Origin of the sequence: Pseudoalteromonas sp. S8-8, from assembly GCF_000497875.1 — a bacterium.
GTDB lineage: Bacteria > Pseudomonadota > Gammaproteobacteria > Enterobacterales > Alteromonadaceae > Pseudoalteromonas > Pseudoalteromonas arctica.
In genome coordinates this window covers 115,344-173,014 of record NZ_AUTR01000022.1, presented here as the reverse complement: position 1 = coordinate 173,014, position 57,671 = coordinate 115,344, and the positions used below count along the sequence as shown (strand labels likewise).

Here is a 57,671-nt window from a genome sequence, read left to right as displayed (position 1 = left end):
TATTAATAGAGCAGCGTAATTTATTTATGCAAGTTGTTCAAAAACATTGCAAAAATGGCAATTGCCCATCAGAATGGCTAATAGAAGATACACATTACACATCCCATAAAGGGATAAGCTATACTGGTCTTATAGCTATGTTTGCTAACAGGACTAAGCACCTTCAACTGTTAACCGGTTACGATTTATTATTACCAGCCAGTGTGTTAGATAGAGATATCTGGGCATTTAGTGCTAACTTAAATAAGTGGAAGCGCGAGCCTAGTCAGTTTATAGCGTCGCAAATTAATAATTAAGCTGCGACTGTAGGAAAGAAAAATGAGTCAAGAGAGAGCCTTTTTAAAAAGTGGTCGAAACACCATAATACATAAAGATAAAAAGCATGATTTAGTGATTGTAAACTCTGAAATTCATCCTAAAATTAAAGTGACTCAACATGGCTTAGAGCCATTTAAAGAAGAGTTACCTAAAAACCGCCGTGATGCAAAAGATCGCTATTTAGAAATAGTCTATGTTGGAAGCCCTGATATATTTGGCGAAGAAAAACAATTACTATTTATTCAAGCTTTAGATGGGCGTGAATACAAAGTAGATTACAGTAAAATCGGTACGAAATTGTTTGTACGCATTCATCAAGATACATATATGTAGTACTTTAATGGCATCTTTATTGCTAGTAATTACACTATAGTAATTATTTGACATAATAAGGTGCTGCGTATGAAAGCGTTTGCTTTAATCCCCCTCATTTCTTGCGGTTTGCTGAGTGCGTGTGGAGGTGGTGGCGGTGATAGCGATAATACAGTTGTAGAAACATCTGTTAATGCTGGAACCGATTTACAAATTATCGAAAAAACTGAATTTACTATCACAGCACAAGGTTCCCCCGCTGATGGTACGTTTTCATGGCAACAAGTTAGCGGCCCAAGCTTAGAAGGTTTTCCGCTTGAAGGCGCTGAGCAAACATTGACAGCCCCTGACGTAAAAACTGATAGTGAAATAATCTTAAGAGTAAGCTATCAAAGCACCGGTAGTAGCGCTGTTAGTGACGACATTTCTATTTCAGTGAGCTCTAATAATCAACTTCCTCTTGCTGTTGTTACCCAAACATCTCCTGAAACACTTCCTTCTGTATACAAAGACACAGTTACTTTGAGCGCCCTTGAGTCGAGCGATCCTGATGATAATGGCCAAATTGATAGTTACTTGTGGCAACTGCTATCAGGTCCTGATTTAGATATTGCTAGCTTTAATGAGTCAACTCTTAGCTTTTCTCATCCATTACTAGAAAGTAACGTAAATTTATCTTGGCAGCTAACAGTCACTGATGATGAGGGCGGTGAGGCAAGTACTCAATATTCAATGACGCTTAATAAAACAAATGAACTAGTGGATGCAAATGCAGGCGCTGATCAAAATGTCGAAGAGTTTGAAGAAGTAACACTTGACGCAACGAATAGCGAAACTGTCACCGATACCTATCAGTGTAAGTGGCAACAACTTACCGGTAATAGCGAAACATTAAGTAATAGCGACCAATGTACAACGACATTTTTTGCCTCTGATGTAGATACTGAATCCACGTTGAGCTTTGAAGTAACGGTAACCGACTCAAAAGGACGCACCGATACAGATTCTTTATTTGTTGATGTATCACCAAAAGCGCTTGGGCTTATAAACGATAGTGGTGTTGGTGAGTGCTATAACAACACCCAACGCATTAACTGTGAAAGCGATGACTTTCCAGCGCAAGATGCTGAACTTGGACGCGATAGCTATGCAAACCGCTTAGATAAGGTTGGTAAAGGTAATTTAGCGTTTGATTACACTAAACTTAATCAGTTTGCTGATGAAGTTGGTGATGATAGTAGTGACTTTACCTGTATACGCGATAATGTTACTGGACTTGTATGGGAAGTAAAAAGTGAATCCTCAGGAGTATTGCCAAATACAAGCTTGCGTGAGGGTCAAAATCATTACTTTTGGGATTTAGGTGATACAACCTTTACAGACACCAGTACAGCCAATTCAACTTGTCCGGATGATACGAGTTGTGGAGTACAAAGTTATATAAACGAAGTGAATAACTTAGATTTTTGTGGTGGTACAAATTGGCGGTTACCTACTTATACAGAGCTTTTAGGTTTAATTGATTATGGTAAGCAAGGGCAAAGCATATTAATTGATGAGGTGTTTTTCCCCAATATGCCAAGTGAAAGTGCATTAAGCCACTTACGTTATTGGACTTCACAAACCGCAGCCGATGGTACAAGTTTATCGCAAGCGTACATTATTGATATGAGTGATGGTAACGATCTTGCTTATCCAAAAGAAAATACCGCGTATGTTCGTTTAGTTAGAAGCCGTTAGGAGAAAATAATGAGATTAAAATTACTCTATGCACTAGCAACTATAAGCTTGAGCTTTAATATTGCAGCGGCGCAAACGTGCTACGACGGTGCAGATACCACAACGCCGACAGATAGATTTACCATAAATACAGATGGCACAGTGTCTGATACCGAAACAGGCCTTATGTGGCAACGTTGTAGTTATGGGCAAATTTATAATACAGAGACGCAGCTTTGCGAAGGCTCTACACCTTCTCTTACTTGGCAAGAAGCACTACGCGGTGCTAAAAATGATACAACCGCAGATTACGATGATTGGCAAATGCCTAACATTAAAGAGTTGGCGAGTATTTTAGAGCACAGTTGCACCGAGCCGAGCATTAATGAAGAGGTGTTTTTTGGTACTAAGCTTCAAAACTATTGGTCAAATACATCGGGTGTGAGCACGATGAGCTCTGCATGGGTTTATCAATTTGATAGTGGCCTGAATAGTTTGCACGCTAAAACAAGTAATGTGTATTTACGGTTAGTTCGCTACGAAGAGTAAATTACATACTAAGATTAGACAGATGAAAGTGCAGCCTTAAAACCGCTGCATTTTTTTGTTTTACATAAATTTACGTTATTTCAATAATAAAGCGCTTACAACGTTGTCACTTAGTGCGTTTTTTTGCCATTATAGGCCGTGATTTAATTACGAAGGAACATCACGGTGTATTTAAGCTATTTTGGCCTGAATGAAAAACCTTTTTCAATTTCGCCCAACCCTCATTACTTATTTTTAAGTGAACGACATAAAGAAGCCTTAGCACACCTTACCTATGGATTAGGTGAAGACGGTGGTTTTGTATTATTAACAGGCGAAGTGGGTACTGGTAAAACTACAATTACCCGCAGTATGTTAGAGCAGTTACCCGAAAACACGCAAGTAGCGATGATCCATAACCCAGCACTTTCAGAGCTAGAGTTATTAGCTAGTATCTGTGATGAGCTCAACATTAGTTACGATGCTAATAATGCGACGCTTAAAAGTCTTACCGATATTATAAAAAAGCACTTAGAGACCAATAATAAATCGGGTGGGCACACCATACTTATAATTGATGAAGCGCAGTTACTTGCCCCTAATGTGCTTGAACAATTACGCTTGCTGACAAATATAGAAACCGATCATAAAAAATTATTACAAATAGTATTGGTTGGTCAACCTGAGCTACAAGAGCTTTTAAAGCGCAATGAATTAAGGCAACTCGCCCAGAGAATAACAGCTCGTTACCATTTATTACCACTTACGCAAGGCCAAACAGTTGCTTACATAAAGCATCGGTTACATGTTGCAGGATGTGATAAAGGAATTTTTTCGATGGATGCCATGCAAGCTGTTCATCAATTAACCGGTGGTGTGCCACGATTAATGAACTTGGTATGTGAGCGAGCTTTGGTAGGCACTTTTGCAAAGCAGCAGTTGATAGTTGATAGCGATATAATAAAAAAATCAGCACATGAGTCATTACCCATGGATTTTGTAGCGCCAGTTAATGAGGCCAACAAAGCAACGTCATTTGTACCATATAGCCTTGCATTCGCTGCTTTATTTGCCGTAGGCATTGGGCTTTCATTTATTTTATAGTTAGGTAAGTTATGTCTTATTTATTAGATGCGCTAAAGCAGTCGCAGCAATCAGATATGAGTGCTGAGCAATACGACTTACAATCAGAGCAGTTAAAGCAACAGCAAGCACTTAAGCGTTATAGACGATTAGCGTTAGTATTTGGTACAAGCTTAGCTGCTTTTATTGCGGTAGCTGGTGGGTTTACTACTGGTAAGTGGTTTCAAGGTACTACTTTATTAAACATATCGGAACCCGCTGTAATTAAGGTGGTTGAAAGCGAAAAATCGTCAACTAAAGAAAAAGTTAAAGAGGTAGATGCCGCAGTTGAAAAGCAGCAAATAGCTAAGTTAGAACCTGCTAAAGTAGCTCCAACAAATACTGCAACGATTGAAGGGCAACTTGTACATGTGCAAACACCTAATGGTGTACAGCAAATGTTATTAACGCCTAATGGGCAATATATTCCTATGCCATCGAGTCAGGTCACGAGCGCAACGGGTTATAATCAGCAGAACGTGCAACAAGTAATGCCAGTTCAAAATTATAATCAGCCAGTATTTAATCCACAAAATAATTACAATCCAAATAATACACAGAACGCTTCGGTATTTGGGCAAAGTCAAAATACAGCATCAGCTCAACTAGATATGAGTAAATATAAAGTACTAGGTAAGCCAATTAATGGTAACAACCAATCTCAACAGATGAGCGATCCTGAGCTTGATGAGGTGCCTACAACACTTAAAAATGCGTTTGCGCAAGCTATACAAGACGTCGAAAAAAATCAGGATTATGAAGTTACCCATGCATCAAAAACGTCATCACGTGTTGAGCCTGTAGAATTGCTACCAGATGGCTTGCAATCAATGTTACCTAGTATTAAATATCAAGCGCATATTTATTCATCGAGCGCTGACAAGCGTTGGATCAAGCTAAATGGCCGAGAGCTACATGAAGGAGAGAGCATAGGCGCTTTAACTGTAAGAGAGATTACACCTGAGCAAAGTGTACTTGATTTTGATGGTTATGAGTTTAGCTTAAAAGCTTTGCAAGACTGGCCGCAGTAAACGCTTAGCTATTATGTTGAGAGCTCGGTAGAATGTTGAGCTCTCAATATTGCTTAGGATAATATTGAGTTTTTATAAAAGCGTTCTAAATCAATATTATATTCTTTAGGTTTCACCGCTGACTCAAGGGTATCTAGGGTTTTTTTATTAGCTAAATCGATATCTTTTATCTCTGTATAGCGACTATGCTTAGCACTGTAAAATGTTTTAACGATAGGTTTTAGCGGTGTGCTAGGGTTACTCTCGGTCACTAAACCAACTTTTTGACTCGATAATCTAACGAGCGTTCCTACCGGATGAATACCAATACATTGAATAAATTTATTAAGCAGCTCGGGATCGAAGCTATCTGGGCATCCGTCTTTTAGTATTTTAAAGGCTTTTATTGGCTCCATGCCTGCTTTGTAAACACGTTCTGCGGTAAGTGCATCATATACATCCACAATTGACGCCATACGTACGTATTGACTTATTTCGTCGCCCTTTTTAGCAAACGGGTAGCCTTTACCATCAAGCCTTTCGTGATGCATGCCAGCAATATCAACTGCAATACCCGTTAAACCAGACTCTTCTAATATCTCTTTACTGAAAAGCGAGTGCATTTTCATTATTTTAAATTCATCATCGGTAAAGCGACCTGGTTTATTGAGTATTTCATCAGGAATTTTTATCTTACCAATGTCGTGTAAAAGTGCGCCGGTAGTCAGTTCAACGATAATGTTTTTTTCTATACCTAAATGCTTAGCAAAAATCCCCATTAATATCGATACATTAATAGAGTGCTCAAGTAGGTAAGCATCTTTTTGGCGCATTTGGGTAAGGCAGGCTAGGGCATCTTGGTTTCTAAAAACAGAGTCCATAAAGCCACTTGCCAGCTCTCTGAATGGCGTAATATCTATATCGCGGCCTGCTTTAATATCTTTAAATGCTTTTATTTGCAGTGTTTTAGCTTCGTCATACAGCTTTTTTGCCTTTCCCATTTCTTGTTCGGCACTGTGTGTTTTTTGCCAAGGGTCACGCTTTATTTTTGTTGCAGGTACAGTGATAGGAGCTTTTTCAGGGACTGAGTCAATGAGGGTTTTATCAGGGTCTATTTCTACTTCTAAAATTCCTGCTTTTATTAGGTTATTAATACCAGCCTGAGTTTTAACCCAGCCTTGATTTTTAATTTTAATACTGCCAGTTTGCCTGGTAACACTTTGCACAAACATACCAGGCAGTAACTGACCAACAGGAATTATTTTCAAATTTATTACTTCTATTGTTAATCTTTCATTAAGCTAACAAATATATACGTTACTACCTAATAAAAAAGGCACTTTTCAGTGCCTTTTTTTATTTTTTAGTTAAAAAGCATTAGCTTAATTATTCATCATCTTCAACAAGCGTCATTAGTGATGTGTTACCACCTGATGCTGTTGTATCAATACTGATTGTTTTTTCAGTAATAAGACGTTTGATTAATGTATCGTAATACTCAGAGCTAATTACCGGTAAAATAGCACCTTTACGCTGTGCAAGCTGTTGGCTAAAGTAGCCCAAGCGAGACGAGCGAGCAGCAACTACCGCACCGGCTAAATGAGGGGGCGCCAAAATAGCTTGTAACTGGTTAGGTTTAGCTACTTGGAAAACACCTTCTGCAACACCTGTAGAGATAAATTTATCTTTAAAGGCAACGGCTTCATCATAAAACAGCTCAGACGCTACAGTAATTACCGTATTACCTGCGGCAATAGCAGTGATGATAGACAATGCCCAGAAGTTAAATGATGTGCTCTTATCTGCATAACACACTACACAACCACGTGCTTCTAGATGAAGTGTATTAGACTCACCCGTTGGCCCAGGCAGGGTAGTAAACTTACGCATGTGCTTTTCAAGGCGGTTAAGCTGTGCACGTGCTTCTGATAATGTTAATGCTAAGTCGTCTGCTAAATCGTCGATAATTTCTACCGTCGCGATTTTAGCAAGCAACTGACGTACAGCCGAAACACGGTCGTTTAGTGGTGTTGCACGCCAGATTTTCTCATCGCGCATTGAGTTGGCCATTAGCTTTTTAACTTGCTCATTCGCACCGCTGTAGTGGTGCAAATCAAGTTCGTCAGGCGTTAGGTTAGTCATTTGTACGTTATCTGGTGATGCTTTTTCTTTTACTAAACGTTGTAGGTAGTTAGGGCCACCGGCTTTAGGGCCAGTACCTGATAAACCACGGCCACCAAACGGTTGCACACCAACAATGGCACCAATCATGTTTCGGTTAATGTAGACATTACCCGCACGTGACATTTTAGCAAGGTACTCACAGCGCTCTTCAATACGTGAATGAACACCCATTGTCAGACCATAGCCTGTGTTATTTATTTGATCCATCACATCATCAAGTTCATTCGATTTAAAGCGAACAATATGAACACATGGGCCAAATACTTCACGTTTAAGTACTGATAAGTCTTTGATTTCGTATAAACGAGGAGCAAAAAAGTATGCGCCATTTTGTGTATTATCAGGAATTTTACATTCGTAATGAAGTATAGAATTACCTTTTAAGTACTCAACGTGCTCGTTTAAGTTTTTAAGTGCTTTTTCATCAATTACCGGACCAACATCAGTTGATAGTAACGATGGATCGCCAATGTGTAACTCAGCTAGAGCACCTTTAAGCATTTCGATAATGCCATCTGCTACGTCATCTTGAATGAATAAAACACGAAGAGCAGAACAACGTTGGCCAGCACTTTGAAAACCAGAACTGATCACATCATCAACTACTTGCTCAGGAAGCGCCGTTGAGTCAACAATCATACAGTTTTGGCCACCTGTTTCTGCAATTAACGGTACTTGAATGTCGTTACGTGCAGCAAGTGTTTGAGAAATTAATGTGCCTGTTTCAGTAGAACCTGTAAACATAACCGCTTGAATGCGCTCATCAGGAACAATTGTTTTACCTACTTCTGAGCCGCGAGCGATAACCGGTTGAACAACGTGCTCAGGTAAACCAACAGATAGCATTAGTTCAATGGCACGAAGGGCGATTAAACTTGTTTGCTCAGCAGGCTTAGCAATTACAGTGTTACCTGTAACAATCGCAGCAGCAACTTGGCCTAAGAATATTGCAAGCGGGAAGTTCCACGGGCTAATACATAAAATAACGCCACGGGCTTCAAAACGTTCATCTTTAGACAACTCTTCAGCGCGCGCTGCGTAGTAACGACAAAAATCAACCGCTTCACGTACTTCATCAATACCATCTTGCGCTACTTTACCCGCTTCTTTAATACAGATAGCGACTAGTTCGTCGTGATGACGTTCTAAAATGTCAGCAACGCGGCGCAGTAAATTAGCTCGCTCTTTTACTGGTGTTTGTGACCATGATTCAAGTGCCGCTTCAGCGTTAGCCAGTAATACCTTCATCTCTTCGCCAGTTTGCAGTTTAACGTGGCCGATGATTTCTTTGTGATTTGCTGGGTTTTTAACAGCCAATGAGCCTTCTGGTACTTGGCTTTGCTCAATTAAGTGCTCGTTAAACCATGTTTCAAGATTCTCTTTGAAAGGGGTAATAACATTAATATCGGTTAAATCCATGCCTTTAGAGTTAGCACGTTCTTCACCGTATAAATCAATTGGCATTTTGATTTGCGTATTGTACTTATTACGCAAGCCTTGCAATGTTTCTACAGGGTCTGGTAGTAATGATTCAACAGGTTTTGTTGTATCTACAATCGCGTTCACAAATGATGAGTTAGCACCATTTTCTAACAAACGACGAACAAGGTAAGCAAGTAGGTCTTCGTGTTGACCAACTGGGGCATATACACGACATTGAATTTTTTCTTCGTTAACGATTTGGTCGAATAAAGATTCACCCATACCGTGCAAACGTTGAAATTCAAAACCGGTGTTGTCGCCTTTCGCTACTTCTAAAATAGTCGCGGCAGTGTAAGCGTTGTGTGTTGCAAACTGCGGATAAAGTACGTCGCGCGCTTCAAGCATTTTAATAGCACATGCTTTGTAAGAAACATCGGTTGTTGCTTTACGGGTAAATACAGGGAAATGCTCTAAACCATCTTGTTGTGTGGTTTTGATTTCAGTATCCCAGTACGCGCCTTTAACTAAACGTACCATCATTTTACGACCAACACGGCTTGCAAGGTCGGTTAGCCATTCAATTACAAAAATAGCGCGTTTTTGGTACGCTTGAACCGCTAAGCCAAATCCTTGCCAATCACCAAGATCTTCATCACTAAATACTGCTTCAATTACATCTAATGAAATATCTAGACGGTCAGCTTCCTCAGCATCAACGGTAAAGCCGATATCGTATTTTTTAGCTGCAAGCGCAAGCTCTTTTAACTTTGGTACAATTTCTTCCATCACACGGTCTTTATGAGTGAACTCATAACGAGGATGAATAGCAGAAAGCTTAACTGAAATGCCAGGGCTCTTAATTGGACCACGACCATTTGCCGCTTTACCAATAGAGTGTATAGCATTCATGTAGCTGTCAAAGTAACGCTTCGCATCTTTCATTGTGCGCGCGCCTTCGCCTAGCATATCGTAAGAATATACATAACCTTTTTGCTCTGTATCGGCAGCACGTTCAATTGCTTCGTCAATGGTACGACCCATAACGAATTGCTTACCCATAATTTTCATAGCAAAATTTACAGACTTACGAATAACTGGCTCACCCAAACGACCAATGGTCTTTTTAAGCATGCCGAACTGTTGTTCTTTCGTTTTGTCTGTGTAGTTAACCATTTTACCGGTAACTAATAATCCCCAAGAAGACGCGTTTACGAATAAAGAATCGCTGCTGCCTAAATGAGAGCTCCAATCACCTTTCGCTAACTTGTCACGAATCAGTACATCTTGAGTTGCTTTGTCTGGTACGCGAAGCAGCGCTTCGGCCAAACACATTAATACAACGCCTTCTTCACTAGAGAGTGAAAATTCATTTAAAAGCGCATCAACACCGCCTTGCCCATCTTGCTCTTTACGAATGTTTAAAACAATCTGGCGGGCTCTTTCCCAGGCACGACTTCGTGCTTTTACGCCTACTTCTGCAAGCGGTAAAATATGATCAATAACCGCATTTTCATCTATGCGGTAGAAGTCACGGATTCTTTGTCTAATAGGACAAATCGTTGTTAAATCGCCGTTGAATAACATAAGCAACCCTCAGGAGTGTTAAGAATTAAAGTAAAATTAATTACCAATAAATTACCAGTGATATTGTGAGTGCATTCTAATTAAATTTCAGCAGAATATGCTGGTTAAATTTCGCGTTTTACGATAATTTACAGGGCATAAATTTAACTTATCCGCATAAAATTCTGTTATGACAATTCCAAATAGATTACGCATGCTAGATCGTATTGATTTAGCCATACTAGACGTTCTACAAAAGAACGGCAGAATTTCAAATGTTAACCTCGCAAAACAGGTTAATTTGAGTGCAAGCCCGTGTCTTGATCGTGTAAAACGATTAGAGCAAGAAGGCTATATCGAAGGCTACTACGCTAAGCTTAGCGAAGCAAAGCTTAATCAAAGCTTAGTAGCACATGTTCAAGTGTCGCTTGTTGCTTCAAATACAGCAGTATTTAAGGTATTTAGAGAGCATATACTAAGAATACAACAAGTCGTTGAATGCGACATGGTGGCAGGCGGTTATGATTATTTATTAAAAATCCGCGTTTCTAATATGGAAGAATATAGACAAGTTCTTGGCGACTTAGTCGATATTCCCGGCGTGGGCACTCATCATACTTATATGGTGATCGAAAAGATTAAAAAAGACGAAGGGCTGCTAATCGACATTTAAGCTTTTCTCAAGTAATAAAAAACCGCAATTGCGGTTTTTTATTTTAGTAGATAAAGGCTATACCAAATAGTTAGTACATCACCTTATACATAATTTATTACGACCTTCCGACTTCGCTCTATATAAAGCCGTATCAGCCGCGCATATTAATGCCTCAGATGTTCTGTACTGATTATCGTATTCACACGCTAAACCCTGGCTTACACTTATCTTTACATTCGCTGGCAAACCAATATCTCTAAAATTAATGTTGAGTATTTTTTCTTGAATACGTTTTGCGATCATTTCTGCATTTGAGACATGTGAGCGGGGTAATACAACAGCAAACTCCTCACCACCATAGCGTGCTACTAAACTATCTTTTGAGGGGAGGCAGTCTTCAATTGTTTGAGCTACTTTTTGCAAACATTTATCACCCTTTACATGACCAAAATTATCATTAAACAGTTTAAAAAAATCAATATCGATCAAGATAAAACTCAAAGGCTGTTTGTCTACTATGCATTCTTGCCAATTTTTAATAATCGCCTTTTCTAAAGTGCAGCGATTAGCGACGCCTGTAAGGTGATCTATTTTGGCTATGTTTTCGAGTACTTTATACTTTTTAACATGCCTAGAAATATCATGCATAATACAAATAAATAGAGGGATATTGTTTGTAGTTGATGCGGGTATACAAGAAATTGAGAGCTCTATATCTAAACAGTTACCATTGTTTTTTATTATTTTAACTTCTTTCGGGCCATGATTGAGTGGTGTTTGATAGTTGTTTTTCCAACTTTCAAACATGTATTGATAGTCATCGCGATACTGTTCTTGTAAACAATCTTGCCATTTTTTACCTATTAACGAGTCAGACGTAACATTAAAAAAACGAGCTGCAACGGGATTTACTGATTCAAACACTCCATCTGCATTAACAATAAAAATAGCATCGGCCATCACATTAGTGACATTAATAATTGCGCTTATTTTTTCATTGTTAACGGTATTAGAAATGCTGCTCATTAATGCAGATACAGCGTTGTCGGTGTTGTTTGCTCTGCTATTTTCATTATTGTTAGACATGGTGTTGCTCATTTTTATTGTTAATGAAACTTTATGTCTAGGAGTTTATTTAATTTATGGTTTTTAAACCTTTCGGTAACCTTCTTTTTTAATTTGTTGATTTTATTTGTTTTTATTGAAGTGTGTCAGTGCTTAGCTAAAAGGTAGTTAGGTTATAAATAAATTGCACTGGGGAAATTATGCTTGTGCAATTTAAAATCAATAATTAATTTTTGTCTTTATTTATAACTTGTGGGTCAGGGCTTGAATAAGGTTTATCATTACACTCAACGTTAAATATTAAACATGCAGTGCCTGAGTTTTTTGCTGTATCGGTGACGGTGATTGCTTGGCGGTTATCACTAAGTTCATAACTGAAATCTTGGGCACATGTTCCGATTTTATTAGTAATTGTAGCCCCCGTGAAAAAAAAGCCTAGCCCAACTGTTACAGGAGTTAAAGTGTAAGTACCTGCAGTTTCGGCTCTTACTGTACCGCCGCCGTCAACGGCTTTACCATTTTCTGTATAGCTAAAAACGGCCTCTTTTTTATCGTTAAACTCAATATGTACTTGAAAATCGACTTTTTCTAAGGTGGTATTCATGTTATTTCCTTTGTATTTATAGTTTAAAGTCAGTAATGCCTAGTTTTATCAGGCTTGCTGTTATTGTTGGTATTTCGTTTGCTCGGTTTAAGCAGGTATATGCTTGTACCTGCGGGTACTTTACGTGAATACTTTGGTTTATTTTTACTGTTTGAGTAATAGCTTTAAGCGCATTTACGCAAAATTGCTCTCGCTGTTCGCTGGTCGAAGCTAATTTAGCTTTGAGCAGGTTTATATTTATGGGAGCTAAGTTATCTCTATTCTTCATTTTATTGGTTATGTAACGTTTATATTCGCCATCATTCTCAAGGGTTGTTAATAACTCTTGCGCTTTAAGAGGGAAGTTTCTGTCAATAAAATAGCGAGCCAGACTAATTTGTGTATTAATAGAATTGATACTATTAAAACCTTGTGATTTTAAGAAGCTAATAATTTCTCCTATTCTTGAATCTACTTTTTTGTCATAAGACAACATTATTAATTGCGCTAAAGAGCGATAATACATATGTTGAAATTCATTATTTTCTGGATCTTGCTTTAAAGCCTCATTTATATTTTCATTCGCAAAGCGAGCTTTTAAATAGGCCATTTTTTTATCAGGTAAATAGCTTAGTAAATAGCCTTGTTGCATATATATATTTGCTGACATATAAAAAAGACTCGCGTCATCAGGGTAGTGATTAGCCACCTTTTTGACCACAGCAACTGCATTGTCCAATATATACACTGCAGTGTTGAAGTTACCAAGCATACCTTCAGTTTTTGCAAGCCAACTAAGGGTATCTGCTTTATCACGCAATAAGTTTTTATTGTTGGGCTTTAGCACAAGCGCTTCGTTTTTAAGAGTAAGTGATTCGGTAAAGCTCTGTTTTGCCGCTTTATAATTAAATTGTTTTAAATACAAAGATCCCAGCGAATTATGTGAATACGACAACTCCATAATGGAATTAAAATCATTCGCTGCTAATGAATACATGGTTTCGCTATACATATGATACTTTTTAAATAATGGCTCAGTGGCAGCGTAATCACTTTTATCATAATGAAGCTGGCCTAACCAAAAGGCATTGGCACCCGCAAGCGTTAGTAATTCTATATTGTTAGGCTGTATTTTTAATAATGCCTCAAGGCGGGTGCGGGCGTTTTCAAAGGCGGTAAAGGCTTCATCGGTTTTACCTCGGGAATAAGCTACTTCACCCATTGCTTCGAGGGTTTGTGCGTACTGGAAACGGTTGTTAAATTGTGCTTTATCATCGCTAAAGCTAAAGAGTGAACCTGATTCGTCTGTTTGATTTGTAAAATATTCAAGTGCTTTATTACTAATACCATCAAGTAAGTCCATACGCTTTACGCTACGCAGTTTGTCGGCAAAGTCACCCACCATAAACCCCAGTAAGCTTTCGGCCTCAAGCTGTTTTTTTTGCGCATGTTGCTGGGCCTTAAAACTAGTAAAGCTCATTAATAACGCGGTAAATGTAAGTAAGCACAATAAAGCAACGGTCACCCGTTTTACTCTTATTTTTGTTTTTGTTTTTTTAATAGAGCTTTTGATAAGAGTGTGCTCGTTATCATCTAATTTAAACAGTTTGTCGTTTAGTAATAGCTGCGCTTCTTGTAGCGGTTTACCTGGCGCTAGGAGGTAAGCACTACTTTTACCTTCATCTATCCAATTTTGCGCTTGGTGTTGTAAGCGGCTTTTTATTGCTAAGGCATCTTTATGATCATTAATCCATTGTTTTGCTCGCGGCCATTGACGTAATAATGCCTCGTGAGCAAGGCTAAAACAGGCTTCTTGATTTTGTAAATGCGATACAAATAAACGGCTATCGACCATGGCTTGCACAAGCTCTTTTTGGCTTGTGTTCGTTAATGTTTGCCAGCGGGCAGCGCGGCTCGTAATGGTTTTACCATCTGGATTTAAAGTGATCAGCTGTGATAATACGCTTTTTAGTTGCTGTTGTTGCTCGTTGCTGAGGTCAATAAATATATCTTCTGCTTTTTTGCCTATGGCTCCCTCAATACCCCCGAGTTTTGTGTAAACACTGTGCAGTAGCTCGTTACTATCACTGCGCTGCAAGTACAGCTCTTGCAATGTGTATTGCAGCATGGGTAATGCATCGGGGTTATTAGCTGTATCGGCGCACAATATTTCATCCAGTGGTGTTTGGGTTTCTGGGTCATTCGAGAACGTTAAATTAGCGGTTAACGCTGGCAGGCGAATAATTTGTTGAAGCTCTTGGCGATTTGGCGGTGTTAAATCGTAGTGCGCGCCATGAGCTTTGCCTGCCATTAGACTTGGTTGTTCAACCACTAAAGGGTAAAAGTCGTTACGACACGCACTAAATACAATCACAGTTTTAGAGGTTGCTAAGCGCTCAATAACTGATAAAAAATGGCTGCGCGTTTCGCTACTAAATAAAGGAGAAGAAAGCAGTACTTCTAAGCGGTCAATAAATAAAAATAACTGGGGTGTTTTAAGTTGTGTAGAGGCTTTGCTAAGTGCAATTTGTATGGCGTTGATTACGCCATCGATTGCCAATTCTAGTTGCTCTGCCAGTGTTTGCGCGCTTAATCCTTCAAATACAGGAAGGCCATTTATATCCCAATCAAGCAATGCAGAAGCTAAATCTAAAAAAAGTCTATTTTTATGAACATCTGCAAAGTCGAGTTGGCTATAAGAAATAACCCCAATGCCGTTATAGCCTCGCTCATCTAGCAGTTTTGGTAAAATCCCAGCATTAACAAGCGAAGATTTACCCGTACCGCTAGGGCCAAGTATTAAGCAAAAAGCACGACCAAATTTAACTTGGCTCGATATTCTATTGAGTAACGTTTCTATAGATTGATTGCGGCCAAAAAATAGGTGTGTATCGCTTGGGTTGTAGGCGCTTAATCCTAAAAAAGGAGAGCCACCTTGCCATGTGTTTTCACTTTTTTTTATATCTTCAGCCAGAGGAAACTCAAGTTTTGCAATAACGCGGTAACCACGTTTGCGAATAGTTTCTATGTAGGTGGGCTCACTTGCTTTATCACCGAGGGCTTTTCGTAACTGGGTAATTGTTTTATGCAGCGGGTTATCGCCTACCTCAACATTTTTCCAGCATTGATCTAATAGCTCGTCAGTAGTAACAATTTCGCCTTTTTGGAAGCAAAGATGAACTAACACATCCATGGCTTTTGGTTCTAACTGTTTATTTTTTTCTGCACGCTGAAGAGTATTTGACTGGGGATTGACTTGCCAATCACCTAAATAAAAAGGGCTGCGATTCATAATGGCTCATTATTGTTATTATGTAATTAAAGCGAGTGATTAGCCGACTTTTTTAACCAAGTCTTTATATTACAGATAAAATAACAAACAGATAAGGAGTTTTTACGCAGTAAAAGAAGTTTATTGATGTGGGTAATTCAATATTGAATTACCCACTGGATTTTATGACTATATATCGCTTTTATTTATAGTAATGACGCGTTGAGGGAATGGGATTTCAATATCAGCGTTATTAATTGCTTTATAAACACCGCCATTAATAGCCAGCTTGGTTTCAATAATTTTAGTGGTAGGTACCCAATATCGGTAGCTTATTGTAACACCGCTATCGGCAAAGCGTTCAATACCCACTTGTGATAACGGATTTTGTGCGACTAATTCGTGTGCTTTAAGTACGTCTTCAATAAGGCGAATCGCGTTATCAGAGCAAGCACTATAGGCTATATCTATTTCACCTTTGACCAATGAGTAACTAAATGAGTTATGAAGTATTTCACCTACTATGTGCTTATTTGGAATGGTAATTTCTACTTTTTCTTCATTGATTAAAATAGTGTAGCCAAGCTCAATTGTTTTAACTTGGCCGCTTACATTTTTAACTTCAATAGTATCACCAACAACAAAAGGTCGAGTGGCTATAATGGCAAGGCCTGCACCATAGTTAGAGAGCATTCCTTGCAGCGCTAAACCTGCACCCAAAGACGCAGCACCAATGGCTGCTACAAATGGCGTAACGCTGATACCTATTTTTCCAAGTGCAATAATTATAACCATTACAATTAGCAGTACTTTTACCACGCTACTGACAAAGTTAGTAAGCGTAATGTCAACGTTATGACGGGTCATTAACGCGGCTACAAATTTGGCAAGCTTTTGTGCTATCCACAAACCAATGAGGACGATAAAAATAGCGCCAACAATTTGCATACTGTAGGTAACCATATACTCAGTAAGCATGGTGTAATATTTTTCAAACTGTTCGATTTCAGAACTGATCATAAAGCGCTCTATGTTAGGGCTATGTTGTATTTTTCCAACTATAGCAAAATGTTGACTAAAAATGGATATAACAGCGGCACTATAATCGCTGTTAATAAAGCACTTAGCGCCATTGCAACTGAGGAGTAAGCGCCTACTTTTGGATGCTCAGCAATAGCAGCAGCAGTCCCAATTGCATGACAAGCTGTGCCCATGGCAACACCTTGAGATTCGTGATTAAAAATATTAATGAGTTGAAAAAGCATAAAGCCAAATAAAGCGCCTAGTAAACCAATAAAAATAACTAAAACCGCAGCAAGAGAGCTAATCCCCCCTAATGAGTCAGTAACAATTAAAGATATTGGGGTTGTGACACTGAGTGCGGCAACAGATGCACTTAGCTGCGCAGGCGTATTAAATAATATGCTTAGCAAAAATGCCACAACGGTTGCGTTAACAATACCTAAGCTACATGTTGCGACTATGAGTAATAGGTTTTTTCGTACGTGTGTAAACTGCTGATATAAAGGAAGCGCTAAAGCCACAATCGCGGGCTCTAATAACCAGCTTAATAATTTGCTGTGCGAGGCAAATTGCGTATAAGGCAGATTTAGGTTAATTAGTAATAAAGCGATAATACTAATACTTAAAAATACGGGGTTAGTGAGCGATTTAAATACGCTGTTTTTTATACTTTGGTTTACGGCCCTTAGCGCTAAAAATAATACAATAATAAAAGGAATACTTAGCCACCATAAATTAGGCTGTAGCTCTGAAATAGCGGAAAAAGTAAAATCAGTCATTATTTTCTCTTCCCTTAAAGTTCGCAATTACACTGCTAACAAGCAACAAGGTAGTTATAGGGACTAGCACCACAACTGAGGCTAAAAATGCCCAGTGCGATTTTATAAGGCCGAGATGTTCAATAAATCCCACACCCGCAGGAATGAAAAAGATAGGCATAATATTTAAAATAGGGGAGGCGCATGGTTTTACATGTTGCTCTTTTACAATACCCGATAAGAGTAAAACTAATAAAATAACCATAGCAAGTAACGGTGCAGGAAAGCTTCCACCAATAAAGTGCATAGTGAGTTTAGCGCAGGCTAAACAGAGTAAAATAATAGCGCTACTGAGCAGATATTTCATCAAAGTGGCCCACAGAAAAGATAAGAGCTTAACTTTAACAAATCAAACTCTTTTATGCATTGTGCAATAGTCTACCAGTGCTTTGTATTTGCGTAGGTTATATTCGCTTTTCCTTTTGCTTTAGCAATTGCTTTTTTAGTGTTTGGGTTTAGCAATAAGCGAATTTGGCTGAAGGTTTCTTTAGCGAGTATTTTTCGTTGGTTTGGTTTATAGCTAAGTTGTGTAATGCGTTTAATTGCAGCGAGCGTATCTGGTGAACGCTCAAGTAATGTATTGAGCATGTTTTGCGTTGCTTGCTGAGTATCATCGGTAAGTTTAGTAACCAAACCTAGCTCATTTGCTTGTTGTGCAGTGATTGGGTTTGCGTGGCTTGCAAGCCAAAGTGCTTGGTCGCGCTTAACTAAACCGCTCATCATTACATTTGCGCCCATATCGGGGCACAATCCCCAACGCGCTTCCATAATGGCAAGTTTGGCATCAATATGAACAACTCTGTAATCTGCCCCCAAAGCTATTTGCAAACCCCCCCCTAAACAGTTGCCATCAATTTGTGCAATAACGGGCACACTCAGTGACTGCCAGCCTAATACTACTTTTTGCGCTAAATTTTGATTGCCAGGTAACCATTTAAGCAATAATTTCACTATGTTCATTGGTGTAGCCATTACTGCAGATATATCAAGGCCTGCACAAAAATGTTCGCCATCGCCTTTTATTACCACAGCACGAATACTGCGATCTCTTTTTATATTTTTAATGACTTTGTTTAGCTCTACAAACATTTCAAAACTTAATGCATTTTGTTTTTTTGCTCTGCTAAGCGTGACGGTTGCAATGCCATTTTGTTTTTCTAGTTTTATCATTACACACTCCTCTGACCTGTTGCTTGAGCTTATGTTGTTATAGGAATTAAGTAAAGTGACGGTATTTTTTAAATAAATGGAATTTATTGCTAAAGCCGTAGTCTTAAAGGATTGGTTTTAGATGAGAAAAGGCTAAACAATTCGGACCTAAGATAATAAAAATATTTTACGTTGTTATTTTAACTTAAATAATAAAAGTAATCTTTATATTCAATAGGTTAGGTGAGTTGTTATTTGTCGTTTTAGTTGTATGCTGAATAAAGCATGACTCGGTTACAAAAAAGTCAGTGTTTTAAGCTTTTTTTTATCAAAATGATGATGAGATTTGATAATATAGCGCAACTTAAAAGCTTAAGGTTAAGCACATATGTCGGGTCCACGTTTATATACGGTAGAAGAAGCTACTCACCAAGCTTATGATATTTTTTTAGAGTTAGCGCCAAATAACTTGAGTGAAAAAGATGTTGAAGACTTTAATGAGTTTAGAGAAGACCTAGGCTTTATTGAAGAAGACGAGCCAGATGACCAGTGGCAAGACTTTGTAGCCCTTGAAATAGAGCCAGAGCACTTTATTCAGGTGTTGGTTGGTTTAGAATTTGAAAATGATGATGTTTTGTTTGCTAAAATTTTGATTAGTCGTGATAAAGATGCTCCGTTTTGTCATATTTTATGGAAAGAAACTGAATAAGCAATACTGCTTATTTTTATAATTGTGTGCAGAGAGAGTATTGTGCGTAAGTATTTATTTTTAATTTTTTTAATAATTAGCAGCCCAAGTTGGGCCGTTGATCCATTTGAAGATTTTCATGAATATGGCAAGCTCTCTGATGAAGAAATTCATGAGTTACACAAAGGTGACATGTTCTACGGTGATACTGAATTTGGCTTTATTCTAAGTAAAGGTAACACCAATTCGACCAGTTTTAAGCTCAAAGGTAATTTATACCAAGACTTTGAAAAGTGGCGTAACCAATTTAAAATAGACTCTCTTTATAAGCGTGATGAGAACGATGAAAGCGGTGGCACTGATGTTACAGCTAATCGTGTTTTTGTATCTGCGCAAGGTAACTATAAAGTAGGTGTTAAAAACTCCTCATTTTTTATTTACGGTGATTACGAAGAAGATGAGTTTAGTGGACTTGATTTTAAAAGTACGGTGGCGACAGGCTATGGTGCGCGTGTATATCAAGGCTCTAAAAACAAAGTAGATATTGATATAGGACCTGGTTTATACCGTTCAGTAGCCGATGAAGATTCGGATGTGAGCGAAGATGAAATTAATAAAACCGGTTATTTAGTACGTGTTGCAATGCAGTGGGAACGTTTGGTTTCTAAGCGTACTCGTTTTAATCAAGATGTGAGTATAGAGCAGTCGCTTTCAGGTCTTAATTCTCGCTTAAAATCGGAAACCGCACTGATAAGCCAAGTGATTGGTGCGGTATCACTCAAATTTACCTACATGTATCGTTATAATTCAAAACCCGAAGATGATAAACTCAAGTTTGACTCAGAGCTGAGTGCTACATTGGTGTACAGCTTTTAAGTATTTATTTAATTTAGAGAATATTATGTATCAGCATAAACAGTATGCGGTGTTTATCTTTTTTGTATTAGCGTGGATAGGCGGTTTTGTAGCGCTTGCATGGAACTTGTTAGGCGCTGATGGACCTTTAATGATATTTGCTGGGATTTTAGTGCTGGTGGGCTTTTTGTTCCATGGTCTAACAGTAAAAGTAGATGATAAAAAAATTAGCTGGGCGTTTGGTCCTGGCGTTGCAGGGCAAAGCATTGAGCTTGGCGAAGTGTTAGAAGCTAAGGCAGTTCAAAACTCTTACAGACACGGTATTGGTATGCGAATTACTCACGATGGTTGGGTGTATACAGTATCTGGCTTTAGTGCAATACAGCTAACGCTTAAAGATGGCACTTTGTATCGAGTTGGCACAAACGATCAAAAAGGTTTACTAGCCGCTTTAAAAGAAAAGAATGTATCAATCGCGCTGCCTAGTAAGGCAAAAACTGAAACGGTTAAGCGCAACAATATGATATAAAAAAAGCGCCCTAGGCGCTTTTTTACTTGGTTTAACAGTGTATTAGTGGTCGTGACCACATCCACCTTCACCATGTACATGACCATGAGTGAGTTCTTCTTCGGTTGCATCACGTACTTCTAGTATCTCTACATCAAAGTTAAGTGTTATGCCTGCAAGTGGGTTATTACCATCTACAATAACTTCTTCATCTTGGATATCGATGATCATTACTGATTGGTCACCATCATCTGTTGATGCACGAAATTGCATGCCGACTTCAATTTCCATACCTTCAAACATCGACTTAGGTACAGCTTGCATTAGGTTATCGTGGCGTTCGCCATAACCTTCATCAGGTTCAACTTTTACGCTAAGTGTGTCGCCTGGTTGTTTGCCTTGCAAAGCATTTTCTAGGCCTGAAATTAAGTAGCCTGTGCCAATGATAAAGTGTAGTGGCTCACCACCGAACGAGTTATCAATGCTATTGCCATCATTATCCATTACCGAATAATGCATTTTTACCACTTTGTTTGCCGCAACGATCATAGTCATTCCTATTTATTCATCTTCAAGAGAGTAGGGTAGAGGCAGAATGCTTAGCTCCACCTGAGGTGTGTGTTTTGCACGAAGTACCTGAGTTACATCAGTATCGTTTGGCAACACAACAAGGCCTGTTAATTTATTTGTTTGTTCATTAAAGCTTTGTGCAATAAGTTTACCCACACGGCGCCAGTTTTCGCCTAATTGGGTTTCTAAATCGGGCTCTGAAAGTATCCCTTCGCTTTGACCTGAGACTATATACATTGCACGCTTATTTTTACCTAGGTACTTCATGCGAGCCACAGTTTCTTGACCGGTATAACACCCTTTTTTAAAGCTTATACCGCCAATAGCATGTAGGTTTACCATTTGAGGAACATACTCGCCAATTGCATCTGCACTTAACTGAGGTTCACCTGCAAGCATAGATGCTTGTTGCCAAGGAGCTTCGTTATCAAGTGTAGATACGTCATCAGGCATACTAAACTGGCTATCGACCATTAATAAAACACGGTTATCAGCTAATTTTAGTGCTTTACCGCTTTCAAAGTCACACGCGCTCGCATCACCTTCAAAGTTAATATCAAGTTGTGCGAGTACACCCGATAAATCATCACCAATGAGACCAATTAATCGCTTTGAACATGCACTAATGTCAACTTTTGCAAATACGGCATACTTTTTTAGCTCAGCTAACGATTTTTCTACTTCGTTTTCGCTGCCTGTAAGGTAGTAGCTGTCTTGATAAGTAAATAATTTAAATACGCCCCAAAGTTTACCTTTAGCGCTGCAATGGCCAGCCCACAAATAATTACTGCTGGTTAATTTATTTAGATCTTGAGTGATTTGCCCGTGTAAATAAGATAATTTATCAGCACCGCAGAGGCTAATAAGTTGATGAGATAACGGACATGCATAAACGCTCGACATAAAAACCTTCTTTGCAATATAAATGAAGTGACATAATAACGCAGTTGTTACGTATGGTACAGACAAGCGCTTATTGGTGCGGGTTTATTCTTTAATGAGAGATTAATAGCTGCTAAATAGGCTTGTGTTTGTTAAACTCGAGTCAATTAAGTATGAGGTTTAAAATGGTTGAAATTCATAGTAAAGCACGTATTCGTTGGGCTTGCCGTCGTGGCATGTTAGAGCTTGATGTTTTGTTTATGCCGTTTGTTGAAGAAGCATACGACTCTTTAAGCGCAGAGCAACAGGCTATTTTTCAGCGTTTGCTAACAGAAGAAGACCCTGACTTATTTGCATGGTTTATGGGTCATCAAGAATGTAAAGATGAGCAGTTAAACGGTATGGTTTCGCTGATCTTAGACCGAGTTCGTGTATAGGTTTACAGTTACTAATAATAACGCTGACCACAAACCTATTGTGGTCTTTTTTTGCATGCTCATTTTAATATTATGTTTATTTTTAGATTCGCTACTAGCTATGCTTTTTTGTTTGATAATTAATATATTAGCTGGCTTTTTAGTGTGGCAAAAAGTGTTGGCAATTCATCCAAATCACGGCGTTATAATACTAGAACCCAAGCTATTTAGGTTTGAGGGTGAGGGTTTGAAAATTCAGGGTGAAATTAGTAAAAAAAGCCGTTTTTATGGCAATAATATATGGCTACATATTAAAGGTTTTAGTAACAACCATTGGCTTATAATTTCAGCCAATGGTGTTAATGAACAAAGTTATGCGCGTTTGAAACGTGCTACTTTAAGCGCGGTTAATTGCGTTTTGGAGTCAAAATAGTCGGTGTTGGATTTTCATTTTGTTCAGGATAGTCAATTGTATAATGTAGGCCTCTGCTTTCTTTTCGTTCCATTGCACTTCTAATAATGAGTTCTGACACTTGTACTAAGTTACGAAGCTCAAGCAAGTTATTACTTACTCTAAAGTTTGCATAATAATCGTGTATTTCTTGCTGCAGCAACTCAACCCTATGCAGTGCACGTTCTAAGCGTTTAGTAGAGCGTACAATACCTACATAATCCCACATAAATAAACGTAGTTCATGCCAGTTATGGGTAATAACAATTTCTTCATCAGAGTTACTAACACGGCTTTCATCCCAATGAGGTAGAGCCATTGGCTCTGGTGCATGTTCAATTTTACTTAAAATATCTTTAGCTGCAGCGTGGGCAAATACAATACATTCTAATAATGAATTACTTGCCATACGGTTTGCACCATGTAGGCCTGTGTAAGCGACTTCGCCAACAGCATACAAGTTATCGAGATCTGTTTTACCGTTAAAGTCGGTCATTACGCCACCACAAGTGTAATGCGCAGCAGGTACAACTGGGATTGCTTCTTTTGTTATATCAAGCCCTACACTTAGGCATTTTGCGTAAATAGTAGGGAAGTGCTCAATAATAAAGTCTTTATCTTTGTGGCTAATATCTAAATAAACACAATTAGCACCTAAACGCTTCATTTCAAAATCGATTGCGCGTGCGACTATATCGCGTGGAGCGAGCTCTTCACGGCTGTCAAAGTCTTTCATAAAACGAGTGCCATCAGGTCGTTTTAAATAAGCCCCTTCACCGCGCATAGCTTCTGTAATTAAAAAGTTTTGTAGCTCTGGATGATAAAGGCTCGTTGGATGAAATTGATTAAATTCCATATTGGCAACTTTACAGCCTGCGCGCCATGCCATTGCAATGCCATCACCACTTGATACATCTGGATTAGATGTATACAAATACACTTTGCTTGCGCCACCAGTGGCAAGAGCAACAAATTTAGCTGAAATGGTTTCTACCTTTTTAGCTTTTTTGTTCCACACATACATACCTTCAATGTGTGAGCCTGTTTTTCCGGCGCTTTTATCTGTAATTAAATCAATAGCATTGTATTGCTCTAAGAGCGTTATATTCTTATGAATTTTAACTTGGCTAATAAGCGTGGTTTGCACAGCTTTGCCAGTAGCATCGGCTGCATGCAAAATACGACGATGGCTGTGACCGCCTTCACGTGTTAAATGAAAACGCTCTTTTCCTTTGCTATCAAACTCCATATCAAAGGGAACACCTTGGTCGATTAACCACTGTAGGCAATCGTGAGCATTGCTGGCAGTATAATGAACAGCGTCTCTGTCGCATAAACCGCCGCCCGCATCGAGTGTATCTTCAACATGAGATTCTATGCTGTCGTTTTGTTTATCAAATACAGCTGCTATACCACCTTGAGCATATAAAGTAGAACCTTCTGTAAGCGCTCCTTTACTGATCACGGTAACGTTACAATAATTAGCTAGAGATAATGCAAGTGATAAGCCTGCTGCGCCGCTACCTATAATAGCGACATCTGCAATGTGATGTTTATTTTGGTTCATGTCAGAGGTACTTTGCGGTTACAATGCTCGTATAGAGCAATATTTGTTTTTAATATCTGTAGTTGTACCATATTTGTCATACTACTACGTAGTGATTTTAAAGGCTTAGCGCCGTTATTTATCATCTATTTTATAAAAAAATAATATTAAGCAGAACTTTTTATTCATAAAGAGGTCAGAGTATTTGTGAACAATGACGACAATATGAATAACAAGCAAAAATCAGACATAGGAGTACCGGCTCGAATGAGCGAGCAGGAATTAGATTTAGTGCTAGTAAAAAGGGTCCAGCAAGGAGATAAAAACGCCTTCAACCTATTAGTAAAGAAGTATCAAAACAAAATTGCAGGTTTGATCTCACGTTATGTATCAAACCAAGGCGATATTGCTGATGTAGCACAAGAGGCTTTTATTAAAGCTTACCGTGCACTTCCAAACTTTAGAGGTGACAGCGCCTTTTACACGTGGTTATACCGTATTGCCGTTAATTGTGCTAAAAATTACTTAGTAGCCCAGGGGCGTAAGCCGCCAGCAAATGATATAGACGCTGAAGATGCCGAGTTTTATGATTGTGCAGATTCAATGCGATCTAATGCATCTCCTGAAAACCTACTTTTAAGCGAAGAAGTACGCGCTGTTATTTTTAATACGATTGATAGTTTGCCTGAAGATCTTAAAACCGCAATCACCCTTAGAGAAATCGAAGGGATGAGCTATGAAGAAATAGCAGTGGTAATGGATTGCCCGGTCGGGACTGTGCGTTCGCGTATATTTCGTGCCCGTGAAGCAATAGATAACAAATTAAACCCATTAATAGGCGAGTCTTAGTATGACAAAAGCACACCTTAACAAGTTAGATAACGAAGCGTTATCGGCATTACTTGATGGCGAGCAACATCTGACTGATGCAAAAATTGCAGAGCAAGATGTAACTACGTTTGGCCGTTATGCGTTAATTGGTGATGCGATGCGTGCTCAAAAAAATAATAACGACATACATATTGATATTAGCGATCGCGTTGCATTAGCACTTGAAAGCGAGCCTGTTTATGCTGACTTTAGTCAGTCAAAAACACAGCCTCAAGCAATCACTGAGACGGTACAAGATAATAAAGTAGTGGCTTTTAATTGGCGCAAGCCAGTTGCTCAACTAGCAATTGCAGCCAGTGTGGCAATGTTTGCTATTGTGGGCGTTAATACGCTTCCTCAAAGTAACAACGAGCAACAAAGCGAAATTCCATTACTACAAACCACACCGCTGACAGGTATGGCGTCGCCAGTAAGTTACTCATCTGAGCCTGCGCTTGAAAATGCAGAGCAAGGTTTACGTGAATTACAGCAACAACGTATTGGTGCATTAGTTCTTGAGCATCAACGCCAAGCACGAGTTGCGAATTCTTTAGAAACAGCGCAAACTAATACCAAAGCGTCTGAGGAAAAAAACTAATTAAATGAAAGTAATCACTTTTGTTCTGTCGTTGGTAGTAAGCTTTAATGCATTTGCCAACGACACAAATCCTGCCAAAGATTTATTACTAAAAATGGCTAATGCCGTTCACACCCGTAATTTTGACGCTTCGTTTGTGGTTGTCAAAGGTAAAACAATGGAACCCTACCGATGGGTGCATGCTTTACAAGGTGATACAGAACTTGAGCATTTAAGTTTACTTAATGGTGCTGGGCTTGAAATGGTCCGTATTGACAACCAAGTTACTTATTTTGAACCTCAGTCAGAACCATACTCCCTAAAAACAGATTCAATAGCGGGTCCAATCCCTGAAGTGCTTTTTAAAGATATAGATCGCTTAAGCGCGCACTATGATTTTGTACTAGGCGGGAAAGGTCGTATTGCAGGGCGTGCTGCACAACTAGTTCGCATAGAATCTAAAGACGAGTATAAATATAATTATTGGATTTGGCTGGATATGGAGTCGTCGTTGTTACTAAAAGCCGCGTACGTTAACCATGAAGGTGAGGCCTTAGAACAGTTACAGCTTACCCATATTAGTGTGACAGAGCAGCCAGCAGGTATGTTACTTGAAGTGCTCAATCGAAACTTTCCAACTCCTTTACCAAACGATGCACTTATAAACGAAGACAGTACAGCTACTAACTGGCAAATTAGTTGGTTACCGGATGGCTTTGAATTACTAAAATCAGACAGACATAAGCTCGATTTAAATAACGAATTAACAGACTATTACTTGTTCTCTGATGGTTTTGTTGAAATTTCGGTATTTATTCAGCGTCCATTGCCGGGTAAGCGTTTAAGTGGTGCACTAACCTCTGGTGCAACGACAGTATATGTGCATAATGGCGGTAATTTTGATGTATCGGTTGTTGGTAATGTACCGAGTATGACCGCAAAAGCGATTGCTGAGTCAGTTACCCGCGCATTATAAACGATTCGTAAGGATTGTTATGATTGAACAAACCCTCACTGTTGTGGCCCTCGATGGCCACATTGCTCATTTAGAAGCACAACAAAAACAAGCTTGTGAAGGCTGCAATGGTCGTTGCGGCTCACAAGTGTTTGGTAAGCTGTTTGGCACTGCAAAAAAAACCTTCCCTTATAAATTTGAATCCTCTGTTGAAGTAGGACAAAAGGTAACCTTGTCACTTGATGATAGTCACGTCGTTAAGCATGCATTTGCGGTATACATGCTACCACTGCTTTTAAGTCTGGTTTTTGCACTGATTGCAGCGCAATTATTTATGGCTTGTGAAGGTTGGCAAATTTTAGCTGCAGCTTTAGGTGGTGTTACAGGTTTCTTTATAGCTAAAACTCGCGTGAAATCGCTAAAGCACGATATAAAAGTTATAAAAATTCACCCAATTAGTATCCCTTTAACTCAAATAGATGGTGATTGACGCCAATTAAATGTAAAATTGCCGTTTTATACCAAAGTAACTTGGAAATACAGGGAATAGTGGTTTTTTAAATTATTTTATCTAGCTGAATTATTTAAGTTAAATAAGTTTAACTTATTGTTATTCAATAAATAAAATGGTTTTAATCAATATTAATAAGCGTGAGTAAATTTTGTAATTCACAAACTGAGCTTATGGCATCCTACAGCAAGTATTTTCAAGTCACTTAGGTATTCATATTTAGTCCATTAAAATAGAAGTATAGAATCCAGTTTATGAAGCATATCCGTAATTTTTCGATCATCGCCCATATTGACCATGGTAAATCGACCCTTTCAGATCGTTTGATCCAAGTTTGTGGCGGTTTAACCGACCGTGAAATGCAAAAACAAGTTTTGGATTCAATGGATATTGAGCGCGAACGTGGTATTACCATTAAAGCGCAAAGTGTAACGTTGAATTACAAAGCGAACGATGGCGAAACTTATCAACTTAATTTCATTGATACTCCAGGACACGTTGATTTTACGTATGAAGTATCGCGTTCTTTAGCTGCATGTGAAGGTGCACTACTCGTTGTTGATGCAGGCCAAGGCGTTGAAGCACAAACATTAGCTAACTGTTACACCGCTATTGAAATGGAATTAGAAGTAATTCCAGTACTTAACAAAATCGATTTACCGCAAGCGGACCCTTTGCGCGTTGCAGAAGAAATTGAAGAAATTATTGGTATTGATGCCCTTGATGCAGTGCAATGTAGCGCTAAAACGGGTGTAGGTATTGCCGAAGTTCTTGAAATGATTGTTAGAGATGTTCCGCCGCCAGTAGGCGATACAGATGGACCTCTACAAGCACTTATTATCGATTCTTGGTTTGACCCATACCAAGGCGTTGTATCATTAGTGCGTATTAAGCACGGTGAATTACGCACTGGCGACAAAATAAAAATAATGTCGAATGAGCATATACATACTGCCGACCAAGTGGGTGTGTTTACACCTAAGCAAACTAACACCGGTATTTTAAGAACAGGTGAGGTAGGGTTTGTTATTGCTGGCATCAAAGAGATACATGGTGCGCCAGTAGGCGATACTATAACTCATCAAAAAAATGCGGCTCCACTTCGTTTACCTGGTTTTCAAAAAATTAAGCCTCAGGTTTATGCAGGTATGTTCCCAATTGCATCAGATGAGTATGAATCATTCCGTGATGCGCTTAATAAATTAAGCTTAAACGATGCGTCGTTATTCTTTGAACCAGAGAATTCAACTGCATTAGGTTTTGGTTTCCGTTGTGGCTTTTTAGGTATGCTACACATGGAAATCATTCAAGAGCGTTTAGAGCGTGAATACGATATTGATTTAATTACAACGGCACCTACGGTAATCTATGAGATAGTTACTAAAGAAGGTACATTCCAGATTGATAACCCGTCTGATTTACCTGCAGTAAACGATATTTTAGAAATTCGTGAGCCGATTGTTGAAGCTAATATTTTGGTACCACAAGAATACTTAGGTAATGTTATTACTTTGTGTATTGAAAAACGCGGTAGCCAAACAAAAATGACCTATCACGGAAAGCAAGTAGCTGTTACGTACGAGCTACCTATGGCTGAAGTGGTAATGGACTTTTTTGATAAATTAAAATCAACAAGCCGTGGTTTTGCATCGCTTGATTATAACTTTAAACACTTTCAAACATCAGATATGGTGCGTGTTGATATTTTAATCAATAGTGAGCGTGTTGACGCACTTGCGATTATTGTTCACAGAGACGGTGCACAGTCTCGTGGTCGCCAATTAGCTGATGCATTAAAAGAGCTTATTCCTCGTCAAATGTTTGATATTGCGATTCAAGCAGCTATTGGACAACACGTTATTGCACGTACTACGGTAAAACAGTTACGTAAAAACGTAATTGCTAAGTGTTACGGTGGCGATGTGAGTCGTAAGAAAAAGCTACTTAAAAAGCAAAAAGATGGTAAAAAACGTATGAAGCAAGTAGGTAATGTTGAAGTGCCTCAAGAAGCGTTTTTAGCTATTTTAAAAGTTGGTAAATAAAAACAAAGGATTATAAATGGCTGGTTATTTTTCAGTTTTATTGGTGCTATTAACCTTAGGCTCAGGCTTAATATGGTTAATAGATCACTTAATGTATGCACCTAAAAGACAGGAGCGCTTAGCTATAGCGCAAACGTCTGCTGGAGCTCCGTTAGATGAAGAAACTGCGGCATTAATTGCACCAGAACCAGTACTAACAGAAACAGCAAAGTCGATTTTCCCGATGATTGCAGCAATTACTATTTTTAGATCATTTATTTTTGAACCGTTTCAAATTCCATCTGGTTCAATGATGCCTACACTGTTAGTGGGTGACTTTATTTTAGTACAAAAGTATTCATATGGAATAAAAGACCCAGTTTGGCGCACTCAGTTAGTTGATGTCGGTGAGCCTGAACGTGGTGATATTGTTGTTTTTAAATACCCTTTAGATGAAAGTGTTGACTATATTAAACGTACGATTGGTTTACCTGGCGATAAAATTGTTTATCGTGATAAACGTTTATATATTCAGCCAAACTGTAAAGAAGGCGAAACCCAACAGGGTGAGCTTTTATGTAATGAATTCAATAAAATTGATTTTAAACTAATTAATGATAACGAATTTAAACAAGGCCCAATGCCTCTAGCTCGTGTGAATGAAAATTTAACAACAGTTACGCATGATATATTAATCAACCCACAAGCGCCTGAAAGAAAAGGGCGTTACTATCAGCAACCGGGCACGCCTTCTGATGAATGGACTGTTCCTGCTGATCATTATTTTATGATGGGTGATAACCGCGACAACAGCCAAGATGGTCGCTTTTGGGGCTTTGTACCAAAAGAAAACTTGGTGGGTAAAGCTGTCTTTATATGGATGAGTTTTGAATTTGAGAATGGCCCTGATGATATTTTACCAGGATGGGTTCCAACTGGTGTTCGCTTTGAACGCCTAGGTAATATTCAGTAACGATGAAAAAAAATGTAACAGAATTATATAAAAAAATTGGCTATGAATTCGCTGATCAAGGTTTACTTGAACAAGCAATGACGCACCGCAGCCATAAAGGCCAACATAATGAGCGACTAGAATTTTTAGGCGACTCGATTTTAAGTTTTGTGATTGCCAATGCACTTTATGCCAAATTTCCTAAAGCGCGTGAAGGCGATTTAAGCCGCATGCGTTCAACACTTGTGCGTGGTCAAACACTTGCCGAGTTTGGTCTTGAATTTGGTCTAGGCGATTATTTACGCTTAGGGCCGGGCGAGCTTAAAAGTGGCGGATTTCGTCGCGAGTCAACCCTTGCTGATGCAGTAGAAGCTATTATAGGTGCTGCATTTTTAGATTCAGGTATCGACAGTTGTGGCGATCTTATATTGGCGTGGTACCAATCACGTTTGGATGCTATTTCACCAGGGCTTAACCAGAAAGATCCTAAAACCCTGCTGCAAGAGTATTTGCAAGCCCGTAAATTATCGTTACCGGGCTACACAGTGGTTGATACACAAGGCCAAGCACACAATCAAACATTCACGGTTGAATGTATTGTTGATGGAATGGATAGCATAATTTCTGTTGGTAGCTCGCGCCGTAAGGCCGAACAAAAAGCTGCCGAAAAAGCATTGAAGATACTTAAAAATGAACCTTGATACCTTAATACAGCCTCATGAACGTGATGTAGATACATTTTGTGGAATGGTGGCGATTGTCGGTCGACCAAACGTAGGTAAATCGACTTTGCTTAATGAAATCATTGAGCAAAAAGTGAGTATTACCTCACGTAAACCACAAACTACACGTCATCGTATTATGGGTATTCATACCGTAGATAAACACCAAGCGGTATACATAGATACACCGGGTCTACACGTTGAAGAAAAGCGTGCTATTAACCGTCTAATGAACCGAGCAGCGTCTAGTTCTATCGGCGATGTTGAGCTTATTATTTTTGTCGTTGAAGGCACTCATTGGAATGCAGATGACGATATGGTACTTAATAAAGTATCGCAAAGTGGTAAGCCTGTATTATTAGTTATTAATAAAATTGACCAAGTTAAAGACCGTGATCTTGTATTGCCTCATATGAAGTGGTTAAGTGACAAGTTTGATTTTGTTGGAATTATGCCAGTATCAGCAACGCAAGGTAAAAACGTTGATTTAATCAAAGCAGAAGTAACTAAACGCTTACCTCCTTGCGAATTTTACTTTCCTGAAGATTATGTAACTGACCGTTCGATGCGCTTTATGGCAGCTGAAGTTATTCGTGAAAAGCTAATGCGTTTTATGGGTGAAGAACTACCGTATTCTGTGACTGTTGAAATTGAGCAGTTTAAGTGGCAAGACAACGGTATTTGGCACATCAATGGGTTAATTCTTGTTGAGCGCGAAACACAAAAACGCATGGTTATTGGTAATAAAGGCGAAAAGCTAAAAACCATTGGCCGTGAAGCCCGTAAAGACATAGAAGAAATGCTTGATAACAAAGTATTTTTAGAGCTTTGGGTTAAAGTTAAGTCGGGTTGGGCTGATGATGAACGTGCACTAAGAAGCTTAGGCTACAGTGAAGACTAAACCAAGCAGTAGCTTAGTGAATGGATAGCGACTTCTACACCGCGTATTTATTACATCGGCGTCCTTATAGTGACTCCCAAGTAATGTTAGATATGCTTGTAGAAGGCGTTGGTCAGTTAAGAATGCTGGCCCGAATTAGTGGTCGCCAGGCCACTAAGCATAAAGCACAACTTCAGCCGTTCCAGGCACTCCTTGTTAATTACAGTGGCAAGTACGATTTAAAATATATCAATAAGTTTGAACTGCATGGTAACCCGCACTTTTTAAAAGGTGATGAGCTTTATTGTGGTTTTTATTTGAATGAGCTAACTAATCGCATCGTTCCTGTTAATGAGCCAATTGAACAAGTATTTGAGCTATATAAATCCCACCTAGGAAACCTAAACAGCGGAGCCAATTTACAAGAAGTGCTTCGCTCGTACGAATTTCAATTATTGGAATTACTCGGTTATGGCGTGGATTTTAGTTTTGATGCCAGTGGTGAACCAATAGATGAAAAGCAGACGTATAGTTATTTCCCCGAACTTGGTTTTTTAGTACAAGAAGATACGCGTTCTGGATTTAGTGGCAAACAACTTAACGCCATAGCAAATCATGACTTTAGCCAAAGTGATGTGCTATATATGGCAAAGCAATTAAGTCGCTATTTATTAAAACCCTTATTAGGTAGTAAACCATTAAAAAGCCGTGAGCTATTTATGGCCTCTCAATAAACGTAATTTTACAGGTAAGAAAATGAAAGATATTCTTTTGGGTGTAAACGTAGATCATATTGCAACACTTCGTCAAGCGCGTGGAACAAGTTACCCAGATCCAGCCCATGCAGCCAGTGTAGCAGAGCATGCAGGCGCAGACGGTATTACGATTCACTTACGTGAAGACAGACGCCATATTCAAGATCGCGACGTTTATGTGATGGCTAAAACTATCCAAACTCGCATGAATCTTGAAACCGCTGTTACCGATGAAATGATACAAATAGCGCTTGAAGTAAAACCCGAGTACGTGTGTTTAGTACCTGAAAAGCGCGAAGAGTTAACCACCGAGGGCGGCTTAGATGTAGCGGGTAATATAGATAAAATTAAAGCCGCAACAAAAACGCTTACCGACGCGGGTATTAAAGTATCGCTATTTATTGATGCAGATAAAGCACAACTAGATGCAGCCAAAGAATGTGGAGCTCCTTATGTAGAAATACACACAGGCGCGTATGCTGATGCAACAAACGATACTGATTTACACAAAGAGTTAGAGCATATTCGTGAAGGTGTTAAATACGCAGCAAGCTTAGGTTTGATTGTTAACGCTGGCCATGGTCTTCATTACCATAACGTTAAACCCATTGCCGCGATGCCTGAGATTTATGAGCTAAATATTGGCCACGCTATTATTGCTCGTGCAGCGATAGATGGACTCGATAAAGCCGTACGCGATATGAAACGATTAATGATTGAAGCAAGAATGTAATACGATTCTACATAAGTATTTAAAAAGCTTAATTAAAAAAACGCGGTTAATGCCGCGTTTTTTTGTATCTAAAATTCAAAGCTTATCTTTGTAACTCAGTTACGCTTGCATCAGCAAGTAAGTTTTCAAGCTCGTCCTGTAACTCAAATAATTCAGGTTCAATATTCTCTAACAAGCATTTATTTTTAAGTGATGTTTCAATTGTTTCTGCGAGTGATTTAAGTTTTGGTACACCAGTGTAGCAACATGCACCATGAAACTTGTGGACAATACTTAAGACTTGCTGACAATCATTACTCTCTATCGCTTTAGCAAGCAATGTAAGAGTTTCAGGGACGCTTAGAAGTAGCATATTAAGCATCTCTAGCGCTAACTCGCTCTTTCCTCCAGCACGCTGCAGGGCTTGTGCCCAATCAATTCGACTACTTTGAAATGGAGCCGGGCTTTGTGGTGTATCTGTTTTAGCTTTATCGCGATTAACCGGGGTCTGTGGACTATGGTCGCTAATAATTTGTTTAAGCATATCTTCATCAATAGGCTTAGTTAAATAGCCTTTAAAGCCATCTTTTAGTAGTTGCTCTTTTTCGCTTTGAAGGGCGTGTGCCGTTACAGCGATAATGGGTGTATCTTCATTAAGTGATGATTCTTGTATAAGCTTGCATGCGGTTATACCGTCCATAATTGGCATCTGAATATCCATAAAAATTATGTCGTATTTATGACTTTTACTTAAGCTGTATGCTTGTGAACCATTATGTGCCGTTTCTATTACTTCAATCTGTTCACTTAATAAAGTATGGAGAAGTTTTAAGTTGGCATCGTTATCATCAACAACTAATACTTTTAACGGCAGCAAAGCTTGATCGTTTTGTTCAATATTATGAGTAGGGTGGTCAAGCCTGTAAGGTGCAGCAAGTACTTCACATAACTTACGGTGATTAAGTGGTTTACTTAAACACGCATCAGCACCGCTACCTATAAAGGCTTCTCGCATATTGTGCGATACAGTATTAAGCATTAAATATAAGTAATCAGTAGATTCACGCACGGCTTTTACATAGCTTTTTAGTTGCTGCATATCATCAACTGATGCCATATGGCCAATTAAGCAAACATCATATTTATGTTCAGTATTTTTTATAGCGTCTAAAAAGCTAGTCTCGTTAAAACATGCCGTTACGCTTGATTCCCACTGAGTCAATAACGAAAGTACAGCGTGATGTGTATGCTCGTGTGGCTCTAAATACAAAATACGCTTACCAATGAGCGATTTAGTCGGTAAGTCGTTAGTAAATACATGATTGGGCAAACTAAACACACTATTGAATGTAAAACAGGTACCGTTACCTGGCGCAGAATTTAATGTTATGCGGCCATTCATCGCTTCAACAATATGTTTGGTAATAATGAGACCAAGACCTGTACCACCAAACTTACGCGTAATGCTTGAGTCTGCTTGCCCAAATGGCGTAAATAAAGAGTCTTGCTTATCCATAGGTATACCCACGCCAGTATCTGTTACTGACACAAGTAAAGAAGTACGTTCGTCATCGAGTAACCGATGGCTTATGTCGACTTTAATGGAGCCTTTTTCAGTAAATTTAATCGCATTACTTAATAGATTTATTAGCACTTGTTTAAAGCGAGTGGGATCGCCCGTTAAGTCATCTGGTACTTGTTGGTTAATGTAAATGGATAGCTCTAATTGCTTATCGTGTGCGCTAGGAGCGAGTAGTGTCATCACTTCATTTACAGCATCACGAAGTTGAAACTGAATCGACTCAAGTTCCATTGCACCCGCTTCTAGTTTGGAGAAGTCTAGAATGTCGCTAATAATAGTCATTAAACTATTTGCTGATAGCATAATAGTATCGAGATAATCTTTTTGATGTTTATTCAGCGGTGTTTTATAAAGCTGGCGTGTAAATCCAATAACACCATTTAACGGAGTACGAAGTTCGTGACTCATTTTAGCTAAAAAGTCTGATTTTACGCGGTTAGCATCTTGAGCTTCTTTTTTTGCAAATGAGAGCTCTATATTTGAAGTTTCGTATTGCTCTAGTGTTTCGCGGTAGTCGCTAGTTGCTTGGTCAATATTTTTTTGCATTTCATCTTTTTGCATCACCATAGTGTGAGCAATGGTATTTAAGCCTTCTCGCAATAGCTCAAATTCACCTATCATGTTGTCGTTAAGGCCTGTACTTCTTTTACCTTCGACTAACTTGTCGGTTGCAAGTACTAACTTATTAAGCGGCGTCATAAACATGCGGCTTAACCTTAAAGCTAAAATTGCTGCAAACACCAATGATAAAATAATTACAATACCGCTAATTAATAAAGCACGTTGCTGCCCTATAACCGCTTGGTCTTTGTTTAGCTGTATAATAACGGTGCCCAGAGATGACTGAAAAGCAGATGGATCCCATTTAGAGTCGTGACTTGTATGGTTAATAATGGGCGTGAAGAATGTAACAAGCTCATCTGACTTTTGCACGTGGGTCGTTTTTAAATTTATGAGCGTCTTTTGATTAATTAATTTTTCAAATGAGCGGTGATAATTACTCGTCATTAATAGCGCATTATTTTTATCAAAAATTGCAATCGACTTAATTGTAGGGGAGTGCTTGTTATGTGTGTAGCTTATAAGGCGATTCAATAGCTGTTTGTTTTTTTCGAGCATGGGTTGCTCAAGTGCAATAGCAAGGGGCTCAGAAATAGTAGTACCTTGCTGATATAAAATTTCATCAAGCTCAATGTAACGATTTATTGTAAAATAGCCACCAAGTAGTAATCCTATGATCACCGTTGGGATCAGGGTCAGTGTTAAAACAGAATCGCGTAAGCCTAATTTGGTCATAATGGGAGCGTTTTATCGTTATTAGTATGATTTGAGTATATACGGTTCAACACGCATTCTAAAGCATCTAAATATAGGTGCTTCATAAATAAACTGAAGGTAATGCCTAATGGCGCAAATTTTTAAAGCGAAAAAAAAACCGCTTAAGCAACAAACATTAGAATTAAATATAACGGGAATGGATCATCAAGGGCGTGGCATTGCTAAGCATAATAATAAAGTATGCTTTGTAAGCGGTGCATTACCAAATGAAACAGTTAAAGCAATGCTCGTCGAAGATAAAGCTAAATACAGCAGTGCAAAAGTAATTAAAGTTATTAAAGCGAGTGAATCAAGAGTAGACGCTTTTTGTGAGCACTATAATCAGTGTGGTGGCTGCCAATTACAGCATTTAGAAGTAAGCCAACAAGTTGTAGAAAAACAAACTGCAGTTACTCAGCTATTTAGTAAGTTTGCTAAATTAAACAGCTTAAACTGGCAAGCTCCATTATTAAGTAAGTCTGTGCATTACAGGCGCAGCGCTCGCATAGCCGTTATGTTTGATAAAGCAGCAAAAAAAATGCGTGTGGGTTACAGAGCCAGTGGTTCAAAAAATATTGTCAGTATTAATAAATGTGCAGTACTTGATGAAGTATTTGCAGATGTTTTTACACTTTTTGATGGTTTAATTAATCAACACAAAGCGCTGCACAGTATAAGCCATTTACAGTTATGCCAAAGTGATGAGAAAAACTTTGTTGTTATTCGTCACACTAAAGCAATTAACGATGATACAAAGGCTTTGGTTGTGCACATAACAAAAAGCCAACAGTTTGAAGTTGTATGGCAAAGCGAGAGCGATGTAATTGAGCATTCACACTTAGCCATGCCGTTTTATTATCTTAAAGAGTTTGATCTAAAATTTGAATTTGGTTTAGGTAATTTTATTCAGGTAAATGCGCAAGTTAACGAAGCTATGTTAAAGCAAGCCGCAAATTGGCTTGATTTAAAAGGTGATGAAAATTTATTGGATTTATTTTGTGGCATTGGTAATTTCTCATTAGTGTTGGCAAAACAAGCAAAATCTGTAATTGGCGTAGAAGGTGTGACTTCAGCGGTTGCAATGGCTGCTCAAAATGCGCAAACTAACTCTATTACCAATGCGCAGTTTCATTGCTTTGATTTAACTCAAAGCATACAGAGCGCCACATGGTTTAGTAAAAACTTAGATGTGCTTGTACTCGATCCATCTAGGACTGGTGCGATGGCTGTATTAGAGCAATTATCTTTAAAGCAGTTTAAAACTATTTTATATGTCTCTTGTGACCCTGTTACTTTAGCCCGTGACAGCGCAATTATTTCACAAGCTGGCTTTGATCTTAATAAAATTGGGCTAATGAATATGTTCCCTCATACAGGGCATATTGAAACTATGGCGTTATTTCAACGGAGGTAGAACGCATTATGGTAGCTACACGACAATCACATCAACAAGATGAGACAACAGATTTTAGCACTCGGCTTTCATTTCTTGCCTTGTCTGAAGAAAAAACAGAGCTACTTACTAAAGCGCAAGCGCTCTGCGTAAAATGTGATAATGAAAGCAGGCAAACTACTGCAATCGAAATGGTTGAAATTTTAGCTGAGCTAAATCTCGACCCCGAATCGTTAGCTACTGCGTATTTAACCCCGTATTTTTTAAACGATTTAATATCATTAGAAACCATAGAAGAGCAGCTTGGTAGTAATATAGCCATGCTGTTAACTGGGGTTGCACAAATGGCCACTATTAGTACTTTATCGCATCAAGGTAAAGGAACTATGCAAGTTGATAATATTCGAAAAATGTTATTAACCATGGTTGAAGATGTGCGCGCCGTGGTCATTAAGCTTGCCGAGCAGGTATGTCATTTACGTAATGTAAAAAATGCGGATGAAGAAGACCGCGTCATTGCCGCTAAAGAAACGGCTGATATTTTTGCACCATTGGCAAACAGATTAGGAATAGGGCAATTAAAGTGGGAACTGGAAGATTTATCGTTTAGATATTTGCACCCAGGCACCTATAAAAGCATAGCCAAACAACTTGACGACAAACGTCTTACGCGCGAAGCCTATATGGAAGATATGGTTGAGCAAGTAAAAAACCGTTTAAGTGAAGCGGGCATAGAGGCCCAAGTTTATGGCCGCCCCAAGCACATTTACAGCATTTATAAAAAAATGCAGCAAAAAAACTACGAGTTTGATCAGCTTTTTGATATTCGTGCAATGCGTATCGTTGTTGAACGCCTACAAGATTGTTATGGAGCGCTGGGTATTGTGCACACCAATTGGCGTCATCTTAATAAAGAGTTTGACGACTATGTAGCAACCCCAAAACAAAACGGCTATCAGTCAATCCATACCGTGGTATTTGGGCCTGAAGGTAAAACAGTAGAAATACAAATTCGTACCAGCGATATGCATCAAGATGCTGAGTTGGGTGTGGCTGCACACTGGATGTACAAAGAAGGTGCATTACCGGGACGCGGCTCGGGTTATGAGCAAAAAATTAGCTGGCTACGTAAGTTACTCCAATGGCAAGAAGAAGTAGTCGATGGTGGCGATTTAGCAGAAGAGCTTAAAAACCAAGTAGTAGAAGACCGCGTATACATATTTACCCCAAGCGGCGATATTATCGATTTACCACTTGGCGCTACACCACTTGATTTTGCTTACTACATTCATTCAAATGTGGGGCATCGTTGTATTGGTGCAAAAATATTTGGCAAAATAGTGCCGTTTACGCATCAACTTACAACTGGGGATCAGGTAGAAATACTGACCCAAAAACAACCAAATCCAAGTCGTGATTGGTTAAACCCGTCATTAGGATACATTAAGTCATCGCGCGCTAGAGCCAAAATTCATCACTGGTTTAAACAGCTCGATCGCGACAAAAACTTAAGTGCGGGTAAAGAAATTCTCGACAGTGAATTACAAAAGCTTAATTTAACATACAAAGATTTAGAGCCAGCCATTAAGCGTTTTAACTTTAAAGAACTTGATGACTTAATGGTTGCAATTGGTGCGGGCGATGTACGCCTCAATCAAATGCTTAACTTTGTAAGTGATCGGAGAGAAGATGAACCGGTTATTCGTATTAAAGCGCCTAGCAAAGTAACCGGTGACAAAAACGGCATAGTGGTTGATGGCGTTGGTAGCTTAATGAGCCATGTAGCCAAATGCTGTCGTCCTGTACCTGGCGATGAAATAATAGGTTATATAACGCAAGGTCGAGGGATAGGTGTTCATAAGGAAGACTGTGATTCGTTTAATAACTTAAAAAATCAGCATCCAGAGCGTGTTATTTCGGTAAGTTGGTCTGATGATATCAACGGCTCGTACGCACTAAGTATTAAAATAGAAGCCACCGATCGTTCAGGGCTAATACGCGATATAAGCTCAGTACTTGCTAACGAAAAAGTAAATGTTTTAAACATGAACGTCAATACGGTTGAAGATAATCAGTTAGCTATATTTACGATGCAAATAGAAGTACATGACTTATCGGGTACTAACCGTGTTCTTTCTAAGTTACACCAAATTGAAGGTGTACACGATGCCAAGCGTGGTCATTAATCATGAATGATAATGCAGCGCTTACACAACTTCTTAGCATAATGAAAACACTGCGAGATCCCAAGGGCGGTTGTCCGTGGGATCTCAAACAAGATTTTAAATCTATTGTGCCGCATACACTAGAAGAAGCGTACGAAGTTGCCGATTGTATTGAGTCAGGCAACTTAGGTGAGCTTAAAGGTGAATTGGGTGATTTGTTATTTCAAATTGTTTTTTATGCGCAGCTTGCACAAGAGCAAAATCTATTTGATTTTAATGATCTAGTAGAGCAATTAAACGATAAGCTTACCCGTCGTCACCCGCATGTATTTGGCGATAAAAAAGAGCTAACAGACGAGCAGCTATCACAGCAGTGGCAAACAATCAAAGCACAAGAACGCAGTGCTAGAGCGCAAACAGAATCATCTTCTTTTTGGCAAGATATTCCTGCAAATATGCCAAGTTTAAGTAAAGCTAAAAAAATTCAACAACGCGTTGCCGTACTTGGTTTCGATTGGCCAACGTATCATGGTGCACTTGATAAAGTGAGCGAAGAAGTGCTTGAAGTAAAAGAAGCGATTGAGCAAGACCCGTTATCTGATCATACAGCGGAAGAGCTCGGCGACTTACTTTTTGCCACTGTTAATGTTGTACGCCATGTTAAACGAGATCCCGAACAACTGCTTCGTAGCGCTAATGATAAGTTTTCAGCGCGTTTTGAAAAGGTAAACGCCTATTTGCATGCGCAAGGTAAAAGCTTAGATACAGCAACCTTTGAAGAAATGGACAGTGCATGGGATGCGATTAAAAAAGTAAAATAGGCTTAATGTTAAATAGTGCACATTTTTTGTGCGCGCATTAGCTAATTTTAGCTGGATTGATAAGCAGTGTTTTGGTACAATTTCGCCCCGTCTTGATGATATACCCTTAGGCTCTTCTTTGGGTGTTATATTCCTTTTAATTCCTGATATTCTAGGGTTCGCATGAGTACAAAATTTATCTTCGTTACTGGCGGAGTTGTTTCTTCGTTGGGTAAAGGTATTGCCGCAGCTTCACTGGCCGCTATTTTAGAAGCCCGTGGTTTAAATGTTACCATTTTAAAGCTGGATCCTTACATCAACGTTGACCCAGGCACAATGAGCCCAATTCAACACGGTGAAGTTTACGTTACAGAAGACGGCGCAGAAACTGACCTTGATTTAGGTCACTACGAGCGTTTTATTCGTACCAAAATGACTAGTCGTAATAACTTCACACAAGGCCGTGTATATGAAGACGTATTACGTCGTGAGCGCCGTGGTGAATACCTAGGCGCTACTATTCAGGTTATTCCACATATCACTAACGATATTAAGCAACGTGTATACGACGGTGCTGAAGGTTATGATATTGCTATTGTAGAAATTGGCGGCACTGTAGGTGATATAGAATCACAACCGTTTATTGAAGCAATTCGTCAGATGGGAACTGAAATTGGCCGCGAACGCGCGCTATTTATTCACTTAACGTTAGTGCCATTTTTAGGCCCTGCAGGTGAAGTTAAAACGAAACCAACTCAGCACTCTGTTAAAGAGTTACGCTCAGTAGGTATTCAGCCAGATATTCTTATTTGTCGTTCAGACCGTAAACTACCTAATAATGAGCGTGCAAAAATCTCATTATTCACAAACGTAGAAGAAAAAGCGGTTATTTCATTACCTGACGTAGACAGCATTTATAAAATTCCAGCGCTATTAAAAACGCAAGAATTAGATAACTTCGTATGTCGTCGTTTTCACTTAGATCCACCAGAAGCTGATTTAGCTGAGTGGGAACAAGTACTTTATCAAGAGTCTAACCCAACGGGTGAAGTGACAATTGGTATGGTTGGTAAATACACTGAATTACCAGATGCGTACAAATCGGTTAACGAAGCATTAAAGCATGCGGGCCTTAAAAACCGTTTAACAATTAATATTCAATACGTAGATTCACAAGATTTAGAAAACAAAGGTGTTGAATTACTTTCACACTTAGATGCTATTTTAGTACCGGGTGGATTTGGCGGACGTGGTGTTGAGGGTAAAATCTTAGCGGCTAAATACGCACGTGAAAATAAAGTACCATACCTAGGTATTTGTTTAGGTATGCAAGTAGCATTAATTGAATATGCACGTAATGTTGCAGGTTTAACGGATGCAAACTCTACAGAGTTTAATGCAAATTCAGAAGCACCAGTAGTTGGCTTAATTACTGAATGGCTAGATGCTGAAGGTAATGTTGAAACACGTAGCGAAAAATCTGATTTAGGTGGCACTATGCGTTTAGGCGCACAAAAATGTCATTTAACACCAGGTTCTAAAGTACGCGAAGTATATGGCAGCGACGAAATAGTTGAACGCCATCGTCATCGCTACGAAGTAAATAATAACTTTGTAGAAATACTTGAAAAAGCAGGCTTAAGCTTTACTGGTTTATCAGAAGATAAAAAACTGGTAGAAATTATCGAAAATAAAGATCACCCATGGTTTATTGCCGCGCAGTTCCACCCGGAATTCACGTCAACTCCACGTGATGGTCATCCGTTATTTGAAGGGTTTGTAGCAGCCGCGCATATCCACCAAAAAGCGAATTCGTAATTTTAAAAGCCGTGCATATTGCACGGCTTTTTTGTTTTAAGGGCTGACTAAGCTATATAAAACGTAGTAAAGTTAGCTGAACTCACCATTTTGGGAATATAGAGGAATCAAGATGTCAGAAATCGTAAAAGTAATCGGTCGCGAAATTATGGACTCGCGTGGTAATCCAACTGTTGAAGCAGACGTACATTTAGCAGATGGCTCTTGGGGTCGTGCAGCAGCACCTTCAGGCGCATCTACTGGTACTCGTGAAGCATTAGAGTTACGCGACGGTGATAAATCACGTTACTTAGGTAAAGGTGTATTAAAAGCAGTTGGTTATATCAATAACGAAATTGCTGATGCTTTAAAAGGCCAAAGTGCATTAGATCAAAGCGCTGTAGATAAAGTGATGCTAGATTTAGACGGTACCGAAAATAAAGAAAAATTAGGTGCAAACGCAATCTTAGCTGTATCACTAGCAACTGCGAAAGCAGCTGCACAGTCTAAAAAAGTTGAGCTTTATGAACATATCGCTGACTTAAACGGCACGCCAGGTGTTTACTCTATGCCACTTCCAATGATGAACATCATCAATGGTGGTGAACATGCAGATAACTCTGTAGATATTCAAGAATTCATGATCCAACCTGTTGGCGCTAAAAACTTCCGCGAAGGCCTACGTATGGGTGCTGAAGTATTCCATAGCCTTGCTAAAGTACTTAAAGCTGATGGTCATTCAACAGCGGTTGGCGATGAAGGTGGTTTTGCACCTAACCTTGCATCTAACGAAGCGGCTCTTGCAGCAATTAAAGTCGCTGTTGCAAACGCAGGTTACGAGCTAGGTAAAGATATTACTTTAGCGATGGATTGTGCTGCATCTGAGTTCTACGACAAAGAAGCAAACATCTACGACCTTAAGGGTGAAGGCAAAAAATTCACTTCTGAAGAATTTAACTTCTTCTTACAAGATCTTACTAATCAGTACCCAATCGTTTCTATTGAAGATGGTCTTGATGAGTCTGATTGGGATGGCTTTGCACATCAAACTAAACTAATGGGTGATAAAATCCAATTAGTAGGTGATGATTTATTTGTAACAAATACTAAGATTTTAAAACGTGGTATCGACAACGGTATTGCTAACTCAATCTTAATTAAGTTTAACCAAATCGGTTCTTTAACTGAAACTTTAGCTGCAATAAAAATGGCTAAAGACGCTGGTTTTACTGTTGTTATTTCTCACCGTTCTGGTGAAACTGAAGATTCAACAATTGCTGATTTAGCTGTTGGTACTGCTGCAGGTCAAATTAAAACAGGTTCATTGAGCCGTTCTGACCGTGTTGCAAAGTACAACCAATTGCTACGTATTGAAGAGCAATTAGGTGATAAAGCACCGTACAACGGTCTTAAAGAAGTTAAAGGTCAGTAATTCTATTTTATATAGAATCTAATTTTTAATTTTAGATGATAAAATCCTCGCACAAGCGGGGATTTTTTATGCCTGATACTTTTATTCAAAGAGATGAGAATAAGTTGTAGCGTTAAGCTGCTGGCGCGCGCACGTAGTGCGAAAAGAGGGTACCCACAAAAATGGCTCAACAATTAATATTTTATAACACAGTTAAAGCTGAAACTGCTGCTTTAAAATATCACCTGTAAAACTGGTTTTTAAGTAAAAGCCACGGGGTAGGGTTTTAATTATTTGCCCATTTGGACCAATAGCATCAGTCACTATTTTGCTATGAGCTGCTTTAGGGCGTATTTGCATCGCATCGCCTAAATGGCCTGATATTTCGTCGACTCTACCTAGCGCAATTAGCTCCATTTGCTCTTCCCAGTCGCGCTGTAATAAAGCGTCCTGTTCAGGTGAGGGTTGCCACAAAAAGCCGCTGCCGATGGTTCTATCAAACGGGGCAATATCACGTTCGCTTAAAATTGGCAGCCATAAAACATGATTTAGTTTTTTACGTACAGAGCTGGTATGCCAAGTCATTCCTGTAACGTTCATTAAAGGTGTAACCGATACAAACGTAGTTTCCAGTGGCCTACCTTTATAGGAAATAGGGAGTGTTTTTAGCTCAATTCCTAAATCTTCAAAATCCGGAAGTGGTTTTGAGCCCGCAGTAGCACCTAGTACGTATTCAATTAACTGACCAGTCCAACCTTTTTCGCGCAGTAAATCATCCGGCGTTTTAAAATTATACTTGTTAGCAAGCTGCCCTAGAGTTAATCCGGCAATATTATTAACGCGTTGCATTAAATCGTTAATTGAGTGTGGTTTTGTAGGTCGCATGTCATGCCAATTTTATTAAAATATGAATATTATAGAGGTTTATCAACTCACTAACTACGTTGAAATTACTTATGCGGAGAAGCTGCATATGATAGTTTTTTGTTATTGAGCTACTTTTTATTGCGATTATAAATATCAATTCAACGTAATTGGTATTCTTAATTTCGGTTGTATAAATATCATAGCCATGATAGCAAATAGGCTAAGCCGTGGATATCTCTAGGGTTGTGTGTTTTTTGCTCGCTTGTTGTTTGTGTTAATTTTGAACATATTGAAATTAAGCTGCTTTACTTTAAGTTACTGACTCAGTTGGTTTTTTTAATGTTGTACATTCAGTTTTGATTAAGCAATTTAAAAGTTGTAAGGATAAATACAACTATATGAACATGTTTATCCACAGAATCTGTGGAGAAGCCAAGTTTTTAGATCTAATATTGTGGATTTGTTTGCAAAATGAGCGTGTTTTACAAAAGTTATGCACAAACTGTGAGTAACTAGAGGAAAACAAGAACCGCAATAGCCTTGTTAAGTTATTTTCCAAATATTTACCCACTCTCCATAATTTATCAATGTACTAAAAGCTCAAACTTAGCTTACTAATCGGGTTGGGTATAATAGTATTTGCCGTATTGCGGCTAATGTGGAACAATCATTAAAAATCGACTTACAAATGAGGCACTAAGGTGATTGATGCCGAAGGTTTTCGTGCCAATGTAGGAATTGTGATTTGCAATAATCAGGGACAGGTTTTTTGGGCCAGACGTTATGGTCAACACTCTTGGCAATTTCCCCAAGGTGGTGTTGATGATGGCGAAACTGCAGAACAAACCATGTACCGTGAATTACACGAAGAAGTAGGGTTGCGACCAGAAGATGTAGAAATAGTCGCAAGCTCAAAACATTGGTTACGCTATAAATTACCCAAACGATTAATCCGCCGAGACTCTAGTCCGGTGTGTATTGGGCAAAAACAAAAATGGTTTTTACTAAAATTACGCTGTAAAGACGAAGATGTAAATTTACTTAAAACCCATCATCCTGAATTTGATGATTGGCGCTGGGTAAGTTATTGGTATCCTGTAAGACAGGTTGTATCGTTTAAACGGGATGTTTATCGACGTGTAATGAAAGAGTTTGCTCCTTTCGCCATGCCTTTTAATAAGAGAGAACAACATAAAGATCATTGGCGAAGTAAAAGGTAGTTAATTCAGAATAAAATAAAGGAGCAGGACATGCTGGCTACACTGAGATCTATTGCGGAGTCTGTATCGCGACAAGCGAATTTAGACAGCGCATTAGTGTGCTTTGTGCAAATGGTTAAAGATGCCATGAAAACCCAGTGCTGCTCCATTTATTTTGCAGATTACAGCCAAGACAATTTTGTACTTATGGCTACCGAAGGGTTAAATCCTGATGCGGTGGGTAAGTTTAGAATTGGGTTTACCGAAGGCTTAGTGGGCCTAGTAGCGCAACGCGAAGAACCTATTAATATTGCATTTGCTAAATCGCATCCTCGTTTTAAGCTCTCCCCCGAAGTAAACGAAGAAGGCTACAACGCTTTTTTATCTGTACCCGTTGTTCATCAAAAAAAAGTACTGGGCGTTATTGTTGTCCAACAAAAAATGGCACGTGTATTTAGCCAAGACGAAGAGTCGTTTTTAATAACGCTTTCTGCCCAACTTGCGTCACAGTTAGCGCATGCTGAAATTAAAGAAATACTACGCCAAGATGAGTCATCTCATCAAACGTCTGTTTTAAAAGGTGTATCGAGCGCGCCAGGAATAGGTATAGGACAAGCATTTGTTGTATTACCAAAGCTTGATTTTAAATCTATTGAGCTTTTAAAAGACAGTGACGTCACTGAGCAGCGCCGTTTATTTACTCAAGCTGTAGCTGCAACGCGCAAAGAATTTAATACCCTATCTATGACGCTAAGCGATTCTATTCCGCACGAAGCTCTTGCGGTATTTGATGTGTATCAACAACTGCTTGATGCTAAAAGTTTAGGGCATAATGTTGAAATGCAATTACAAGAAGGCTGGTGTGCTAAAAGCGCCCTAAAAATTGTAATAGAGCGTTTAATATCTCAATTTAATGCCATGCAAGACCCTTATATAAAAGAGCGTGCTGTTGACGTTAAAGACATTGGTCTTCGCGTATTACACCATCTTGTAAATACCGAGCACGCTATTAAAAATTATCCGCCCAACACTATTTTAATTGCTAATACCTTAACACCCGCCATGCTTGCTGAAGTGCCAAAAGGTCACTTAACAGGCGTTGTAAGCGTAAATGGTTCTGCAAATAGCCATGCTTCTATATTAACGCGTGCGATGGGCATTCCTGCCATTTGGGGTATAGAGGATTTACCTCTACTGCAGTTTAATGGCAAACCGATGATTTTAGATGCATTTGCTGGGCGTTTATATATATCGCCTTCACAAATGCTGATGGACGAATACACAGAGTTACAGCATCAAGATAACCTACTAAATAACCGCTTTTTAGCTGAGCAAGGCTCTGAATCAATTACGCTTGACGGTGAACATGTTAGCTTATTATTAAACGCAGGCCTTGAGCTTAATACCGAGCAAAGTAGCGCGCATATTTGTGACGGTGTGGGGCTTTATCGAACCGAAGCGTGGTTTATGCAAAAGGGTCAGTTTCCTTCGCAATCAGAGCAAGAAAATTGGTACCGAGAAGTACTAACTAGCTATCATCCTAATCCTGTGGTTATGCGTACATTGGATATTGGGGGCGATAAGGTACTTGATTACTTTAATATTACCGAAGAAAACCCATTTTTAGGTTGGCGTGGTATTCGTATTAGCCTTGATCATCCAGAGTTATTTTTAGATCAACTAAAAGCGATGCTTAAAGCAAATATTGGTTTGGGTAATTTAAAAATAATGCTCCCTATGATCAGTGGCACTGAAGAAGTTGATGAGTCACTTGCGTTATTTGAACAGGCTTATTTTGAGTTAAGTGAAAAATACCCAGAGCAAACCATAGAAAGACCCGACATAGGAATAATGCTGGAAGTACCTTCAAGTGTATTTATGCTTCCAGAGTGGTCAAAAAAAGTCGATTTTTGCTCAGTAGGCAGTAACGATTTAACACAGTATTTATTAGCAGTAGACAGGGCTAACGCACGTGTAGCCGAACTTTTTAACCCTTATCACCCAGGTGTACTAAGAGTACTAAATAAAGTGGCGCATGAATGTGAGCAATATGAACTGCCATTTAGTTTGTGTGGTGAACTAGGCGGCGATCCTGAAGGGGCTATTTTACTTATTGCCATGGGTTACAGACGCCTTAGTATGAACTTATCATCGCTTAATAAAGTGAAGTGGGTACTTAGGCGTTTAAATGTCAGTGACATGGAACAACTACTAAGTGAATGTTTAGCGCAATCCACTGCCAAACAAGTACTACGTTTAACGCGAAGCTTTATGCTAGAGCATAAATTAGGTGATTTGTTTTACACCCCCAAATAAGCTTGTACACCTAATTAATTGCAATACACAGATGCTATTAGTTTTATAATCCTTTAATATATAAACCTTAAAAGGGTATTTGAGATTACTATGTATGACTTAGGTTTGTTAGTCGCAAGCTGCGCACTACTAGGCTGTATTGTTGGGTTTTTAGCTGGGTTACTAGGCATTGGCGGCGGTTTAATTATCGTTCCAGTACTAAGCACTCTGCTACTCTCATTTAATGTAACGTCGGCTGATCATGTATTAGTAATTGCTATTGCAACCTCACTCGCTTCTATTTTATTTACTTCAACGTCTTCAGCGCTGGCTCATCATAAAAATGATAATGTGCCTTGGGCAATCGCCCCGTGGGTTATGTCGGGTGTGGCTTTAGGTGCACTTATTAGTGGCTTTGCAGCAAGTTTAATCCCTGAACAAATATTACGTACAGTGTTTGCTATAAGTGTTGTATTTATTGCAGCAAGAATGGTGCTCTCCGCGCGTAATAAACCGATGTCAGAAAAACCGTTGCCGGCAGGTCCTATTTTAGGGGGCGTTTCTGCAATAATGGGCGGGTTATCAGGTTTAATAGGGATTGGCGGCGGAGCTTTAATAGTACCTATGCTTAATTATTTTTCGGTTGATATAAAAAAAGCAATTGGCTGCGCGGCAGCGTGCGGAATTGTTATTGCATTATTTGGCTCTATTGGTTACATCAGCGCAGGCTGGCATGTTACCGATTTAGAGCATGGTTTTGCCGGGTTTGTTTATTTACCTGCATTATTTGGGATTGTTATTACCTCGTGGTTTGTTGCGCCCATTGGCGCCAAAGCAACTCACTATTTACCTGTTAATACAATTAAGAAAGTTTTCGCGGTGCTGCTTGTAGTTATCGCAATTAAAATGGTTTTTAGCTAAAGGTTTATTTTTTATGGCACTTGAGTTTCCTCAAATTGATCCAATTATTTTTTCTGTTGGACCGCTAAGCGTACGTTGGTATGGCTTAATGTACTTAATAGGTTTTGCATTTGCGATGTGGTTTGCTAATCGTCAAGCGTCAAAGCCAAATTCGGGTTGGACTAAAGACCAAGTAAGCGATTTACTGTTTTACGGCATGTTAGGGGTAATACTAGGTGGGCGTATTGGCTACGTATTGTTTTACCAGTTTAGTTATTTTATAGAAAACCCACTGTATTTATTTAGGATAGATCAGGGCGGTATGTCGTTCCATGGTGGAACACTTGGCGTTATAACCGCCGTCGCAATTTTTTCGTGGACGCGTAAAAAGTCACTGCTTCAAGTAGGCGACTTTGTTGCACCACTTGTTCCTGTAGGGCTTTTAGCAGGGCGTATTGGTAACTTTATAAACGGTGAGTTATGGGGCCGAGTTACCGATGTGCCATGGGCAATGGTATTTCCAACGGGCGGTCCGCTTGCGCGTCACCCATCGCAGTTATACGAGGCATTTTTCGAAGGCTTAGTGCTGTTTTTAATCCTGCAATGGTTTATTAAAAAACCACGTCCAGCAGGCAGCGTAGCTGGTGTATTTTTATTAGGTTACGGCGTGTTTAGATTCTGTATTGAATATTTCCGCCAACCCGATGCACAACTAGGTTTATTTGCCGACTTTATTTCAATGGGACAAATATTGTCACTTCCTATGATAGTGGGTGGTTTAGGTTTATTAATTTGGGCATATAAGCAACCACAACACGTTAAAACAGCTAAGGCATAATAAGAAAAGCATGAAACAATATTTAAAATTATGTCAGCGTATTGTTGACGAAGGTCAGTGGGTCGAAAACAAACGTACAGGTACGCGTTGTTTAACCGTTATTAATGCCGATTTAGAATACGATGTGGCTAATAATAAGTTTCCAATGATCACGACGCGCAAAAGTTACTACAAAGCAGCGATTGCTGAGTTACTAGGATATTTACGCGGTTACGACAGCGCTGAGCAGTTTCGTGAGATTGGCTGTAAAACATGGGATGCCAACGCGAACGATAACAACGCATGGCTTAATAACCCTAACCGTAAAGGTGAGGATGACATGGGGCGTGTTTATGGCGTACAAGGCCGTGGTTGGCAACGTCCAGATGGCTCAACGCTTGATCAGCTTTCCAAAGTTATTGATAACTTAAAAAATGGCATTGATGACCGTGGTGAAATAATCACGTTTTATAATCCAGGTGAGTTTGAGCTTGGTTGTTTGCGCCCGTGTATGCATACGCACACTTTTTCACTACTTGGCGATACGCTATACTTAACGTCATACCAGCGAAGCTGTGATGTACCGCTTGGCCTTAATTTCAATCAAATTCAGTGTTTTGTGTTGCTTGCGTTAGTGGCTCAAATTACCGGCCACAAAGCTGGTAAGGCGTATCATAAAATTGCTAATGCACATATTTACGAAAACCAACTTGAACTGATGCGAGACGTGCAGTTAACGCGTGAGCCATTTGCGTCACCTCAGTTAAAAATTAATCCAAAAATTACATCATTAGAAGACATAGAAACGTGGGTAACACGAGACGACTTTGAAGTAACAGGCTATCAATGCCATGAAGCGATTCAATATCCATTTTCAGTATAATAAAAGATTAAGGAAAACATAAAATGAAAGCAGTGATCCCAGTAGCGGGCCTTGGTACTCGTATGTTACCAGCCACTAAAGCAATTCCTAAAGAAATGCTTCCAGTGGTAGACCGTCCTTTAATTCAATATGTAGTAAACGAAGCCGTTGCTGCAGGAATTAAAGAAATAGTGTTAGTGACGCACTCAAGTAAAAATTCAATCGAAAATCACTTCGATACAAGTTTTGAACTAGAAGCTACTTTAGAAAAGCGTGTTAAGCGGCAATTACTTGCCGAAGTGCAAGCAATCTGCCCTAAAGACGTAACCATTATTCACGTACGCCAAGGTGAAGCAAAAGGCTTAGGCCACGCTATTAGTTGTGCAGCGCCTATTATTGGTAACGAACCGTTTGTAGTTATTTTACCAGATGTAATTATTGATGATGTAGAGAGCGATCTTAAAAAAGATAACTTAGCAGAAATGATCGCTAATTTTGAGAAAACCAAGCACAGTCAAATTATGGTAGAACCAGTACCAATGGCACAAGTTAACCAGTTTGGTGTGGTTGATTTAGGTGATGTTGACTTAAAGCAAGGTGAAAGCTCGCCAATATTTAATATGGTAGAAAAGCCGCCAGTAGATGAAGCTCCATCAAACTTAGCTGTAGTGGGTCGATACGTATTAAGCGAAAATATCTGGCCGTTACTTGCAAAAACTCCGCAAGGTGCAGGCGACGAAATTCAATTAACTGATGCAATTGCGATGTTAATGGAACACGAAAAAGTAGATGCATACGCTATAAAAGGCCGCAGCCACGATTGTGGAAGTAAAATTGGTTACTTAAAGGCAACGATTGAATTTGCACTTCGTCGCGATGAATTTGCCGATGAATTAAAATCATTTATCAAAAAACTGATTTAACAGTTAACGAAAACATGAAAGGCGCCTATATCGGCGCCTTTTTTTATGAGTTTTATCAGGATCAAAATTAGAAAAGGAATAGCTCTAAAATAAAAGTTTTTAAGTCATTACAGACATATTGTTATTTATGTTGTAAAGTTTGTGTTAATTGGCATTGAATTTGTATTAAATAATGCTCTCAAGGAAGGGATGGAGTATGCAACGTTGTGTTTTACGAAACACTGACAAGCATGCGAAGAGCTAGTTTTATGGCTCTCAGCTTAAATAAAGTTAAACGCTTTCTTGTGAGAATGTTTAACTGAAATGTAGTGTAAAAACACTGCTTTCAGGACAACTAATACATGTTTATATATAAAAAAAATAACATTGGGCTTTTACTTAGCTTGCTAATGCTTTTATTTGGTACAGCATGCAGCGTCTCGCCTGAAATAAAAACCATTGATGAACAACCTCAAAGTAACTCGCCTGACTACGTATCAATTACAGCCCTTGAACTTGCTCAGCTAAAAGATGCCGCAATGCAGTGGCAACAAGCTCGTGAAGGCATAGAGCGAATTTTAAGATTAGAAAAAGAAATAACTTACCTCGTAAATCATATTGATATTATAAACAGCAAAGCTATTGCGCAGTCTAATCAAGGGTACAGCAGCAAGTCTGTACGCTCACCACGAAACACACGCAATGTTAAGTCACGCCAACAAGCTAAACAAAACTACAGTGATAAAAAACAAACTGTAAAATTAAATACACCTAAACATGTATTTGCTTTGCAAGTAGCTTCGGTTGACTCCGAGCAAGGTGTGGCTAAAGCATGGCAAGAGCTAAATGCTAAAGCAGCGCCGTTGTTTAGAGACAAAATATTGACTAACGTAGAAACCGCCAAAATAAACGACAAAATGTTTTACAGGCTGAAACTTGGCTCTTACCAAAACTTTAAAAATGCAAAAGCAGACTGTGACGTATTCAAACTGTACAAACTCGATTGCATAGTAAGTAACTACACTGATAAGCCAGTAAAGCTTTAGCGCACAGCATGTAATATCAATCTACAATAATACCTAATCAATTTGAAGGATTAGACCTGACGCTAACTTCGCTAATAATTTTTGATATACGACGGCATGTATGCCGGAGTTAGAGCAATGCAGCAACAATTAGTGATACCAACTAAATGATGAAATTTTGCCTTGTTATCGATATGGCTTTTCTTACCTCAAAATAGACTACTTAATTAAAAAGTTGCTATAAAGTGGCGCAAAATTTGCTTTGATTTATTATCTTGGTTAGTAGAGTGCATTTTGCAATGCGGTATTTTAAGTCTTGTCATTTAATATCAGTTTTATTCTTATCTTTTTATTTATATGGATGTAGCAGCGCAACTGTAAATAACGAGAGCGTGCAGCATTCTTTAATTACTGATAAACAAGTAAAAGAGTATGTTTCGCAGTGGCACTTACAGCAAGAAAGCATTGGTCGTTTAACTGCTATGGAAGATGATTTACAGCTGTTAATTATGGCGTTATCGTCTCGAAGTGAATTAACTGAAAACCCTCCTTTACTCATGCAAAATAAAACCGATATCACCTATGGTAATCAGCCTTCACAGAACTTGGAACCGACGGCACTAAATAACACTCCCGAAGTAAAAACACCAAACTTACAAAATTCAGAACTCACCTTAACAGATGAAACTAAAATTGGAGCACAGCTTGGTTGGTATTTAAAGCCAGAGCTTGTTAAAGCAAGAGTCGAAAGGCTTAAGCAATTATACCCCAGTGCATTTACTCAATTTAATTTTACTATGTTTGAACGTAAAAATAATAATATGACTTTGTATGGATTACGTGTAGGTCCATTTAAAAACGATGCTCAAGTAAGTGCGTTTTGTTATTTAGCTAATCAGCTTGATCAAGCATGTAATATTGCTGCTTTTGTCGGAAAGCCAATATAATTAATAAATTAGGCCTTTTAAACTTATATAGTATTAAAGTATTTGTACTAATAGTCGATACTAACTATAGTTGGGCAAATATTTGATAAAGCCCATTTTCTTATAAGGATTTAGCATGAAGTTTTATTTATCTGCATTAGCTGTAGCCACCGTGGTCAGCTCGTTTAGCACTTATGCTGCTACAGAGTCATTTGAAGCGAAAGTAACGGTACAAAATGCTGTAGTACTCACAAAAGATAACGATTTAAATTTTGGTACTATTCGTGCTATTTCAGATCCTACAGGCAATCTGCAAGCTACGCTTACAATTAATCCTGATCCTGATGCAACTAATGTTACCTCGCAAGACGACGCTGCTGGTAATGTGGCAACTATATCAATAATTGAAGGTGGTGAAGCGGGTGCTTTTAGTGTGTCAGATGTAGTACCAAATTCTATTTTAACCATTAGCGACCCAGTAAATACTTTAGTACAACCTTTAGCTGGTCAAGGGTTGAATGAACCTGATTTTACTGTAGGTACTTGGACTTACTTTATAACGAGCGGTACTAATGCTGGTGGATTATATACAAGTGCTACGCCCAACCTACAGGCTGGTGTTGATGGCGCTGTATCATTTAATATAGGCGCGACTCTTTCTACTTCATCAAACGCATCAAGTGTGGATTACCCTGATGGTGAGTATTCTGGTAGCTTTAATATTGAAGTGTCATATTAATTAGTGTTTAAACAAACAATGCGCTTTTTGTATGTTTCTGCTTGGCTTTCGTTAATGTTTAGCGAGCAAGCCTATAGCGCAAGCATACAACAAGAAGCGCTTAATTTTGGCACTTTAGTTATCCCTCAAAATAATACCTTAAGCTCTATAACCATTAGCCATGAAGGTGAAACAACCACATTTGGTAATATTTACGTATTAACTGAGGGTAATCCCGCAGAACTTTTATTTACCGATTTACCTCCCCTTACTCAAATATCGTTTAACAAAACGAGTGACTCTACATTGCAAAGTGAAGCACTAGGAGCTAATAGTGCCAAGTTTTCGGTTGTATTAGTAGATTTACCAAGAACGCAAACTAGCGATGAGTTTGGAGAGCTTTTACTCAAAGTAGGTGGCCGTTTAATAACGACAGGGACTAGCCAAAGTTACTTAGATGGTAGTTTTATTACTGACACCCAATTAGAAATTACGATTGATTACTAAAGGAAAAACATGCTTTATAAAGTTGTAGTGCTGCTCGCACTGAGTGTATGTATTTTAGGAAAAAATGCATACGCAAATTTACTTATCTCTCCAACCCGTATTAGTTTTGATGAACGCCAACGAACCGCTAAAGTTACAGTAATTAATACAGGTGATGAATATCAAACATATCGTGTTTTATGGAGTGAGAAGCAAGCGCAACCTAGCGGTGGCTACATACAGTTGGCAGAGGCTACAAGCGAAAGTTTAAGTTCAATGGCACGTTTGTCACCAAAACAAATGCGTTTAGCACCTGGTGAAAAACAAACAGTAAAAATAGCAATACGTAAACCTAAAGGCCTAGCTTCTGGTGAGTACCGCTCTCATCTTCTATTTCAAGCATTGCCTGGTGAAAATACTAATAAAACAAGCTCAATAAAAGTTAATATGATTATGAGCTACAGCATTCCTATTTTGTTACGTAAAGACATGAAACAGCCAGAAGTTGCCATAGAGCAAGCTCAACTAGTGCTAAATGAAAGCAATCAACGTCCTCAGTTTTTATTGAATATAAAACGAGAAGGTAAGTTTAGTAGCTACGGTAAATTAAGTGCTTACTTTGTTGATAGCAATAACGAGCAAGTTAAAATTGCAGAAATTGGTAATTTAAGTATTTATCCAGAAGTGGATAATGCGTTTGTAACCCTTAGTTTATTTAGTGACAAAAATTTAGATAAAACAGGAAAAGTCATTTTTAAATATGAAGGCAGTCAAGAATATAAAGACCTTACATTTGCACAATACACTCTGCCTTTAACTTCACAATCACTTAATGTTTTAACAGTGAATGACGCTAAATAATTTATTGTATGCACTATTACTAAGCATAAGTAGTTTGCTTAGTAATAGTGTAATCGCTAATCCTAATTCTTCCGTAGGGGATGCTTTAACAACACTACGCGCAATTGAACTAAAGCTAACTAAGCCCGTTGAAGTAATTGATTATAAAAACAAAGAAAATCAGCAACAGCGAATCGCCACAGGCGAGTTATTAATACTTTCGCTTTATTTAAACTCATACTACTTAGGTGAAGTTGCAGCAATTAAAAGCGAGCAAAGTGTACAAGTTAGTTTAAGCGACTTATTTGACATTCTACAATTTGCAATGAATGTTGATGCTAGCAATCGAATTGCTCAAGGTGTTGGAGCAAATCAACAACCTCTTTTTCTAAATGCAGCGGTTACACCCGCTGTATTTACTAGTCCTACACAGAGCTACTTATTAGCAAAAAATCAAATTACCATTGAAGATGATATTTATGTAGATATTCAAAGTTTACATAATGCTTTAAATCTAGAGTTTAATATTGATTACCCAGATTTAGAATTACTTATAAGCTCAGAGAGCCCCTTACCGGTTGAACAACAAAGATACAGACAGTCGCGCAACCTTAAATCACCTAACAAAAGATCGCCACCTACGCTGCCATGGAAAGCTAGCCCATATAAAGCGCTATCTTCTCCGGTTGCCGACTTACAACTAAATTTTACCGCGAGCGATGATAGGCATTCTACGAACTATTCACTTTTAGGCACTCAAGACTTTGCGTATTTATCTGCAGAGTATTTTTTGTCTGGACGAAGTACTGACTTACTTACCAACTCTAGGTTAACGTTTACAAAGCAAAACTTAGACAAAGAAATAAAAAACGGCTTCATGCCTACTGAAATATCTTTTGGTGATGTTATCGCCACGCAAGTTGGTAATAGCTACAGTAGTCAGTATGCCCGAGGTGTTAAAGTTTCTAATAATGTAACCAATAGAAAAATAGTCAATAATCAAATTAACTTAAGCGGTGCTATACAGCCAGGTTGGGATGTAGAGCTGTATCGTAATGAAATATTAATAGACCAGCAGCTTAGCCTCGCAGATGGGCGTTATATTTTTGATAATATAAACCTATTATTTGGAGCTAATAATTTTGAGCTTATTTTTTATGGGCCTCAAGGTCAAGTTGAGCGTAAAAGTGATTATTACTTTGTGGACGGAAATCAACTTAAGCAGGGACAAGGTAACTATGAATTGTCGGTTACTGAACAAGGCAAGCAGTTACTAAATAACAATGTTTCAAGCTCGCAGGGGCAGGGTTGGCAAATTGCGGGTAGATATGAGCAAGGGCTTACAGATAATATATCTGTATACACTGCTACATCAGGTCAAAAAAATACAGATGACGATCTACTTAAGTATGCATTTGGTACCAACATAAGCTTATTTGACCGATTATTATTAAATGCGAATGTTGAAAAAAATAATAACAATGAACAAGAATTTGAATTTACAGCCCGAACTCAAATTGCCGAACAATCACTACTTTTTAGCGCTACAAATCGTACCGACGAACAGCAGCAAGATTTTAACAGCTACCAAATAAATTTAGCTGGTGGGCTAATGAATAATACCTATGGACGCCTTTCTTATCAAAATAACGTCCTATATGACGATAGTGATATTAGAGGGCGTTTTAAACAAGTACGCAACCAGTTCAACTACTCATATTCAGGATTTGCACTAAGTAACCAATTGCTGTGGCAA

Annotated in this window: 53 protein-coding genes (2 of these 53 cut by a window edge); 39 read left to right on the top strand and 14 right to left on the bottom strand. The window is 38.8% G+C overall.

Annotated features, from left to right (window positions below; genetic code table 11):
- From L659_RS0106730 to L659_RS0106705, 6 genes are all read left to right on the top strand, one after another.
- A protein-coding gene (locus tag L659_RS0106730) for a DUF2982 domain-containing protein (RefSeq protein WP_024590016.1) crosses the window boundary here: on the top strand, positions 1-296 show its end. Its footprint begins 409 nt before the window's first position; 296 of the gene's 705 nt are visible here — the last part of the coding sequence; its start codon lies beyond the left edge, outside the window; its stop codon occupies positions 294-296.
- Positions 297-318: 22 nt separating this feature from the next.
- Entirely contained in the window at positions 319-651 is a 333-nt protein-coding gene (locus L659_RS0106725) for a hypothetical protein (protein ID WP_024590015.1), read from the top strand.
- 69 nt (positions 652-720) lie between these two features.
- The gene (locus L659_RS0106720; protein ID WP_007581674.1) at positions 721-2,370 is read left to right on the top strand and encodes an Lcl C-terminal domain-containing protein; all 1,650 of its coding nucleotides are present in this window, start codon (positions 721-723) and stop codon (positions 2,368-2,370) included.
- A gap of 9 nt (positions 2,371-2,379) precedes the next feature.
- Complete coding sequence (locus tag L659_RS0106715) at positions 2,380-2,898, top strand: Lcl C-terminal domain-containing protein (RefSeq protein WP_024590014.1); 519 nt, start codon at positions 2,380-2,382, stop codon at positions 2,896-2,898.
- 165 nt (positions 2,899-3,063) lie between these two features.
- Complete coding sequence (locus L659_RS0106710; RefSeq protein WP_024590013.1) at positions 3,064-3,981, top strand: ExeA family protein; 918 nt, start codon at positions 3,064-3,066, stop codon at positions 3,979-3,981.
- An 11-nt stretch (positions 3,982-3,992) separates the two neighbouring features.
- Entirely contained in the window at positions 3,993-5,030 is a 1,038-nt protein-coding gene (locus L659_RS0106705; RefSeq protein WP_024590012.1) for a general secretion pathway protein GspB, read from the top strand.
- A 53-nt stretch (positions 5,031-5,083) separates the two neighbouring features.
- Here L659_RS0106705 and L659_RS0106700 read toward each other — a convergent pair whose 3' ends face one another.
- Together L659_RS0106700 and putA are read right to left on the bottom strand one after the other, a co-directional pair.
- Positions 5,084-6,277, bottom strand: a complete 1,194-nt coding sequence (locus L659_RS0106700; protein WP_024590011.1) for an HD-GYP domain-containing protein — start codon at positions 6,275-6,277, stop codon at positions 5,084-5,086.
- 118 nt (positions 6,278-6,395) lie between these two features.
- A complete protein-coding gene (putA, locus tag L659_RS0106695) occupies positions 6,396-10,199 on the bottom strand; it encodes a bifunctional proline dehydrogenase/L-glutamate gamma-semialdehyde dehydrogenase PutA (RefSeq protein WP_024590010.1) in 3,804 nt (1,267 codons plus the stop codon).
- 169 nt (positions 10,200-10,368) lie between these two features.
- Between putA and L659_RS0106690 the strand changes: the two genes are divergently transcribed.
- Positions 10,369-10,851 (top strand): winged helix-turn-helix transcriptional regulator, encoded by a 483-nt coding sequence (locus tag L659_RS0106690; RefSeq protein WP_024590009.1) that lies wholly within the window; start codon positions 10,369-10,371, stop codon positions 10,849-10,851.
- A gap of 78 nt (positions 10,852-10,929) precedes the next feature.
- On the opposite strand, the gene L659_RS0106685 is transcribed toward L659_RS0106690, so the two are convergent.
- The 7 genes from L659_RS0106685 to L659_RS0106655 form a co-directional block, all read right to left on the bottom strand.
- Entirely contained in the window at positions 10,930-11,919 is a 990-nt protein-coding gene (locus L659_RS0106685; RefSeq protein ID WP_007581681.1) for a sensor domain-containing diguanylate cyclase, read from the bottom strand.
- Between the two features lie 205 nt (positions 11,920-12,124).
- Complete coding sequence (locus tag L659_RS0106680; protein WP_024590008.1) at positions 12,125-12,502, bottom strand: DP-EP family protein; 378 nt, start codon at positions 12,500-12,502, stop codon at positions 12,125-12,127.
- Positions 12,503-12,518: 16 nt separating this feature from the next.
- On the bottom strand, positions 12,519-15,773 hold the full coding sequence (locus L659_RS0106675; protein WP_024590007.1) for an nSTAND1 domain-containing NTPase: 3,255 nt from the start codon (positions 15,771-15,773) through the stop codon (positions 12,519-12,521).
- Between the two features lie 168 nt (positions 15,774-15,941).
- The gene (locus tag L659_RS0106670) at positions 15,942-16,772 is read right to left on the bottom strand and encodes a mechanosensitive ion channel family protein (RefSeq protein WP_024590006.1); all 831 of its coding nucleotides are present in this window, start codon (positions 16,770-16,772) and stop codon (positions 15,942-15,944) included.
- Between the two features lie 38 nt (positions 16,773-16,810).
- Positions 16,811-17,554 (bottom strand): LrgB family protein, encoded by a 744-nt coding sequence (locus tag L659_RS0106665; protein WP_024590005.1) that lies wholly within the window; start codon positions 17,552-17,554, stop codon positions 16,811-16,813.
- Positions 17,547-17,900 (bottom strand): CidA/LrgA family protein, encoded by a 354-nt coding sequence (locus L659_RS0106660; protein ID WP_024590004.1) that lies wholly within the window; start codon positions 17,898-17,900, stop codon positions 17,547-17,549. Before L659_RS0106660 ends, L659_RS0106665 begins: the two co-directional genes overlap by 8 nt.
- A gap of 71 nt (positions 17,901-17,971) precedes the next feature.
- Positions 17,972-18,763, bottom strand: coding sequence for a crotonase/enoyl-CoA hydratase family protein (locus L659_RS0106655; protein WP_024590003.1), 792 nt, complete (start codon positions 18,761-18,763; stop codon positions 17,972-17,974).
- Positions 18,764-19,130: 367 nt separating this feature from the next.
- Between L659_RS0106655 and L659_RS0106650 the strand changes: the two genes are divergently transcribed.
- Genes L659_RS0106650 through L659_RS0106640 form a run of 3 tightly spaced genes read left to right on the top strand, consistent with a single transcriptional unit; the run spans position 19,131 to position 20,814 of the window.
- Positions 19,131-19,451 (top strand): HI1450 family dsDNA-mimic protein, encoded by a 321-nt coding sequence (locus L659_RS0106650; RefSeq protein WP_007581697.1) that lies wholly within the window; start codon positions 19,131-19,133, stop codon positions 19,449-19,451.
- Positions 19,452-19,493: 42 nt separating this feature from the next.
- Positions 19,494-20,306, top strand: coding sequence for a DUF481 domain-containing protein (locus L659_RS0106645; RefSeq protein ID WP_007581700.1), 813 nt, complete (start codon positions 19,494-19,496; stop codon positions 20,304-20,306).
- Between the two features lie 25 nt (positions 20,307-20,331).
- The gene (locus L659_RS0106640; protein WP_024590002.1) at positions 20,332-20,814 is read left to right on the top strand and encodes a hypothetical protein; all 483 of its coding nucleotides are present in this window, start codon (positions 20,332-20,334) and stop codon (positions 20,812-20,814) included.
- A gap of 42 nt (positions 20,815-20,856) precedes the next feature.
- Here the strand turns inward: L659_RS0106640 and L659_RS0106635 are convergent, their stop codons facing one another.
- Positions 20,857-21,342, bottom strand: a complete 486-nt coding sequence (locus tag L659_RS0106635; protein WP_007581704.1) for an FKBP-type peptidyl-prolyl cis-trans isomerase — start codon at positions 21,340-21,342, stop codon at positions 20,857-20,859.
- A gap of 12 nt (positions 21,343-21,354) precedes the next feature.
- A complete protein-coding gene (gene ygfZ, locus L659_RS0106630; protein ID WP_024590001.1) occupies positions 21,355-22,266 on the bottom strand; it encodes a CAF17-like 4Fe-4S cluster assembly/insertion protein YgfZ in 912 nt (303 codons plus the stop codon).
- A gap of 164 nt (positions 22,267-22,430) precedes the next feature.
- Between ygfZ and L659_RS0106625 the strand changes: the two genes are divergently transcribed.
- Together L659_RS0106625 and L659_RS1000000123900 are read left to right on the top strand one after the other, a co-directional pair.
- A complete protein-coding gene (locus L659_RS0106625) occupies positions 22,431-22,682 on the top strand; it encodes an FAD assembly factor SdhE (protein WP_007581709.1) in 252 nt (83 codons plus the stop codon).
- Between the two features lie 55 nt (positions 22,683-22,737).
- Positions 22,738-23,094, top strand: a complete 357-nt coding sequence (locus tag L659_RS1000000123900) for a hypothetical protein (protein WP_024590000.1) — start codon at positions 22,738-22,740, stop codon at positions 23,092-23,094.
- Here the strand turns inward: L659_RS1000000123900 and nadB are convergent.
- On the bottom strand, positions 23,069-24,679 hold the full coding sequence (nadB, locus tag L659_RS0106615; RefSeq protein WP_007581714.1) for an L-aspartate oxidase: 1,611 nt from the start codon (positions 24,677-24,679) through the stop codon (positions 23,069-23,071). The genes L659_RS1000000123900 and nadB overlap by 26 nt on opposite strands.
- 246 nt (positions 24,680-24,925) lie before the next feature.
- Here nadB and rpoE point away from each other — a divergent pair, with 246 nt between their 5' ends.
- The 10 genes from rpoE to pdxJ all read left to right on the top strand — a co-directional run bounded on the left by rpoE (position 24,926) and on the right by pdxJ (position 33,634).
- On the top strand, positions 24,926-25,507 hold the full coding sequence (gene rpoE / locus L659_RS0106610) for an RNA polymerase sigma factor RpoE (protein WP_002958721.1): 582 nt from the start codon (positions 24,926-24,928) through the stop codon (positions 25,505-25,507).
- A gap of 1 nt (position 25,508) precedes the next feature.
- Positions 25,509-26,126: a sigma-E factor negative regulatory protein gene (locus L659_RS0106605; RefSeq protein WP_007581717.1), complete on the top strand. Its 618-nt coding sequence runs from the start codon at positions 25,509-25,511 to the stop codon at positions 26,124-26,126.
- Positions 26,127-26,130: 4 nt separating this feature from the next.
- Positions 26,131-27,081 carry a MucB/RseB C-terminal domain-containing protein gene (locus L659_RS0106600; protein WP_007581719.1) on the top strand — a complete coding sequence of 317 codons (951 nt, stop codon included), beginning with the start codon at positions 26,131-26,133 and terminating at the stop codon, positions 27,079-27,081.
- A gap of 19 nt (positions 27,082-27,100) precedes the next feature.
- Positions 27,101-27,550: a SoxR reducing system RseC family protein gene (locus L659_RS0106595; RefSeq protein WP_024589999.1), complete on the top strand. Its 450-nt coding sequence runs from the start codon at positions 27,101-27,103 to the stop codon at positions 27,548-27,550.
- Between the two features lie 275 nt (positions 27,551-27,825).
- Positions 27,826-29,613: a translation elongation factor 4 gene (gene lepA, locus L659_RS0106590; RefSeq protein WP_007581724.1), complete on the top strand. Its 1,788-nt coding sequence runs from the start codon at positions 27,826-27,828 to the stop codon at positions 29,611-29,613.
- A 16-nt stretch (positions 29,614-29,629) separates the two neighbouring features.
- Positions 29,630-30,565, top strand: coding sequence for a signal peptidase I (gene lepB, locus L659_RS0106585; RefSeq protein WP_024589998.1), 936 nt, complete (start codon positions 29,630-29,632; stop codon positions 30,563-30,565).
- 2 nt (positions 30,566-30,567) lie between these two features.
- Positions 30,568-31,245: a ribonuclease III gene (gene rnc / locus L659_RS0106580; RefSeq protein WP_007581728.1), complete on the top strand. Its 678-nt coding sequence runs from the start codon at positions 30,568-30,570 to the stop codon at positions 31,243-31,245.
- A complete protein-coding gene (era, locus tag L659_RS0106575) occupies positions 31,235-32,167 on the top strand; it encodes a GTPase Era (RefSeq protein ID WP_007581730.1) in 933 nt (310 codons plus the stop codon). The genes rnc and era overlap by 11 nt, the downstream gene beginning before the upstream one ends.
- A 20-nt stretch (positions 32,168-32,187) precedes the next feature.
- Positions 32,188-32,880: a DNA repair protein RecO gene (recO, locus tag L659_RS0106570; protein ID WP_007581733.1), complete on the top strand. Its 693-nt coding sequence runs from the start codon at positions 32,188-32,190 to the stop codon at positions 32,878-32,880.
- 22 nt (positions 32,881-32,902) lie between these two features.
- A complete protein-coding gene (pdxJ, locus tag L659_RS0106565; protein WP_007581734.1) occupies positions 32,903-33,634 on the top strand; it encodes a pyridoxine 5'-phosphate synthase in 732 nt (243 codons plus the stop codon).
- An 82-nt stretch (positions 33,635-33,716) separates the two neighbouring features.
- Here pdxJ and barA read toward each other — a convergent pair whose 3' ends face one another.
- Positions 33,717-36,491, bottom strand: a complete 2,775-nt coding sequence (gene barA, locus L659_RS0106560; protein WP_007583105.1) for a two-component sensor histidine kinase BarA — start codon at positions 36,489-36,491, stop codon at positions 33,717-33,719.
- A gap of 109 nt (positions 36,492-36,600) precedes the next feature.
- On the opposite strand from barA, the gene rlmD reads away from it, so the two are divergent.
- The 5 genes from rlmD to eno all read left to right on the top strand — a co-directional run bounded on the left by rlmD (position 36,601) and on the right by eno (position 44,099).
- A complete protein-coding gene (gene rlmD, locus L659_RS0106555) occupies positions 36,601-37,926 on the top strand; it encodes a 23S rRNA (uracil(1939)-C(5))-methyltransferase RlmD (RefSeq protein ID WP_024589997.1) in 1,326 nt (441 codons plus the stop codon).
- Between the two features lie 8 nt (positions 37,927-37,934).
- Complete coding sequence (gene relA, locus L659_RS0106550) at positions 37,935-40,091, top strand: GTP diphosphokinase (RefSeq protein WP_024589996.1); 2,157 nt, start codon at positions 37,935-37,937, stop codon at positions 40,089-40,091.
- Positions 40,092-40,093: 2 nt separating this feature from the next.
- On the top strand, positions 40,094-40,891 hold the full coding sequence (gene mazG, locus L659_RS0106545) for a nucleoside triphosphate pyrophosphohydrolase (RefSeq protein WP_024589995.1): 798 nt from the start codon (positions 40,094-40,096) through the stop codon (positions 40,889-40,891).
- A 162-nt stretch (positions 40,892-41,053) separates the two neighbouring features.
- Positions 41,054-42,688, top strand: coding sequence for a CTP synthase (locus tag L659_RS0106540; RefSeq protein WP_010553216.1), 1,635 nt, complete (start codon positions 41,054-41,056; stop codon positions 42,686-42,688).
- A gap of 112 nt (positions 42,689-42,800) precedes the next feature.
- Positions 42,801-44,099, top strand: coding sequence for a phosphopyruvate hydratase (eno, locus tag L659_RS0106535; protein WP_024589994.1), 1,299 nt, complete (start codon positions 42,801-42,803; stop codon positions 44,097-44,099).
- A 192-nt stretch (positions 44,100-44,291) separates the two neighbouring features.
- Here eno and mutH read toward each other — a convergent pair whose 3' ends face one another.
- A complete protein-coding gene (gene mutH / locus L659_RS0106530) occupies positions 44,292-44,963 on the bottom strand; it encodes a DNA mismatch repair endonuclease MutH (protein WP_024589993.1) in 672 nt (223 codons plus the stop codon).
- Positions 44,964-45,646: 683 nt separating this feature from the next.
- Between mutH and rppH the strand changes: the two genes are divergently transcribed.
- The 12 genes from rppH to L659_RS0106470 form a co-directional block, all read left to right on the top strand.
- A complete protein-coding gene (gene rppH, locus L659_RS0106525; protein ID WP_002958704.1) occupies positions 45,647-46,165 on the top strand; it encodes an RNA pyrophosphohydrolase in 519 nt (172 codons plus the stop codon).
- A 30-nt stretch (positions 46,166-46,195) separates the two neighbouring features.
- Positions 46,196-48,460 (top strand): phosphoenolpyruvate--protein phosphotransferase, encoded by a 2,265-nt coding sequence (gene ptsP / locus L659_RS0106520; RefSeq protein WP_024589992.1) that lies wholly within the window; start codon positions 46,196-46,198, stop codon positions 48,458-48,460.
- 90 nt (positions 48,461-48,550) lie between these two features.
- Positions 48,551-49,360, top strand: coding sequence for a sulfite exporter TauE/SafE family protein (locus tag L659_RS0106515; protein WP_024589991.1), 810 nt, complete (start codon positions 48,551-48,553; stop codon positions 49,358-49,360).
- 13 nt (positions 49,361-49,373) lie between these two features.
- The gene (gene lgt, locus L659_RS0106510) at positions 49,374-50,177 is read left to right on the top strand and encodes a prolipoprotein diacylglyceryl transferase (protein ID WP_007583122.1); all 804 of its coding nucleotides are present in this window, start codon (positions 49,374-49,376) and stop codon (positions 50,175-50,177) included.
- 10 nt (positions 50,178-50,187) lie between these two features.
- The gene (locus L659_RS0106505; RefSeq protein ID WP_024589990.1) at positions 50,188-51,039 is read left to right on the top strand and encodes a thymidylate synthase; all 852 of its coding nucleotides are present in this window, start codon (positions 50,188-50,190) and stop codon (positions 51,037-51,039) included.
- Positions 51,040-51,062: 23 nt separating this feature from the next.
- A complete protein-coding gene (gene galU, locus L659_RS0106500) occupies positions 51,063-51,941 on the top strand; it encodes a UTP--glucose-1-phosphate uridylyltransferase GalU (RefSeq protein ID WP_024589989.1) in 879 nt (292 codons plus the stop codon).
- A 341-nt stretch (positions 51,942-52,282) separates the two neighbouring features.
- Positions 52,283-52,966, top strand: coding sequence for an SPOR domain-containing protein (locus L659_RS0106495; RefSeq protein ID WP_024589988.1), 684 nt, complete (start codon positions 52,283-52,285; stop codon positions 52,964-52,966).
- A 371-nt stretch (positions 52,967-53,337) separates the two neighbouring features.
- Positions 53,338-53,892: an SPOR domain-containing protein gene (locus tag L659_RS0106490; protein WP_024589987.1), complete on the top strand. Its 555-nt coding sequence runs from the start codon at positions 53,338-53,340 to the stop codon at positions 53,890-53,892.
- Positions 53,893-54,007: 115 nt separating this feature from the next.
- Positions 54,008-54,610, top strand: a complete 603-nt coding sequence (locus tag L659_RS0106485) for a DUF4402 domain-containing protein (protein ID WP_024589986.1) — start codon at positions 54,008-54,010, stop codon at positions 54,608-54,610.
- A gap of 3 nt (positions 54,611-54,613) precedes the next feature.
- Entirely contained in the window at positions 54,614-55,096 is a 483-nt protein-coding gene (locus tag L659_RS0106480; RefSeq protein ID WP_024589985.1) for a DUF4402 domain-containing protein, read from the top strand.
- A 9-nt stretch (positions 55,097-55,105) separates the two neighbouring features.
- A complete protein-coding gene (locus L659_RS0106475) occupies positions 55,106-55,936 on the top strand; it encodes a fimbrial biogenesis chaperone (RefSeq protein ID WP_024589984.1) in 831 nt (276 codons plus the stop codon).
- Between the two features lie 34 nt (positions 55,937-55,970).
- A protein-coding gene (locus L659_RS0106470; protein WP_225305789.1) for an MSCRAMM family adhesin SdrC crosses the window boundary here: on the top strand, positions 55,971-57,671 show its 5' portion. Its footprint extends 1,197 nt past the window's final position; 1,701 of the gene's 2,898 nt are visible here — the first part of the coding sequence; the start codon lies at positions 55,971-55,973; its stop codon lies off the right edge, out of view.

Coding starts and splice junctions, on each gene's coding strand:
- L659_RS0106725 (WP_024590015.1), top strand. CDS start 319: ATGAGTCAAGAGAGAGCCTTTTTAAAAAGTGGTCGAAACACCATAATA.
- L659_RS0106720 (WP_007581674.1), top strand. CDS start 721: ATGAAAGCGTTTGCTTTAATCCCCCTCATTTCTTGCGGTTTGCTGAGT.
- L659_RS0106715 (WP_024590014.1), top strand. CDS start 2,380: ATGAGATTAAAATTACTCTATGCACTAGCAACTATAAGCTTGAGCTTT.
- L659_RS0106705 (WP_024590012.1), top strand. CDS start 3,993: ATGTCTTATTTATTAGATGCGCTAAAGCAGTCGCAGCAATCAGATATG.
- putA (WP_024590010.1), bottom strand. CDS start 10,199: ATGTTATTCAACGGCGATTTAACAACGATTTGTCCTATTAGACAAAGA.
- L659_RS0106690 (WP_024590009.1), top strand. CDS start 10,369: ATGACAATTCCAAATAGATTACGCATGCTAGATCGTATTGATTTAGCC.
- L659_RS0106685 (WP_007581681.1), bottom strand. CDS start 11,919: ATGTCTAACAATAATGAAAATAGCAGAGCAAACAACACCGACAACGCT.
- L659_RS0106680 (WP_024590008.1), bottom strand. CDS start 12,502: ATGAATACCACCTTAGAAAAAGTCGATTTTCAAGTACATATTGAGTTT.
- L659_RS0106675 (WP_024590007.1), bottom strand. CDS start 15,773: ATGAATCGCAGCCCTTTTTATTTAGGTGATTGGCAAGTCAATCCCCAG.
- L659_RS0106670 (WP_024590006.1), bottom strand. CDS start 16,772: ATGATCAGTTCTGAAATCGAACAGTTTGAAAAATATTACACCATGCTT.
- L659_RS0106665 (WP_024590005.1), bottom strand. CDS start 17,554: ATGACTGATTTTACTTTTTCCGCTATTTCAGAGCTACAGCCTAATTTA.
- L659_RS0106660 (WP_024590004.1), bottom strand. CDS start 17,900: ATGAAATATCTGCTCAGTAGCGCTATTATTTTACTCTGTTTAGCCTGC.
- L659_RS0106655 (WP_024590003.1), bottom strand. CDS start 18,763: ATGATAAAACTAGAAAAACAAAATGGCATTGCAACCGTCACGCTTAGC.
- L659_RS0106650 (WP_007581697.1), top strand. CDS start 19,131: ATGTCGGGTCCACGTTTATATACGGTAGAAGAAGCTACTCACCAAGCT.
- L659_RS0106640 (WP_024590002.1), top strand. CDS start 20,332: ATGTATCAGCATAAACAGTATGCGGTGTTTATCTTTTTTGTATTAGCG.
- L659_RS0106635 (WP_007581704.1), bottom strand. CDS start 21,342: ATGATCGTTGCGGCAAACAAAGTGGTAAAAATGCATTATTCGGTAATG.
- ygfZ (WP_024590001.1), bottom strand. CDS start 22,266: ATGTCGAGCGTTTATGCATGTCCGTTATCTCATCAACTTATTAGCCTC.
- L659_RS0106625 (WP_007581709.1), top strand. CDS start 22,431: ATGGTTGAAATTCATAGTAAAGCACGTATTCGTTGGGCTTGCCGTCGT.
- L659_RS1000000123900 (WP_024590000.1), top strand. CDS start 22,738: ATGCTCATTTTAATATTATGTTTATTTTTAGATTCGCTACTAGCTATG.
- nadB (WP_007581714.1), bottom strand. CDS start 24,679: ATGAACCAAAATAAACATCACATTGCAGATGTCGCTATTATAGGTAGC.
- rpoE (WP_002958721.1), top strand. CDS start 24,926: ATGAGCGAGCAGGAATTAGATTTAGTGCTAGTAAAAAGGGTCCAGCAA.
- L659_RS0106605 (WP_007581717.1), top strand. CDS start 25,509: ATGACAAAAGCACACCTTAACAAGTTAGATAACGAAGCGTTATCGGCA.
- L659_RS0106600 (WP_007581719.1), top strand. CDS start 26,131: ATGAAAGTAATCACTTTTGTTCTGTCGTTGGTAGTAAGCTTTAATGCA.
- L659_RS0106595 (WP_024589999.1), top strand. CDS start 27,101: ATGATTGAACAAACCCTCACTGTTGTGGCCCTCGATGGCCACATTGCT.
- lepA (WP_007581724.1), top strand. CDS start 27,826: ATGAAGCATATCCGTAATTTTTCGATCATCGCCCATATTGACCATGGT.
- lepB (WP_024589998.1), top strand. CDS start 29,630: ATGGCTGGTTATTTTTCAGTTTTATTGGTGCTATTAACCTTAGGCTCA.
- rnc (WP_007581728.1), top strand. CDS start 30,568: ATGAAAAAAAATGTAACAGAATTATATAAAAAAATTGGCTATGAATTC.
- era (WP_007581730.1), top strand. CDS start 31,235: ATGAACCTTGATACCTTAATACAGCCTCATGAACGTGATGTAGATACA.
- recO (WP_007581733.1), top strand. CDS start 32,188: ATGGATAGCGACTTCTACACCGCGTATTTATTACATCGGCGTCCTTAT.
- pdxJ (WP_007581734.1), top strand. CDS start 32,903: ATGAAAGATATTCTTTTGGGTGTAAACGTAGATCATATTGCAACACTT.
- barA (WP_007583105.1), bottom strand. CDS start 36,491: ATGACCAAATTAGGCTTACGCGATTCTGTTTTAACACTGACCCTGATC.
- rlmD (WP_024589997.1), top strand. CDS start 36,601: ATGGCGCAAATTTTTAAAGCGAAAAAAAAACCGCTTAAGCAACAAACA.
- relA (WP_024589996.1), top strand. CDS start 37,935: ATGGTAGCTACACGACAATCACATCAACAAGATGAGACAACAGATTTT.
- mazG (WP_024589995.1), top strand. CDS start 40,094: ATGAATGATAATGCAGCGCTTACACAACTTCTTAGCATAATGAAAACA.
- L659_RS0106540 (WP_010553216.1), top strand. CDS start 41,054: ATGAGTACAAAATTTATCTTCGTTACTGGCGGAGTTGTTTCTTCGTTG.
- eno (WP_024589994.1), top strand. CDS start 42,801: ATGTCAGAAATCGTAAAAGTAATCGGTCGCGAAATTATGGACTCGCGT.
- mutH (WP_024589993.1), bottom strand. CDS start 44,963: ATGCGACCTACAAAACCACACTCAATTAACGATTTAATGCAACGCGTT.
- ptsP (WP_024589992.1), top strand. CDS start 46,196: ATGCTGGCTACACTGAGATCTATTGCGGAGTCTGTATCGCGACAAGCG.
- L659_RS0106515 (WP_024589991.1), top strand. CDS start 48,551: ATGTATGACTTAGGTTTGTTAGTCGCAAGCTGCGCACTACTAGGCTGT.
- lgt (WP_007583122.1), top strand. CDS start 49,374: ATGGCACTTGAGTTTCCTCAAATTGATCCAATTATTTTTTCTGTTGGA.
- L659_RS0106505 (WP_024589990.1), top strand. CDS start 50,188: ATGAAACAATATTTAAAATTATGTCAGCGTATTGTTGACGAAGGTCAG.
- galU (WP_024589989.1), top strand. CDS start 51,063: ATGAAAGCAGTGATCCCAGTAGCGGGCCTTGGTACTCGTATGTTACCA.
- L659_RS0106495 (WP_024589988.1), top strand. CDS start 52,283: ATGTTTATATATAAAAAAAATAACATTGGGCTTTTACTTAGCTTGCTA.
- L659_RS0106485 (WP_024589986.1), top strand. CDS start 54,008: ATGAAGTTTTATTTATCTGCATTAGCTGTAGCCACCGTGGTCAGCTCG.
- L659_RS0106475 (WP_024589984.1), top strand. CDS start 55,106: ATGCTTTATAAAGTTGTAGTGCTGCTCGCACTGAGTGTATGTATTTTA.